Raw genomic sequence first — 56,918 nt, 5'->3', positions numbered from 1 at the left:
GGCCCGTGCCGCCTCGATGGTGGCGTTCAGGGCCAGCAGGTCGGTCTGATGGGCGATCTGGAAGATCATCGACACCATCTCGCCGATCTGTTCCACCGCCTTGAGCAGGCTGGCCACGGTGCCGTCCGTTTCGGCGACCTCGGTGGTGGCGCGTTTGACCACGTCCGAGGAATGGCGAACCTGTTGCGACACCTCGTTGATCGAGCTGGACAGCTCCTCGGTGGCGGCGGCCACGGTCTCGACGGCGCAGGACGTCTGTTCGACGCCGGTGGCGGCCTTGGCCGAAGCGTCGGAAGTGACCTCGGCGGTGGAGGTCATGGCCCGCGAGGTGGCGTTCAACTCGTCGGCGGCGTTGGCCAATTCGTCCAGCATGCCCTCCAGCCGTTCCTGGAAGCCGTTGATGTGGGCCGAGACTTTTTCCGCACGGGCCAGTTGATTGGCGGTTTCAATGTGCTGTTTTTCCTCGAGCGCGCGGGCGGCCAGCATGCTGTCCTTGAAGGTGCCAAGCGCGCGGGCCATGGCGCCGACCTCGTCGCCGCGCTCGGTATCGGGGACGGCGGTGTCCAGCTTGCCTTCGGCCAGGACGGTCATGGTATGGGTCAAGGCGGTGATGGGCACGGCGATCTGGCGCGAGATGAACACGGCGGCGACGATCGAGGCCAGCGACACCAGGATGGCGACCACCACCTGTTGCTGGCCGGCGGCGCGGCCCTGTTCACGCAGCGCGGTGACCACGGCCACCCGTTGGTCGCCGAGTGCGCCGTTCAGGGTGTCGAGCGCCTTGCGCAGTTTCCAGAAATGGGTGTCGGCGTCGCCGACCATGATGACGCCGTAAGTGGCGTCGGTGGACCCGATGTCGATGGCGACCAAGGCGGCGTCCTGGTAGGCCTTGAACAGCTTGGGCATCTCGGGGACCGTTTCGGTGGCGGTCTTGGTCGCCATGGCGGCGCCCACCGCGCTTTCCAGTCCCTTCAGCTTGTCCTTGAGCGTGGTGGCGTCGCGTTCCAGCTTGGCCTTGTCGTTCTCGTTGGCGCCGGCGGAAATCAGGGCGAACAGGTGGGCGTGGAACAAGGCGATGGAATCCTTGAGTTCCAATCCCTGCTGCACTTCGGTGAAGACCACGTCGTTCAGGGTGTTGAGCCGCGATTCCGTGCCCGAGGCGTTGACCACGCCCAAGATGCCCACCGCCACCAGGGCGACGATCGCCGTCAAGGGAGACAGCACCACCTTGAACATCAGTGGAATATCGCGGAACTTCGTCATCTTCGCCGCCCTTCAGAAATCCGAAAAAATGTCGCCCCGGTGGCCCTCCGTGCGGACCGCCGGGGCGAACATTGTTCTTACTTGTAGTAGCCCGAGCCGCAGGCGTACTTGTCCTTGACCTTTTCGGAATAGATGGCCTTGGGCTCGACCTTGTTGGTCACCGGGTTCGGCCACTTGTATTCCACCCAACCCTTGCCCTCGGCCTTGACCTTCTCGAAGATCAGCTGGTTGACCATCAGGCCGTCGGGATCCTTGAAGCCGAGCACGTTCTTGCCGCGCAGCGCCGGGTTGCCGCCGTGGGCGGCGTTGACGCCGTCAAGGGTATGACAGAAGATGTACAGCTCGCCCTTGATCCATTCCGGGCTGCTCTTGTCGGAGAAGTCGGCGAAGGCCTTTTCCTCGCCCACCTGATCCACATAGGCGACCGCCTTCTTGACGAAGGCGACGACTTCGTCGGCCTTGGGGCCGGTCTGGGCCAGGGCCGGCGCGGAAACCAGGGCGGCGACGGTGGCGATGCCGGCGACGCGAAGCATGGAACGCAGCATGATATTCCCCCTCAGTTAAATGGTTGTGGGTTGGAAAGAACGGGCCGTGCCGTCGGAACGCAGGGCATGGACCGAAGCTGTGGTGGTGGCGACCATGCGCTCCATCAGCGCGGCGACCAGAACCGGGGTTTCCACCATGGAATAATGGCCGGCCTCGGCGACGACGCTGGTGTCGACGCGGGCGAACGCCTTCTGGAACGCCGGTTCCAGCGCGTTGCGGCCGTAAAAGCCGATGTCGTGGGCACCGACCACCAGACGGGCCGGCATGGGCAGGTCGGTCATGCGGCTGGCGAAGTCGGTGCCGGTGAACATGTCGAGATAGCCCAGCATGGCGGTCGGGTCGGCGCGTCGGGCCAAGGCCAGTTTACGATCCAGCCAGGCACGGCCGTAACGGTTGCCGGTACGGGCGGCGACCGCTCCGCGTAAGGAATCGTCGTCGACCACGATGGCCCGCAACTTGGTCATGGCGCCGCCATCCGCCTTGAAGCCGCAGGCCGGCACCGGAGAGATCGCCATGATCGAGCGCACCCGCTCGGGCCAGTTGAGAGCCAGGTATTGGGCGATCATGCCCGACATGGAATGGCCGACAACGTGGAACTCGCGGGCTCCAAGGTGGTCGGCCAGGGCGACGCTGTCGGCCGCCGCCTCGGCCATGGAATAACTGCCATGCAGGCCCCGCGACAGGCCATAGCCGCGCAGGTCGGCGAACACGTAGCGCGCCTGGCTGGTGGCCAGATAGGGCAAGGTGGCGTCGTAGTTGCTGTGGTCGCCCATCCATTCATGCAGCACCAGCACGGTTTCGGGACCGTCGCCGACCACGGTGTGGCCCAGCAGGGTGTTGCCGGAACGGGTGGCGCAGGCGGTGACGCCGACAGCGGACAGGCCGGCCAGGAAGGTACGTCGGGGCAGGGAAAAAAGCATGGGGCGTGTCGTTCGCTCAATCGTACTGGCGGCAATGATGCTGCCGGTAGCGGGGCGTGTGAAATGAGTTATCGATCTTTGATCATTTCCACAACATATATTCGAATGATTGTATTTAATGGCGCCGATCTTGCCGAAAACGAGCTTTTACGGAGTCAAAAAACCGGCCGTGTTGGCGGCCGGATGTTGGTAACGGCATTCGTGCACGGCCCCTTCCAGGTGGCAACGGAGACGCCTGGAAGGGGCTGTGCGCAATGTGTTGATTTCGTGGGTGATTCACCAGACGGCATGGGTCATGCCCATGAGCCAGCCGTCTGGATCGACCCTCTGGCCGTAGGGTCAGTCAGATCAGTTTTTCACAGGCTTCGGCCGCCCTGCGGCAGGCCTTGGCGGTCTGGACCAGACGAAGGTCCTTGATACCGTGCTGTTCGCATGCCTCGGCGCAGCGGGTCGCGATTTCGGCGGTGACCTTGGCGATCACATGGTGCTGACGCGAACTGCGCAACATGAAATCGCTGGCGGTTTCGGTGATGTCGGCGGTGTCCAGCAACAACTGCATGAGTTCCCACTCGGCGGACACGCCCTCTTGCTGCATGCAGTGGATCACCGCCTCGGTGCAATGGCGGTGCGCTCCGTCGCAGGCATCGATGCAAGCCTTGAACGCCATGTCATCCCTCCCAACGGGTTGTATCCCTCAAAGGCTACGCCCTTGGGCGCGCTCGTCAATGTTCCATGCATGACATTTGCCGCTGTGCCGGCCGGTCGATGGCGGAAAACCTTGTCAAGCGGCATGACCGTCTGGCGGCTTTCCGGGCGGCGAATGCCGACTCCGCACATTAACATTCCGTTTAAAAGAATATTTTAGGCCGTTGTCTTGCAAGGCGATTCCCGTTTTAGAGCCCTATGCTATACGAAGGTCTGGGGACAACCACACAGTGGACAAGGCCGCCGTGACAGGTCTCAGGTCGCTGGGCATACGCGCCAAGCTCATCATCATCTTCGTGGTCATCAAGGTCATTCCCTTGGTGGCGTTGGCGCTGTTCGCCTGGCGCGGTCAGGTGTGGCTGGCCGAGCGTGTGTCGGAAAACGTGGTGCGCATGACCCAGACCATGCGGGCGACCGTGGACGAAGTGGCCAACAGCACCACCTTGGCGGCCACCAAGGCGCTGGACGAATCCGCTCGCGAATCCCTTGAACGGCTGACCACCGATACGGCCCGCGCCGTGGCGGCGTTCCTGTATGACCGCGACGCCGACATCCGTTCGGCCTCGGTGTTGGCACCTGATTCCGAAAGCTACCGGCATTTCCTGGAACGGCGGACCCGGCGGCTCGAACGGTCCCCCCCTTGGGTGCTTGCTCCCGACGAAAGCCAGTGGGTGCCCGGCCCCGAGGCCGTGCCGTCCTACGACCGCCCGGCCATGCGCTCCAGCAACGAGGAGAACGCCCGCAACTTCAACTACCGCCAGCCCGAAGCAACGGCGGTGCTGGAGGACCGGCCGCTGTTCCTCGAGATGACCTTCGTCGGCTTGGACGGGCGGGAAAAGGTCAAGGTGGTCACCTCGCCGCTGATGAGCCGCGACTTGCGCGACGTGTCCAAGCGCGAGAACACCTTCGTCAAGGCCGAGACCTATTTCGCCGCGCTCCGGGATCTCAAGCCCGGCGAGATTTACGTCTCGGACGTCATCGGTGCCTATGTGGGCTCCAACGTCATCGGTCCCTACACGCCGGCGGCGGCGCAAAAGCGCGGCATCGCCTTCGATCCCGAGAACGCCGCCTATGCCGGTACGGAAAATCCGGTGGGCAAGCGGTTTCGCGGCATCGTGCGCTGGGCGACGCCGGTGGTGCGGGGCGGCCGGGTCACCGGCTGGGTGACGCTGGCGCTTGACCACGACCACATCATGGAGATGACCGACCACCTCCTGCCCACCGGCGACCGGTATTCCCCCATCGCCGACGCGCGGGCCGGCAACTACGCCTTCATCTGGGATTACAAGGGCCGCTCCATCGCCCATCCCCGCCACTATTTCCTGACTGGCTACGATCCGCAAACCGGCGAGCCGGCCACGCCTTGGCTGGATGAGGAGCTGCATGCCCAATGGCAGGCCAGTGGCAAGACGGCTTGGGACTTTCTGGCCAGTGTCGAACCGTTCCACCAGCAATCGCTCAAGAAGAAAGGGGCGGCAGCCCAGGTCAAGGCCGGCCAACTGGGCATGGACTGCCGCTATCTCAACCATGCCCCGCAATGCACGGGATGGATGGACCTGACCCGCGATGGCGGTTCGGGCTCGTTCGAGATTTTCTGGAGCGGTCTGTGGAAGCTGACCACCGCCGCCGCCATCCCCTATTACACCGGCCCCTACGGCAAAAGCCCGCGCGGCTTCGGCTTCGTCACCATCGGCGCCAACGTGGACGACTTTCACCGCGCCGCCACCGAGGCCCGGCAATATGCCGACCAGGTGGTGGCCCAGCGGGACATGGAACTTCAGGGGCACCTGGACGGCGTCATGGCCATGATCATCAGCCAGGTCGAGCGCATGGCCCGCGACCTGACGGTATCGACGGCGCTGATGGTCGTGCTGGTGATCATGATCGCGGTGTGGATGGCGTCCTTCCTGACCCGGCGCATTACCGCCGTGGTGAACGGCATCCGCCGCTTCGAGGACGGCGACCTGGATCGCCGCCTGCCGGTTCAGGGCAGCGACGAGATGGCGCATCTGGCGGAATCGTTCAACGAGATGGCCGACCGTGTGCGCGAATCGTTCGGCCGGTTGAACGAGGCCCGCGTCAAGGCGGAAGAGGCCAGCCGCATGAAAAGCGAGTTCCTGGCTTCCATGAGCCATGAACTGCGTACCCCCTTGAACGGCATCATCGGCTTCGCCGAGTTGCTGCGCGACGAAGCACCCGACGAGGAAGCGCGCGAGAACGCCGAGATCATCGAGCGGTCCAGCCGCCATCTGCTGGAACTGGTCAACTCGATTCTCGACATCGCCAAGATCGAGGCCGGCGAGATGGTTCTGGCGTCGCAGGCGGTGCCCCTGAAGCCGCTGGTCGTCGAGGTCGCGGCGGTGCACCAGTCCACCGCCGCCGCCAAGGGGTTGAATTTCAGCCTGCTTCAGGCGGACGACCTGCCCGAGGCATTGCAGGGCGACCCCACCCGGCTGCGCCAGATTCTGCACAATCTGCTCAACAATGCGGTCAAGTTCACCGAGAAAGGCGAGGTCGGGCTGTCGGTGATGCGGGGCGAGGGATGCGTGGTGTTCAGTGTCAGCGACACCGGCTGCGGCATTCCCGACGAAATGCAGGACAAGATTTTCGAGAAATTCCGCCAGGTGGACGCCTTCCTGACCCGGTCCCATGGCGGCACCGGCTTGGGCCTGACCCTGGCCCGCCATCTGGTGGAATTGATGGGGGGGACCATGGACGTGCGTTCGGTTGTGGACGTGGGCAGCACTTTCATTTTCACTTTGCCGGTCGAGGGTGAGCGGGGGAAGGATCAGCCATGAAATCCGCGCTGGTAGTGGACGACAACGAGGTCAACCGCATTCTGGTCAGCCGTTTTCTAAGCAAGCTGGGCTGGCAGGTGGCCAACGCCGAGGATGGCGATCAGGCGTTGGCATGGATGGCGGATAACAGCGCCGATCTGGTGTTGCTGGACATTTCCATGCCGACGATCAGCGGCGACGAGGTGTGCCGCCGGGCCCGGGCCCAGAGGCTGGACAAGGGAGCCAGGCTGGTGGCCTATACCGCGCATGCCATGCCGGAAGAACGCGAACATTTCCTGTCTTGTGGTTTCGACGCCATCCTGGTCAAGCCGGTGTCGCGTCAGGCGGTGGCGTCGTTGTTGGTCGATCTTGGGTTGGCCGAGGGAGAAGGGTGAGATGATCAGGATCGTCGCGACGGCGTTGATGGCCGCGCTCTTGCTGTGGTGGAGTCCAGCCGGCGCCGTCGAGAAGCCCACCACCGAACAGGTCAAGGCGGTAACGCTGAAGGCCGCCCAACTGTTGCAGGAACGCTCGCTGGAACAGGCGCGCCGCCTTTTCCACGCCGAGGGCGAGTTCCGCTGGGGCGAGGTCTATGTCAACGTCATCGACGCCAACGGCACCTGGCTGGTCTATCCGCCCAACCCCAAGCACGAAGGCAAGTCGGTGCTGAACGTGCGCGACGCCGACGGCAAGTTCCTGGTGCAGAACATCATCCACACCGCACGCGAGAAAAGCGAAGGTTGGGTGGAATACCGCTGGCTCAACCCGGCGAGCAACCACATCGAGCCCAAGCTGTCCTACGTCAAGCAGGTGCCGGACAAGGACATGATAGTTTACGTTGGCATGTACAGATAACGGAGACGACCGATGAACGAGCATCCCGGTCTTGGCGAATGGGTCGCCGGCAAGAAGTTCATGGTGGTCGAGGACGTGGACACCTCGCGCATGCTGGTTTCCGGCCTGCTGCGCAGTCTGGGCGCCTCTTCGGTGGTCACCGCCGTCAACGGCGAGGACGCGCTTGAGAAGATCGAGAAGAAGGGCGTGCCCGACATCATCATCTGCGACTGGGTGATGCCGGGGATGGATGGGCTGGCGTTGTTGGGCGTGGTCAAGCAATTGCACGACCATGTGCGCTTCGTCATGCTGACCGCCCAGACCGACGCCGAGCATGTGCGCCAGGCCGCCTATCTCAAGGTGGACGGGTACGTCGCCAAGCCGTTCTCGCGCCAGACCCTGGTGGAATGCCTGGGCAAGCTGATGCAAAAGGGCTGAGTTCCAGATCTAACAGGCCGCGGAAAAGTCCGTTTCGACCTATCCGCACCTTTTTCCGTCATGCCCGGACTTGATCCGGGCATCCATGCGCATCAGCACAAGCCATTGTTTCTAATACTATTCCTGCGGCGCCGCGTGGATGGCCGTGTCAAGCACGGCCATGACAGCATAGGGTGAAAACGCCACGCGACGAGTTTTCCGCAGCCTGCTAAAAAGGGGAGCCGATTTTCCGCGATGTCCCCATATGGGGATGTTTGGCGCATCAATTCGCAAGATACCTTTGGCATAGGTCGAATTGATGATCTGCGGGAGCGGTCCATGCATAACGACAGTACCGGGCGGCGTGCTCTCGCTTCCATGGCGGCGGCCAGGGCTTTCTATGAAACCATTCCCGTCAGCTATGCCGGCCGGGGCCATCTGGGGCAGACCATCACCCAATTGGACGAGCTGGTCGCGCGGGTCAGCGCGCTGCGCGGCAATCTGGGGGCGAAGGTGGCGGAACGGCGTGGCCTAGTCGGCCGCCGGTAGCCAGACATGGACGACGGTGCCGCGTCCGTCTTCGGAATCCAGGCTCAATTGACCGCCATGGGCGCGGGCGATCTTGACGCATGACGCCAGCCCCAGCCCGGCGCCGGGATGGGTGGCGCGCGGAAACAGCCGTGAGAACGGATGGGTGATGGTCGGCAGGTATTGTTCGGCGATGCCGATGCCGTTGTCGGCCACGTCGATGGTCCACCCGGCACCGTCGCGGCGGGCGCTGACGGTAATCTCGGGCGTGCGTTCGGGGTGGCGGAACTTGAGCGCGTTGCTGATCAGGTTTTCGAACAACATCACCAACAATACCGCGTCGCCCTGGACCACCGGCAAGGGGCTGATACGGATATGCGGGTTGACCTGGGTGCTGGCGGCCAGGCACTCGGCCACGGCGCGGTTCGCCACCTGGGAACAGTCCACGGGGGCGAAGGCGTCGGTGGGGCGTCCCGACCGGCTGTAGGCGGCCAAGCCGCTGATCAGGTGCCCGAGCTGGCGGGCGGCCTCCATGATGAAGCGCATGCTTTCGCGGGCGTCGCCGCCCGAGCCGGTGGGAATCTGGCGGTCCAGCTTCTGGCAATAGGTCTGCATCAGCCGCACCGGCTCCTGAAGGTCGTGCGAGGCGGCGAACAGCATGCGCTCGACGTCGGTGTTGGCGTCCAGCAAAAGGTCGACGTTGCGCTTGTGCTGGGTGGTGTCTTCCTTGAGCGCGACATAGTGGGTGATGCGGCCGGCGGCGTCGCGGATTGGCGAGATGGTGGCGTTTTCCCAGTAGATCTCGCCGTTCTTGCGCCGGTTGACCAGTTCGCCGCGCCAGGTCAGCCCGGCCGAGATGGTCTTCCACATCTCCTCGTAGACCGACGGGTTGACCTCGCCCGATTTCAGCATGCGTGGATTTTGACCGATGACCTCGTCCAGGTCATAGCCGGTCATCTCCAGGAAACGCGGGTTGACGTATTCCATGCGCGACTGGTCGTCGGTGATGACGATGGCCACCGGGCTTTGTTCCACCGCCGCCGTCAGCTTGCGGATTTGGGCTTCGACCTGACGGTGTTCGGTGATGTCGGTGAACAGGCAGACCGTGCCGTGGTCCGAGGTCGGCCGGCTGCGGAACAGGTGGGCGCGGCCGTCGGCGGGATTGACCACCAGGGCCTGTTGCGTTCCCGAATCGCCGTCCAACGTCGTTCCCTGGCTCTCGGTCTGGGTGCGCAACACCGACAAAAGCGTGCGAAAGCCGGTGACGCGGCCATGGCCGGGAAACAAGGCGTCGTAACGGGCGTTGCTGAGCACCAGACGGCGCCCGTGGTCGAACAGGGCGAAGGCTTCCTGGAGGCTGTCGACCGCGTCCACCAACTGGCTGTGGGCCCGTTCGGCCCGTTCGTGGGCATGGCCCAGCCGCGAGATGGTGACGCCCAGCGCCAGGAACAGCATGGCGGCCACCAACTCCAGCGCGTGCTCCAGCACGGCGGAACGGTCCTGGCGTTCGCCAAAGGCCACCATGTAGCGTTCGCGCGCGGCATCAAGGGCGGCGCGCGAGTTGATGGCGAAATAGCCGTCCACCGCCTGGGTCAGGATCAACCGCTGTTCGCGCAAGACCTGCATGTGTTGGCCGATGCCGCGCAAGGCGGGATCGGCCGAGGTCGCGAAAGCGGCGACCGGTGCGTTCAGCCGGTCGTCATCCGCTCCGTCCGTGGTCAGGGAGATCAACGCCTGTTGTACCTTCAGCGCGGTGTCGCGGTCGGCACCGGCGACGAAGCCGGCCACCACGAACGGCAGGTAGGCGTTCTCCTTGGCGACGAAACTGGCGGCGGCCTTGATCTGCTCCGATGCCGCCAGCTTGGCCTCGATCCGGGTGCGATAGCTCGCCAGGTCGTCGAGCGGCAGTTCCGGCCAGTCGGCGGCCGCGTCCAGCCGGTCGAACAGGGAATGCAGGCGGGCGCTGTGGCTGACCAGCGTGTCGTAATGGGGCAACAATCCGGCCATCACCTGCAACAGATCGCGGTCCAGGCTGGTCTCGGCCTCGGCCAGGGCGTCGAAGGTGCCCAGCACGTCGGCGTGGCGGCGGGCGTCGACGCCGCTGCGGCTCAGGATGGCGAAGGCGGTGACCGCGACCACCATGGCGGCCAGGAACACCATGAGCGTGGGTCGCAACAGGCGCTTCATGGCGCCGTCGCCAGCCGGGCCGGATCGACCAGAGATCCCAGGAAGGCGACCATGGGGGCAATGTCGCCTTCGGGGATGTCGCGGCCCAGCTGATAGCGGGCCATGATGCGGATGGCCTCGCTCAGGTCGGCGACGCTGCCGTCGTGGAAATAGGGCGCGGTCAGGGTGACCAGACGCAGGCTGGGAACCTTGAACACGTATTTGTCCGCCGCCTTGCCGGTGACCGCGTAACGGCCCAAATCGCCCTGGGCGGTGCGGCCGCGATCGGCGAACCAGTTGCCGTAGAAGCCGAAGCGCTGGAACATGTTGCCGCCGACATTGGCGCCCTGGTGGCACGAGGCGCAGCCATAGGACTTGAACAGGGCATAGCCGTGCTTCTGTTCGGCGGACAGGGCGTTGTCGTCGCCGGCCAGCCAGCGGTCGAACGGCGCGTCCAGGGTGACCAGCGACCGCTCGAACTGAGCCAGCGCGTCACGCACCCGGATTTCGTCGGGATCGGCGCCGTAGACCTTGCGGAACTCGGCGACATAGGGGGATTGCTCCAGCCGCGCCAGCAAGGCCGGCCATGACGTGGCCATTTCCGCCGGATGGGTCAACGGGCCGTTGACCTGTTCCTCAAGGGTGGCGGCACGGCCGTCCCAGAATTGCGCCACGTTCAGGTTGGTGTTGTAGACGGTGGGGCTGTTGGCCGTGCCCTTGGCGCCGCCGACCCCCAGCGATACCGGCAAACCATCGGCGCCGCCATGGGCCAACGGGTGGCAGGTGGCGCACGACACGGTCTGGTCGGCCGACAGCAAGGGATCGTGGAACAGACGCGCCCCCAGCGCCACCTTGTCCCGGTCCAGCCCGGTTGGCGGCCGTAACGGCCGGATGGGTTCGTGCGCGCGCGCGGACATGCTGCCACCCGCCGGCACGGCTTGTGCCAGGGCCGGCGGCGTCAGCAACGCCGAAATCCCGAAAACGACGCAAAGCGTCCAATGCCGCCATGATGGAACCATGTCCATCGACCCCGATCTTCTCTCCCCCTTAAGAACGATCATCCTCATACTTTGTGCACAATTCAAAGGTAAAATCGCACGGGTGGCATATTTGTCACGCGGACAGTGCGCCGCGATTGCATGTGGGCGCCGGACGGCATAGGCTCTGGCGCCATGCTAGCCGCCTCCGAGGACTTTCTGGTCGAGGCCGCCCGCGGCGAGATCGCCAGGGTTTGGCCCAAACCCACAATCGCCGCCCTGTGCCAAGCGTTGGACGGGGTGTTCCGCATTGCCGACGCCACCTGGAACGCGCGGCGGAGCAACCTGCGCTACATGTTGGAGGCGCCGGCCAGCGCCTGCAAGGCCGGGTGCGGCTGGTGCTGCCACCAACAGGTGGGGGTGTCGGTCCCCGAGGCGGTGCGTGTCGCCCGCCACCTTGCCGAGATGCCCGCTGCCGAACGCGACGTTCTGACCGCACGGGTCCGCGAGGTCGCCAGGACGACCACCGGCATGACCACCGGACAACGTGCCGCTTCCAAGGTGGCCTGTCCGTTCCTGGGCGAAAACGGGGCTTGCGCCATTTACGAGGCCCGGCCGCTGCGGTGTCGAAGCCTGCATTCCATCGACGCCGATTTCTGCGCCGCCTGTTACGAAGACATCGAGTCCATGCGCCGCAAGCTGGCGGCCGGAGAGTTGCGTCCGGTCTATCTGGAAACGCCCGAGCGCATCTATGACAGTGCCTTGGCCGGGGTGGTCAAGGCGGTGGCCAAGCTGGCGCCCAAGGCGGCGGTGTCGCTGGAACTGGTGGCGGCGGTCGCCGCCCTTTTGGACCAGCCCAAGCTGGCCGAACGCTGGCTGGCCGGGGCGCGGCCCGACAAGACGCTGCATCTGGTGCCCGACGCGCCGGCAAAAGGCGGCAAAAGACCGTCCGCCTGACCTTCGTCAAAGCTTTTTCATCCTTCGCCGTGGAATCGTCTGGACACCGCGCCATATGCGTGGCCGTGTCGTCGCTGCCGCTTGGTTTCAGGGATTCATTAAGGGTGTGTAACCTCGCGTAACCGCGCTGGAATTGAACACGGAAGGACGGTAAAGGTTAGGCCCATGCATCGCTTCGCCAACCCTGCCCGCTTCATGCGGATCGCCACCCTGGTCCTTCCTTGGGCCATGGGCGTCGCCATTCTGACCCTGGGGGCCGGATTGTGGTTCGGCCTTGCCGGGTCGCCCGCCGATTACCAGCAAGGTGAGAGTGTGCGGATCATGTACGTCCACGTGCCGGCGGCCTGGATGGGCATGTTCTGCTATACCGCCATGGCGGTGTGCTCGGCCATGGCCCTGATCTGGAAACATCCGCTGGCCGATTTGCTGGCCCGCGCCACCGCCCCCGTCGGCGCCGCCTTCACCTTCGTCTGTCTGGTGACCGGCGCGTTGTGGGGCAAGCCCATGTGGGGTACGTGGTGGGTGTGGGACGCGCGCCTGACCAGCATGCTGATCCTGCTGTTCCTCTATCTCGGCTACATGGCCCTGGCCGACGCCTTCGACGACCCCCAGCGCGGGCAGAAAGCGGCGGCCATCCTGTCCCTGGTCGGCGTGGTCAACGTTCCCATCATCAAGTGGTCGGTGGATTGGTGGAACACCCTGCACCAGCCGGCCAGCGTGGTGAAGATGGGCGGTCCCGCCATCGATTCGTCGATGATGATTCCGCTGATGCTGATGGCGGTAGGCTTCCACGCCTTCTGGGTGGTGGTGCTGATCTTGCGGACACGGGCCGAGATCGCGGCGGCCAAGGTCCGCACCCTGCGCATGGCCCAGGTGCACGCGGCCGGACAAGCGGAGCAAGCCTGACGATGGAATCCTTGAACGCCTTTTTGTCCATGGGCGGCTATGGCGGCTATGTGTGGTCGTCCTATGCCCTGACCGTGGTGGTGCTGGCGGGTGTGCTGTGGGCGTCGGTCCGCGCCGCCCGCTTGCGTGAGGTCGAACTGGAGCAGTTGCAGTCGATGCGCCCCAACCGCCGCCGCCGTCGCGCCGCCCCGGATACGCAACCCCCCGAAAGCCAGGTGTCATGACCCGCAAGCAACGCCGTCTTTATTTCGTCGTCCTGGGCGTGCTGGCCGTCGGCGCCGCCGCCGCGCTGGTGCTGACCGCGCTCAGACAGGACATCGTGTTCTTCTTCAGCCCAAGCGAGATCCTGGAAGCCAAGGTGCCGACCGAAGGCCGCCGCATCCGTCTGGGCGGTCTGGTGGAACAAGGGTCGGTGGTCAAGGACGGCGCCATCGTGCGCTTCCGCGTCACCGATGGCGCCCACACCCTTCCGGTGGTCTATTCCGGCCTGTTGCCCGACCTGTTCCGCGAGGGCCAGGGCGTGGTGACCGAGGGCAAGATGGGCCCCGATGGCGAGTTCCAGGCCGCCGAGGTGCTGGCCAAGCACGACGAGAACTACATGCCCAAGGAAGTGGCTGAAAGCTTGAAGAAGACCGGGCACTGGCAGGGTGAAAGCCAGCCCGCTAAATAATTTCCGCCGCGCAGAGGAAAGTCCATGATCGCCGAAATCGGCCATTTCGCCCTTATCCTGGCGCTTGGCGTCGCACTTTTGCAGGCCGTGGTGCCGCTATGGGGGGCGCGGCGCAACGATCCCGTGCTGATGGGCCTTGCCGGCCCGGCCTCGGTGGTGCAGTTCCTGCTGGTCGCGGTGTCGTTCGCCGCCCTGACCCACGCTTACGTGGTGTCCGACTTTTCCGTGATGAACGTGTTCAGCAACAGCCACACCGACAAGCCGCTGCTGTACAAGGTGTCGGGCGTGTGGGGCAACCACGAGGGCTCGCTGCTGCTGTGGATCACCATCCTGGCGTTGTTCGGGCTGGCGGTCAGCCTGTTCGGCGGCAATCTGCCGCCTGGGCTCAAGGCCCGCGCGCTGGCGGTGCAGGCGATGATCACCGTGGGCTTCCTGCTGTTCATCCTGTTCACCTCGAATCCGTTCGAGCGGCTTGACCCGCCGCCGATCAACGGCCAGGGACTCAACCCGCTGCTTCAGGATCCGGGATTGGCCTTCCACCCGCCGTTCCTCTATCTCGGCTATGTCGGCTTCTCGATGGCGTTTTCGTTCGCCATCGCCGCCCTGATCGAAGGCCGCGTCGACGCCGCCTGGGCGCGCTGGGTGCGTCCGTGGACCCTGGTCGCCTGGGTGTTCCTGACCTGCGGCATCGTGCTGGGGTCGTGGTGGGCCTATTACGAATTGGGCTGGGGCGGCTGGTGGTATTGGGACCCGGTGGAGAACGCCTCCTTCATGCCGTGGCTGGCTGGCACCGCGCTGTTGCATTCGGCCGTGGTGGTGGAAAAGCGCGATGCCTTGAAAAGCTGGACCATCTTCCTGGCCATCCTGGCCTTCGGCCTGTCGCTGCTGGGCACCTTCCTGGTGCGTTCGGGCGTCATCACCTCGGTACACGCCTTCGCCTCCGACCCGACGCGCGGCGTGTTCATCCTGGGGCTTTTGGTGATCGCCATCGGCGGATCGTTCGCCCTGTACGCCGTGCGCGCCCCCAGCCTCAAGACCGGCGGCCTGTTCGCGCCCATCTCGCGCGAGGGGGCGTTGCTGCTCAACAACGTGCTGATGGCCACCGGTGCCGGTACCGTTTTGCTGGGCACGCTCTATCCGCTGTTCGCCGACGCCTTCGACCTGGGCAAGGTGTCGGTGGGACCGCCGTTCTTCAATTCGGTGTTCGTGCCTCTCATGGTGCCCATGGTGTTGGCCATGGCCGCCGGACCGTTCATGTCGTGGAAACGCGCCGACCTGATGGGCGTGCTGGGCCGGCTCAAGCTGGTGCTGGGTCTGGCGGTGGTCGCGGCCGGCGTCACCTGGTTCCTTGAAGGCGGCACCGCCGGCCCGTGGTGGGCGGCGGGCGGCATCGGTCTGGCCGTGTGGCTGTTTCTCGGCACCTTGGCCGAATGGGCCGAACGGGTGCGGCTGTTCAAGGCCCCGGCCGAGGCCTTGGGCCGCGCCCGGCGTCTGCCGCGTGCCGCCTGGGGCATGACCCTGGCCCATGCCGGTCTGGCGCTGTTCATCGCCGGCGCCACCGCGTCGTCGGCGTGGAAACAGGAATCGGTGCAAAGCCAGAAGGTCGGCGAGGCGGTCACCGTCGCCGGCTACACCTTCACCCTGACCGATGTGCGGGACGTCCAGGGACCGAACTACGTCGCCTCTACCGGCACCTTCGAGGTGACCCGCGACGGCAAGCCCTTCGCCACCATGACCCCGGCCAAGCGCACCTACAAGATGCCGCCGCGCCCCACCACCGAGGCGGCCATCGTCGGCACCTTCTGGGGCGACGTCTATGCTGTGGTCGGCGACAAGGACCCCGATGGCGGCTACGTCACCCGGCTTTATTTCAACCCGCTGGTGCCATGGATGTGGATGGGGGCCCTGGTGATGGTGATCGGTGGCCTGGTGTCGCTGAGCGACCGCCGCCACCGTGTCGGCGCGCCGACACGCGCCCGTGCCGGCGCCAAGACGCAGCCCGCCAAGGCTTAGGAAAGGGAGGACCCATGCGCCGCCTGTTTTACCTGTTGCCGCTGGTGGGCTTCCTGGCCCTGGTCGCGGTGTTCAAATGGGGGTTGAACCATGATCCCCGGCTGTTGCCGTCCATGCTGATCGACCGGCCGGTGCCCGAGATGTCGTTGGCGCCGCTGCCCGGCCGGCCGGCCGAATCCGGGCTGTCCACCGCCGACCTCAAGGGTCGGGTGTCCCTGGTCAACATCTATGGGTCGTGGTGCATCGCCTGTGTTCAGGAGCACCCCTATCTGATGGAACTGAAGAAGGCCGGAATCACCATTCACGGCATCGACTGGCGCGACGATCCGGTCGAGGGCGCCAAGTGGCTGAAGAAGCACGGCGACCCCTATGACCGTGTCGGCGCCGACCCGGCGCCGGGCCGCGCCGCCATCGACTTCGGCGTCACCGGCGCCCCGGAAACCTTCGTGGTCGATCGCAACGGCGTCATCCGGTACAAGCACATCGGCCCCATCACTCCCGAGGTGTGGAAGACCGTGCTGGGCCCCATCGTCCAGGAGCTGAGCAAATGAAGCGCGTTCTTTTCGCCTTGGGCCTGGGGATGCTCAGCCTTCCCGCACTGGCCGCCGACCCCTCCGAGATGCTGAAGGACCCGGCGCTGGAAACCCGTGCCGAGAACCTGGGCAAGGAACTGCGCTGTCTGGTGTGCCAAAGCGAATCCATCGAGGATTCCAACGCCGATCTGGCCAAGGATCTGCGCATCGTTGTGCGTGAACAGATTCAAAGCGGCAAAAGCGATGCCGAGGTGAAGAAATTCGTGGTCGACCGTTACGGCGATTACGTGTTGCTGCGCCCGCCGTTCAAGCCCACTACCCTGGTGTTGTGGCTGGGGCCCTTCGCCTTTTTCGGGCTGGGTCTGGTCGCGGTGTGGGCGTTCTATCGCCGTCGCGGCGCCAGTCAGAACCCGGCCGCTCCCGCGCCGTTGACCGAGGCGGAAAAGCGTCGCCTGGACGCCTTGCTGAAAGAAGAAAAATGATCTGGATCGTCTTCGCCGCCATGACCGCGGCGACCGTCGCCTTGTTGCTGTTGCCGCTGTTGCGCGCCCGCAAGCAAGAGGCGCTGTCGCGCGCCGCCTATGACCTGACGGTCTACAAGGACCAGTTGGCCGAAATCGACCGCGAGGTCGAGCGCGGCACCCTGACCGCCGACCAGGCCGAAGCCGCGCGCACCGAAATCCAGCGCCGCATCCTGGCCTTGGGCGAGGTCGGGCAGGGCGGCAAGGCGTCGCGCGGCCGGGTGTTCGCCGCAGCCGTCGCCGTGCTGGTGGTGGTGCCGGTGGTCGGTTTCGGCGCCTATGCGCTGTTGGGCCGTCCCAACCTGCCCGACCAGCCCTATTCCGCGCGGGCGGAAAAGATCAAGGAAATGCAGGATCAGGCGGCGTTGATCCAGAACATGGTGGCCAGCCTGACCGCGCGGCTGGAACAACAGCCCGAGGACGGCAAGGGCTGGGCCATGCTGGGCCGGTCGTTGCGGGTGATGGGCCAGATGGACAAGGCCACCGACGCCTATCGCAAGGCGGTGGCGCGTCTTCCCGGCGACGTTCAGGTGCGGCTGGAATTCGCCTCGCTGCTGCTGGCCGAGGTGCCGCAGGGCGGGACCTTGCCGGCGGAATTCGTCCGCGTGATGCGCGAGATCGTCGCCGTCGATCCCAAGAACCCAGACGCTCTTTATTTCAGCGGTCTGGCCGAGGTGCAGGCGGGCAACCCGAAAAAGGCCCGCGACCTGTGGACACGGCTGGTGTCGCTGCTGCCCGAGGGCAGCGACGAACGCAAGGAAGTCCAGATGCAGTTGGACGCGTTGCAGTAAGAAAAAAGGCCCCGCTTCGCGGGGCCTTTGCTTTTCGGGTCAAACCCCGAACCGGGTCTGGAATTCGCGGATTTCGCGGGTTCCCATGCCGTAAGAGGCCGCGTCGGCGATGCTGGCTTTGCCGGCCAGCAGATCGCGCAGCAAGGCGATTTCCATGCGGCTGACGCGGGCGGCCTCCAGTTGGTAGTCGCGGAAGGCCTCGGTGGTGACCGGCACCCAATCGGCCATGATCTCCAGGATCTTCTCGGCGAAGACGCGGATTTCGTACTGGGCGTGCGGGTCGGCGCGCAGCCGCAGGAAATGCATCAGGTTGTGCAGGTTGGTCTGCCAGTACATCTGGGTATAGGCCGACACCGGCAAGCCGATGCGGGCCAGTTCGCGGGCGATGCCGAAGCCGTCTTCCTCGATCGGGTTGCCGTCTTCGTCGGCGTTCAGCAGCTTGTGGTAGGTGCCGAAGCTGCGCTGCGCGTCCTCGCGCAGGAGACGCAGCACCTCGGCCGCCTGTTCCGGCGACAAGGTGTCGCCGCGCCCTTGCTTGTTGTCCTTGGACTGCACCGCCAATTGCGCCGGCTCGGGCAGGTAGAACTCGTCGGGCATGATGGAATAGCGCGCCGAATACTCGTTCAGGCTGGCGGTGCGGTGACGCACCCATTGCCGCATGACGAAGATCGGCAGCTTGACGTGCAGCTTGATGACGCAGCCCTCGAACGGGCTGGTGTGCAGGTGACGCATCAGATAGCGCAGCAAGGCGCGGTCGTCGGCCAGGCTCTTGGTGCCCTTGCCGTAGCTCATGCGCGCCATCTGCAACACCGAGACGTCGTCGCCCATGTAGTCCTTGACCGCGACGAAGCCATGGTCGAGCACCGGATGGTAGACGTTGACGTGCTGTTCCATGCCTTCGGCCACCGGCCGGAAGGTGGCGGTCTGTTCGCGCACGGGGGCGTCGGCGGGCATGGATTCGGGACGGTCTTGCTCGGCGGCCATGGGAAATCACCTGATGCGAAAAGGTGGGCCGTTATAGCATCCGCGACGTATCGCCGCCATACAGGGTCGCCGCACGTTCCTTGAAACGCAGGATCACCTTGCGCGTCGCCTCGGGCATGGCCAGACGCGCCAATCCGTGCAGGATAGGCGAACGTAGCGCCAGGGCATAGGACGCGGCCACCCGGCAGCCGCCGCCGGGCAGGGGCGCGAACCGCCATTCCAGCCGGAAATGGCGGAACGGCGCCTGGGTGGCGGTGATCTCCAGGCTGCGCGGCGGATCGGGCCGGGCGATGGTGCGGAACGTCGCGTCCACCGGCCCGGCGCCGAAATGGTTTTCCACCTGCCACATCGTGTCTTGGCGCGACACCACGCGGGCGCTTTTGCACCACGGGATGAAGTCGGGATAGCGTTCGATGTCGGCGGCCAGGGTGAACATCTGTTCCGGCGACCACAGCGGGAAATCCGCCGTCATGCGGCCGGTGACGTCGCTCATCAGCGGGTCAGGTTGCGGATGTTACGCACGAAGATGTTGAGCAGGCCACGGATGAACGGGTCCGAACGGGCCAGCTTCTCGCGGAAGGCGTCGCGGCCGATGATCACCACCGACACGTCGGTCAGCGCCTTGGCCGTGGCCATGCGCGGCTGGTCGTCCACCAAGGCCATCTCGCCGAACAGCTCGCCCTTGGTCAGCGTGGCCAGCATCAGGCCGTTCTTGCTGATCTCGATGGTGCCGTCCTGGATCAGATAGGCGCGGTCGCCGGAATCGCCTTCCTTGAAGACGTTTTGGCCGGCATAGAACACCTTGCGTTCAAGAACCCGTCCCTTTTCGAGTGCCATCCTGGCCTCCTTCCCGCTTCTGCGTGGCAACTTTAGGCACAGATCGTTCGGAAGTCACCTGTCCTGTGCATGTTGTTTCCGTGTCGCGCGGTCACGTCGACAGCGCCCCAGGCACCCGCTACACTGTTGTTCAGCGTGTGTTTTTCTTGTTCGGGTGCGATGGCTGTTCCTCCAATGACCGAAGCCGTGCGGGAGCGGCTGTTGATCCGTCTGCGTGCGTTGATGGCGCGCACTGTCGCCAATGGCTGCACTCCTGACGAAGAGATGGCGGCGGCGCGCATGGTTGGCAAGGTGGCGGCGCAACTGGATGGTGGCGCGGCCCCCGAACCGGAACCGCCGGCCAAGCCGTGGGCCCAGGCCGAGCGGGCTTCGCCCGAGTATCAGAACATCTTGGAAAAAAACACCGCCGAGACGTTGCTCAAGGCGGCGGTTCAGGAACTGGCGCTCAACCACATCAACACCGTCAGCCCGCCGCGCCGCCGTCTGGGAAGCGAACCGACCGAGCGGGTGGAAATCCACGCGCTGCTGGAGCCCCATCTCGGCATGATGCTCAGTACCGCCTCGACCCGCATGGGGCGCCAGATCCTGCGCCAGATCGTCGACGAGTTGGTCTACGAAGGCGCCTTGCCGCCCTGGCTCGACCTACCGATCGGCCGCTAGAGCAAACTGCCCTGGCGGCCGTCGTCCTTGGTCTTGTGTTTTCGGGCGGCGGGTGGCGGGCCGTGGCCGACCACCACCTCGGTCTTGCCGTCCGCGAACTCCACGCTCCAGCCGGCGCCGGCCTGGGCGTCGGCGGCCGACATCACCGCGCCCGCCGCGTCGCGGACCACGGCATAACCGCGGGTCAGGACACCCTTGTAGCTGTAGCTTTCCAGCAGCGCGGCCAGCGACTGGACGCGGGCGGCGCGGTCGTCGAGGACACGTCCCATGGCCGGGGGCAAGCGTTCGGCCATCTGTTCCAGCCTGAGCCCCGCCTTGTCGATGCGGGCCTTTTCGGCGGCGGCGGCGCTTTTCATGGCATGGTCCAGCCGTGTGGACAATTGCGTCAGGGCGTGGCCCTTCTCGCTCAGCAACTCGCGCGGATGCTTGAGCCGGGCGGCCAACCGCTCAAGGTCGGCGCCGCGCTTGTGCAAAAGGTTGGGCAAGGCCAGACGCAGGCGTTCGACCCGGTCGTCCAGCCTGAGCGCGCAATCCTCGATCACCCTTCGGGGATTGGGAAGGGCATGGGAGAGATGCTCGACCCGCACGCGGCGTTCCTCGATCCCGCGCGCCATGGACCCCACCATGCGGCCGCCGCAATCGGCCACCTGGGCCACCAGTTCGGCCCGCACCGGCACCGCCTTTTCCGCCGCCGCCGTGGGGGTGGGGGCGCGCAGATCCGAGGCGAAGTCGATCAGCGTGGTGTCGGTTTCGTGGCCGACCGCGCTGATCAGCGGGATTTTCGACGCGGCGGCGGCGCGCACCACCACTTCCTCGTTGAACGCCCACAGATCCTCGATGGACCCGCCGCCGCGCGCCACGATCAGCACGTCGGGGCGCGGCACCGGCCCGTCCAGGGGCAGTTGGTTGAAGCCATGGATGGCGTCCGCCACCTGCTGGGCGGCGCCGTCACCTTGCACCGCCACCGGCCACAGCAACACCCGGCGCGGGAAACGGTCGGCCAAACGGTGCAGGATGTCGCGGATCACCGCGCCGGTGGGCGAAGTGACGACGCCGATGACCTCCGGCAGGAAGGGGATGGGCCGTTTGCGCCCCGCGTCGAACAGCCCCTCGGCCGCCAGCTTGCGCTTGCGGTCCTCCAGAAGCTTGAGCAACGCGCCCTGGCCGGCCAGTTCCATGCGCTCGACCACCATCTGGTATTTCGACCGGCCGGGATAGGTGGTGAGCCGGCCGGTGGCCACCACCTCCATGCCGTCTTCCGGGTTCATGGCCAGCCGTCCGGCCTGACCGCGCCAGCACACCGCGTCCAGCACGGCGTCGGCATCTTTCAGCGCGAAATACAGATGGCCCGAGGAATGGCGCTTGAAGCCCGAGATTTCGCCGCGCACCCGGACATGGGCGAAGGTTTCCTCGACCGTGCGCTTCAGGCTGCCGGACAGTTCGGAAACGGTGAATTCGGGGACGTTGCTGGCGGGGCGGGCGGGGGTGTCGGTCATGGTCGGATCATGGCGCGGCGGGCCGATGATTGCAAACCCCGGCGACCATGTTAAAACCCCCGCCAAGGATTCTTCAAAGTCGGAGGGCGCGCCATGAAGGTGCTGATGGTGGGCGGCGGCGGCCGCGAACATGCGTTGTGCTGGAAGCTCAAGCAATCGCCCCTGCTGACGCAATTGTGGTGCGCGCCGGGCAACGCCGGCATCGCCGAGGTGGCCGAATGCGTCGCCATCGGTGCCGAGGACGTGGACGGTTTGGTGGCCTTCGCCCGCGACAATGCCGTCGATCTGGTCGTGGTCGGGCCCGAGGCGCCGCTGGTGCTGGGTCTGGCCGACAAGTTGAAGGCGGCGGGCATCAAGGTGTTCGGTCCGTCCGCCGCCGCCGCCGCGCTTGAAGGCTCGAAAGGCTTCATGAAGGACGTGGTGTGGAAGTCGGGCATCCCGACCGCCTGGTACGGCCGTTTCACCGACATCGACGCCGCCAAGGCCTTCATCCGCGAAAAGGGTGCCCCCATCGTGGTCAAGACCGACGGTCTGGCGGCGGGCAAGGGCGTGGTGGTCGCCATGACTCTGGACGAGGCCCTGAAGGCCGTCGATGACATGATGGGCGACAAGGTGTTCGGCGACGCCGGTTCCGAACTGGTGATCGAGGAGTTCCTGGACGGCGAGGAAATCAGCTTCTTCGCCCTGTGCGACGGCAACACCGCCATTCCCCTGGTCGGCGCCCAGGACCACAAGCGGGTGGGCGATGGCGACACCGGCCCCAACACCGGCGGCATGGGGGCCTATTCCCCCGCGCCGGTGCTGACGCCCGAGCTTCAGGCCGAGGTGATGGAACGCTGCGTCCTGCCGGCCATCCGCACCATGGCCGAGGATGGCAAGCCCTTCACCGGTGTCTTGTTCGCCGGGCTGATGATCACCAAGCAAGGCCCCAAGCTGCTGGAATACAACGTGCGTTTCGGTGACCCGGAATGTCAGGTGTTGATGGCGCGGCTGAAATCCGACCTGTTGCCGGTGCTGTTGGCCGGGGCCGAGGGCAATTTGTCGGGCGTCACCCTGGAATGGCGCGACGATTGCGCCCTGGTGGTGGTGATGGCGGCCGAGGGCTATCCCGGTTCCTATAAGAAGAACACGGTCGTTCGCGGTCTGGACGACGCCAACGTGGTCGAGGGCGTCACCGTCCTGCATGCCGGCACCGCGCGCAATTCCGAGGGCGAGGTCGTCGCCACCGGCGGCCGCGTGCTGGGCGTCACCGCCACTGGCGCCACGGTCAAGGAAGCGCGCGAACGCGCCTATCAGGCGGTGGACCGCATCCGCTGGCCCGAGGGCTTCTGCCGTCGCGATATCGCTTGGCGTGCCTTGGCGTGCGAATCCTGACCGGGCGCGCCCTTGCCCGCGACTCGTAAAGGCGCCCGCTCGCGCGCCGACATCGACCCGGCGGTGCTGGCGGCGCTCACCGCCGGCACCGCCGAGACCATGAGCCTGCCCGAGGGGCTGGCCATCGATTTCGCCGCCCTGATGGAAGCCACCTGTCCCGGCATCGACCCGGCGCCGTTGCGGGCGGCGGCGGGCGACGGTATCACCCGCCGCATGGCCTTGGCCGCGCGACTGGTGCTGGACGCACGCGGCGAGGCAGCGGTGGTCGAGTTGGCCGAGCATCCCTCGGACACCGTGCGCGGCTGGTCGGCTTATGCCATCGGCTTGTTGCCGCATCTTAGCCTTGAGGAACGGCTGATGATGATCCGGCCGCTAGCCGACGATCCGCATTTCGGCGTACGCGAATGGGCATGGCTGGGCATTCGCGCCGCCATCGTCGCCGAACCGGTCCGGGCGCTGGATATGCTGACACCGTGGACGGCCGAGGCGTCGCCCTATCTGCGCCGCTTCGCCAGCGAGGCGACGCGGCCGCGCGGTGTGTGGTGCGCCCATGTGGGGGCCCTGCGCGCCGATCCCCGCCCCGGCCTCAAGGTGTTGCAGCCGCTTTGCGCCGATCCCGACCGTTACGTCCAGGATTCGGTGGCCAACTGGCTGAACGACGCCGGCAAGGATCATCCCGACTGGGTGCGCGAGGTGTGCGCCGAGTGGTCGCAAGGCGCGGGCAAGGCCACCGCCTACATCGTCAAACGGGCAAGCCGCAATCTCTGATGCCGGTAAGGCAAAACGGCCGGGCTTTCGCCCGCCAATGGGTTTGACGCAAAACGGCCGGGCTTTCGCCCGGCCGTTCGCTCGTCGGAGTGTCCGTCAGTTTACGCGGCGGACTTCTTCTTCTTGAGAAGCTCGAGGATTTCTGCGGCGGCCTTGGGAATGTTGGTGCCCGGGCCGTAGACGGCGGCGACGCCCGCCTTGTACAGGAAGTCGTAATCCTGTTGCGGGATGACGCCGCCGGTAACCACCAGGATGTCGCCGGCGCCCTGTTTCTTCAAATCCTCGATCAGGGCGGGGACCAGGGTCTTGTGGCCGGCGGCCAGGCTCGAGGCGGCGACGATGTGCACGTCGTTCTCGACCGCTTGGCGGGCAGCCTCTTCCGGGGTCTGGAACAGCGGGCCGACGTCCACGTCGAAGCCGATGTCGGCGAACGCGGTGGCGATCACCTTGGCGCCGCGGTCGTGGCCGTCCTGGCCCATCTTGACCACCAGCATGCGCGGGCGGCGGCCTTCATCACGCGCGAAGGCGTCGATGTCGGCCTTGAGCTTGGCGAAGTTTTCGTCGTCCTTGTACACGCCGCCATAGACTCCCGAGATGGTGCGGTTGACGGCGCGGTGGCGGGTGAAGGCCTTTTCCATCGCGTCCGAGATTTCGCCGACGGTGGCCCGCGCACGGGTGGCGATCACGGCCAGTTCCAACAGGTTGCCTTCGCCGCTTTCGGCGGCCTTGGTCAGCGCGGCCAGGGCGGCGTCGACCGCCGCCTGGTCACGGGTGGCCTTGACCTGCTTGAGACGGGCGATCTGGGATTCGCGGACCTTGGTGTTGTCCACCTCCAGGATCTCGATGGGGGCTTCCTCGGCCGGCTGGTACTTGTTGACGCCGACCACCACTTCCTCGCCGCGGTCGATGCGGGCCTGACGGCGGGCGGCGGCTTCCTCGATCTTCATCTTGGGCATGCCCGACTCGACGGCCTTGGTCATGCCGCCCAGCGCCTCGACCTCCTGGATCAGCTTCCAGGCTTCCTCGGCGATGGCGTTGGTCAGGCTTTCGACATAGTACGAGCCGGCCAGCGGGTCGACCACATGCGGGATGCCGGTCTCTTCCTGGATGATCAACTGGGTGTTGCGGGCGATGCGGGCCGAGAACGGAGTCGGCAGGGCGATGGCTTCGTCCAGCGCGTTGGTGTGCAACGACTGGGTGCCGCCCAGCACCGCGGCCATGGCCTCGATGGTGGTGCGGATGACGTTGTTGTAGGCGTCCTTCTCGGTCAGCGACACGCCCGAGGTCTGGCAGTGGGTGCGCAGGGCCATGGAGGCCGGCTTCTGCGGATCGAACTGCTTGATGATGCGGGCCCACAACAGGCGGCCGGCGCGCATCTTGGCGACTTCCATGAAGAAGTTCATGCCGATCGCCCAGAAGAACGACAGGCGCCCGGCGAAGTCGTCGATCTTGAGGCCGCGGCCCAAGGCGGCGCGGACGTATTCCAGGCCGTCGGCCAGGGTGAAGGCCAGTTCCTGCACCGCCGTCGCGCCGGCTTCCTGCATGTGGTAGCCGGAGATCGAAATGGAGTTGAACTTCGGCATGTTCTTCGAGGTGTAGTCGATGATGTCCGCGATGATCCGCATGCTGGGGGCCGGCGGATAGATGTAGGTGTTGCGGACCATGAACTCCTTCAGGATGTCGTTTTGGATGGTGCCGGACAGCAGGTCCTGGCTCACACCCTGTTCCTCGGCGGCGACGATATAGCCGGCCAGCACGGGAAGAACGGCGCCGTTCATGGTCATCGAGACCGACATCTTGTCCAGCGGGATGCCGTCGAACAGGATCTTCATGTCCTCGACGGAATCGATGGCCACGCCGGCCTTGCCGACGTCGCCGACCACGCGCGGATGATCGCTGTCATAGCCGCGATGGGTGGCAAGGTCGAACGCCACCGAGATGCCCTGTTGGCCGGCGGCCAGGTTCTTGCGGTAGAAGGCGTTGGATTCCTCGGCGGTGGAGAAGCCGGCGTACTGGCGCACGGTCCACGGCCGGGCCGAGTACATGGTGGCGCGCGGCCCGCGCAGGAACGGCGGGAAACCGGGCAGGGTGTCCAGGTTCTCAAGGCCTTCCAGGTCGGCGGCGGTATAGAGAGGCTTGACCAGAATGCCTTCCGGGGTTTCCCAGTTCAGGGTGTCCGGCGACTTGCCCTTGAGGTCCTTGGACGCCAGGGCGTCCCAATCGGCAAGGGTCTTCTTGGCAAAATCGGTCATGTCCTCTCCTCCAAATTCCCCGTTTCCTCGTCCGGGAGCGCGCGAGTATAGCCAGACGCCAAGCTTTCGTCCACGAGCGCGCGCAATTTCCTTGCGCAAGATGGGCATGCGCGGTTGATGGTCACACCATTGTCATCGCCGCCAGGATTCGATCTTTGCGCCGTTGACGGCCGACCCTTGGCGGTGTTTGCCTTGGCCCAGGCATTCCACGGAGTTTCCCCATGGCTTTCCTTGACCACATCCGCGCCTGCAACACCCACGATCTGGGGCGGTTCGTGCCTTTGGTGGTGGCGGGTGTGCGCGTCGGTTGGGTACGGCGCGACCATCTGCCGTGGCTGGCCGAGTGGGGCAAGGTGTTCGAGGTGGGCGAGGACAGCGTCTGGCTGTGTCCGGCCCTGGCGACGCCCGAGGACCGGACGCAAGCGGTGGCCGAGGCTTGCGTCGGACTGGCCGAACGCCACGGCGCGCCGCGGCTCAAGGGCGAATGGTACCGGGTGGCGGCGGGATGGAACGCGCCGGTGGTGATGAACGTCGACCGCGCCCTGGTCAGCCTGTTCGGGGTGCGGGCCTATGGCATCCACGTCAACGGTGTCGTCGCGGACGTACCGGAATCCCGGCAATTGTGGATCGCGCGGCGCGCCGCCGACCGCGCGGTGGCGCCGGGCAAGCTGGACAACATGATCGCCGGGGGCCAGCCGGCGGAACTGGGCCTGATGGAAAACCTGCTGAAGGAAGCGGCCGAGGAAGCGGATGTCGGTCCCGATCTGGCCCGCACCGCGCGTCCCGTCGGCGCCATTTCCTATTGTCACGAGGACCGCTGGGGGCTCAAGCCGGACACCATGTTCTGCTTCGATTTGAGCGTGCCGGTTGGTTTCGCCCCGCGCAACACCGATGGCGAGATCGAGGATTTCCGGGTGATGGAGGTGACCGAGATCGCCGCCCTGGTGCGCGACACCGACGCCTTCAAGTTCAACGTCAATCTGGTGCTGGTCGATTTCCTGGTGCGCCACGGTTACCTGAACCCGGACGACGAACCGGATTACGTCGAGATCGTGCGTGGGTTGCGGCAGGGGGCGGCAGATTTCTAATTTTCCACCTTGTGCGACGCACAAAACGGAATATTATTACCGTAACACAGTTTTCCAGGTAAGAGGATTGCGTTTCCCATGACCGTCAAGCCGCCCAAGAAGTTCTTCGAGCCGCTGGCCATCGGTGCTCCCGCTCCCTATCGCGAGGTGCCGGTGACGCTTGAGCGCATGATCCACTTCTTCCCGCCGCATGTGGAGAAGATGCGGGCCAAGGTGCCCGAGATGGCGAAGAACGTGGACGTGCTTTTGGGCAACCTGGAAGACGCCATCCCCGCCGACGCGAAAGAGGCGGCCCGCGCCGGCTTCGTCGAGGTGGCGAAGAACGCCGACCTTGGCGGCTGTTCACTGTGGACCCGCGTCAATTGCCTGAACAGCCCGTGGTTCCTGGACGACGTCACCGAGATCGTCGCCGCCGCCGGCGACAAGGTGGACGTGATCATGCTGCCCAAGGTGGAAGGGCCGTGGGACATCCACTATCTCGACCAGTTGCTGGCCCAGCTCGAAGCCAGGCACAACGTCAAGCGCCCGATCATGATCCACGCCATCCTGGAGACGGCGCTGGGTGTGGAAAACGTCGCGGCCATCGCCCAAGCCAGTCCCCGCATGCACGGCATGAGCTTGGGCCCGGCCGATCTGGCGGCGTCGCGCGGCATGAAGACGACGCGGGTCGGCGGCGGCCATCCGTTCTATGGCGTGTTGCAGGACGCCCAGGGCGAGGCGCCGCGCACCTTGTTCCAGCAGGATCTGTGGCATTACACCGTGGCCAAGATGGTCGACGCCTGTCAGTCCGCCGGGATCAAGGCGTTCTATGGTCCGTTCGGCGATTTCTCGGATTCGGCGGCGTGCGAGGCGCAATTCCGCAACGCCTTCCTGTTGGGCTGTGCCGGCGCGTGGTCGCTGCACCCCAGCCAGATCGACATCGCCAAGGCGGTGTTCAGTCCCGACGTGAACGAAGTTCTTTTTGCCAAGAAGATTCTGGACGCCATGCCCGACGGCACCGGCGCGGTGATGATCGACGGCAAGATGCAAGATGACGCCACCTGGAAGCAGGCCAAGGTGATCGTCGACCTCGCCAAGCGCGTGGCCGCCAAGGACCCGGTCCTGGCGGAAAAATACGGCCTGTAAATTCCCCGTGCCTCAAGGGAAACCCTGGATACGGCCGCCGGGCAACCGGCGGCCGCTTTTTTTGTCTTTGGCGGCGGTGGCGGCCGTGTTTCCTTTCGGGGGCTTGTGCCCCTTGCTGGAACGTCTCGCGTCATGACCGCCATCGACCCACGGTTTCGCCCCCATCTTGTCGATCCCGCCCAATTGCCCGGTTGGCTGGGGTGGTCCCTGGATTTCTTCGGGGCCGAGGACGGACAGAACCCACATGTGGACATGACGTTGCAACTGGACGTCAGCGCCGGTTGGGTCCGCTATGGCCGCATGCGCGAAGAGGGCAAGCCGACCCCGTCGTTCTTCGCCTTCCTGACCTGGCATTTGCTGCGAGCCCTGGCCGACCATCCGTCGTTCAACCTGCGCAAGGTCGACGGCCGCTGGTATCGGCTGGACAATCCGCCGTTGTTCGTGCCGGTGGCGGTGGGGGGTGACGCCCGTTTCCAGTCCTTGGTGCTGGAGGACGTCTATGGTCAGGATTACCCGGCTTTCGCCGCCGCCTATGGCGAGCGTCTGGCCCTGGCCCGTTCGGCCACGCCCCCGCAATCCGAGCCGGAAATCTTCAGTCTGGCGCATTTCGTCGGCAACCTGCCCAACCTGCGTTTCACCGGCCTGACGCTGCATTGGCGGCCCACCCAGATGGTGGGGCAAAGCTTCTTTTATTTCGGCCAGCGCTATCAGGACGGCGGGCGCATGCTGGTTCCGCTGGCGGCGCGGCTGCACCACGCCTGCACCGATCCTTACGTGTTGGATCAGTTGCTGGCCGATTTCAGCCGACGTCTGGGAGAGGGGGTTTAGGTTTTAGTCTTTCCGTGTGTCCAGATCACTTGGTTCGGCTCATCGAGGCGGCGAAGCGGGTGATCTCCTCCGACCGACGGGCGATGTCGTCGCACGACGACACCAATTGGTCGATGAACGATGTCTCGTGTTCGGACGCCTTGAGCGAAACATTAACGGCCGCGCTGATGGCGGCGATATTGTCCTTGATGCTGGCGGTGAAGACGTTGATCTCGTCCACCGTTTGCGAAGAATGGGACGACAAGGTCCGCACTTCCTGTGCCACCACACCGAAGCCCAGCCCTAGCTGGCCGGCCCGTGCCGCCTCGATGGACGCATTCAGTCCCAGCATGCGGGTCTGGTTGGCGATGATGCGGATACCCGCCGCCACCGTGCCGATACGTTCGGCGGTGGTGCTGATGTCGAGGATGGATTCGTTCAATTCCTGCTGTGCCTGGGTGACCGAACTGCTTTCCCGTTCGATCTTGGACAAGGCGTCGCGGATCCTGGACAGATCCTCCCGGATGGCCGATGACATCCGTTCGATCAGGCTGCGTTGGTGCCATACTTGTCCGATCTTCATCGAGATCAGGAACAGAAGGTCGGCGGCGGCCTCGATCTTCTCGCGAGAGGCGTATGGAACCTTCTTCACCGCCGCCACATAGGCGTCCGGGTCGATTCCCAATTCCACGGCATAGGCGCGGAACTTGGCCTCGTCGGGTGGATTGGGCAACACCTGCCCCGCCAGGACCGAACCGATCTGTTCGTTATCGACGACGATCGGCGCGGCCATGTCCACCAAACCCGCGTGGCATTCGTAAACATAAGGCTTCCCCGTTTCCCGTGACTTTTTCCCGCCTTGCAGGTCGCAGGCGGTACAACGCCTTGCGCCCTCGGGGCTTTTGCGGGTCAGTTCCATGCAGAACTCGGTGAAGTTGCTGCCTTCCGTGACGGGTTGCTGGTTGTCGACGGTCAAGACGGCCATGCCGGTCGTCTTGGAAAAGCTATCCTGGAAATCCTGCCAGAACTCTCGCTCCATGATATCGGTCAGGCAGATGGACATGTTTCTTTCCCCCCCTCGCGCGAACGCCGCAGACCCGGAGCGATCCAGGTTCGTTGCGATCGGATGACAGCCGATCTTAAGCGGAGGAGGCCTTTTGGAAAAAGGGGGGGTGTTCGTAACGCAGCTATGCTTCCGCCACGTCGACGCCGACGTTGATGTCGTGGTGGCCGCCGCCCAGCACCACGCCGCGCAACGGGCTGACGTCGTCGTAGTCGCGGCCCCAGGCCACGGTGATGTGATCCTCGCCGGCCAGGCAGTCGTTGGTGGGGTCGATGTCCAGCCAGCCCCAGCCCGGCAGGAACACCGCCGCCCAGGCGTGGCTGGCGTCGGCCCCCACCAGCTTTTCCTTGCCCGGCGGCGGCTGCGTGCGGATGTAGCCGCTGACATAGCGCGCCGCCAGTCCCATGGCGCGCAAGGCGGCGATGGCCATGTGGGCGAAATCCTGGCACACGCCGCGCTGTTCGGCGAAGACCTGGGCCAGGGGGGTGCCGACGGTTGTCGCCTCGGGATCGAAGGCGATGTCGGCGTGGATGCGGTGCATGAGATCCAGTGCCGCCTCGACCAGCGGCCGGCCTGGGGGAAAGCTGGGCTCGGCATAGCTTCTGGCCTCGGCCAGTTGCGGCACCTGATAGGACGGAAACAGGAAATCCAGCGCCGGGGCCAGATGGGGGGCGGTGCCTTCGGCCAACTCTTGCGCCACCGTTTCCCACGGCGTGCGGTCCAGTTGCGGCAAGGGCGGCGGCGGGCTGGTTTCCACCTCGAAACTGGCGTCCACCGTCAGGCGGTCGTGGGCATCCTGGATGGTGAAGAAGGTGATGGGATTGCCGAAATAATCCAGCTTGCCGTCGTCGCGCACCGCCGGAACCGGCAGGATGTCCAGGCGTGCCCGGTCATGGCTTTGGCCGGGACAGACCCGTGGGCTGAGATGGGCCGCGTGGTGCGACAACAGCACCGCTTCGCCGTAATGGTAGGTGGTGACGTGGCGGACGCGATACCTCATGGCAGGTAGTCCAGGCTGGCGGTGGGCAGGCGCCATTGGGCGTGGGTGAAATACTGCCGGGTCAGGGTCTCGGACACGCCCCACAGACGCGAGCGGATGTTTTCCAACAGTCGTTCGGCGTCGTGGTAGCCGCCGTCGATGTCGAAACTGGACAGCACCGGAATATCGAGCGTGCGCACGATGCCGCACAGCACGGTCATCTGACGCTGTTCCGGGCGCAGGAAACCGTCGCCGCCGGCCAGCGCCGCCAGACGGTCCATGTGGTCGGACAAGGCTTCCAGTTGGAAGGCCAGCGAGCGCGGGTTGGTTTCGTCGGCCAACAGCAGGTCCATGACTCCGGCCAGACGCGGCGCCGCCAGATAGCGCGAGCGATAGGTCATGGTGCTGTCGGAAATGTCGAGCAGCAGGTCGAGCGGCACCTCGTCCTCGCCGTCGGCCCAGGACAGCGCGCCGGCCATGGTGTCGACCACGGTGATGGCGCGCTCGACCCGGCGGCCGGTGTCGAGGAACAGCCATAACGGCCCCCGCGTCATGTTCTCCATGGCCAGTCCGCTGACCGCCTCGCCGGTCAGGATGATGGTGTTGAGCTTGGCGGCGACGCCGCGCCCGTCCTCGCGGTCCAGCTTGACGATACGGTCACGCAATTGCTGAAGCGCACGCCAGGTGTCCACCGACAGCCGGTCGCGCAGATGCGCCACCACCCGGCCCAGACGTTCGCCGGTACTGGCCAAACCGCCGGTGTCCTGGTCGCCGTGATGGGCCATCAGCGCGCCGCCCAGTTTGTGCGGTTTCATGCGCTCGATCCCGGCCGGCAGCGACAGCCCCAGCTTGCCCATGACCCGCACGCCATAGGCGGCGCGGGCCTCGTCTCCCTGGTCCAGCGCTTCCTCGATCTGCGAGACGGCGGCACGCAGCTTGCGCGTCATGATCTCGCACCGTTCCACGTAACGGCCCAGCCAGAACATGTTGTCGGCGACGCGCGACGGCAGGTCGCGGTTGCCACGGGTCAGACGGACCGGCGCGGCCGCCGCGCGCGGTGCCGTCTGGGCGGTGGTGGCGGCGTCGGACAGAACCCACACGTCCTTGCTGCCGCCGCCGCCGCTTTGCAGCCGCGCCGCCAACAGGTCGCGGGCCGGCGAGACGCGGGCCAGTCCGCCGGGCATCACCGTCCAGCCGTCCTCGGTCGCCATGGCGAACAGACGGATCACCATGTGCTGGGATTCCAGCCCGCCTTCGGTCCACACCGGCACGGTGGATATGGCGGCCATTTCCTGGGCCACCCAGTCCCAGGGGCGGGTGCGGATGGCGGCGATCAGATCCTGGCGCTGTGGGGTGTCCAGGCCGGCGCCGACCACCGGTCGGGTGCGGTTGTGAAAGGCCGGGCGCAGCACCAGCCGCTCCAGGTTGTCCAATACGGTCTCGCGTTCCGCGTCCTGGCCGCACCACCACGACGGCACCGATGGAAACAGCAGGTCCTGGCCCAGGAAGGCGTGGGCGATGCCGGGCAGGAACGGCATGATGGCGCTGCCGTCCAACAGGCCGCTGCCCAGGGTGTTGACCACGGCGACGGTACCGGTGCGCGCCGCCTGGACCAGACCGGCGACGCCCAGGGTGGAATCGCCGCGTAATTCCAAGGGATCGCACCATTCGCCGGTGGTGCGGCGGACGATGACGTCCACCTGTTGCAGGCCGGTCAGGGTCTTCAGGAAAACCTTGTTGTCGCGAACCGTCAGATCCTCGCCCTGGACCAGGGTCAGGCCAAGGTGGCGGGCCAGGAAGGCGTGTTCGAAATAGGTCTCGTTGTAGGGGCCGGGCGTCATCAGCACGATGCGCGGGTCGTCGTTGCGCCGTGGGCTCAGGGCGCGCAGCGTGGCGCGCATGGTGTCGAAGAAGGGACCCAGCCGCCGCACCGGCATGGCGCGGAAGAATTCCGGCAGCACGCGGCTGACGATGGTGCGGTTTTCCAGCGCGTAGCCGGTTCCCGCAGGGACCTCGGTCCGGTCGGCGACCACCTGCCAGCCGCCGTCCGGGGTGCGCGCCAGTTCCACCGCGTAGGTGTCGAGGAAACGGCCCTGTGGCGGCCGGGTGCCGGCCAGGGGGCGCAGGAAGTTGGGATTGGCGTGCAGAAGCGATGGCGGGATCAGCCGTTCGCGGATCAGCCGGCGCTGGCCGTAAAGGTCGGCGATCACCGCTTCCAGAAGGCTGGCGCGCTGGATCACCGCGCGCTCGATTCCCGCCCATTCCCCGGCCGACAGGATGACCGGCAGGGGATCAAGCTGCCACGGCCGTTCCAGTCCCGCCGGATCACCATAGACGTTGTAGGTGACGCCGTTTTCCTGAAGCAATGTCTGGCCGAATTCCCACCGCCGCGCCAGATCGGCGGGCGACAGGGCGGCGAAGGAGGTGGCGAAGGCCTGCCAATGGGCACGGACGGACCCGTCCTCGGCCATCATCTCGTCCAGGCCCTGCTCGGTGGGGCGATAGAACGCCGGTATGGTCAGCTCCTCGGTCAGCACGCGACAGGGTCCTATTGTAGCCGCAGGTCCAGGGTGTTGGGATAGTCTGGATGCACCCTGGCCGGCTGAAGCGTCAATGCCCCATGTGCGTGGCCGAAGGCGAAGAAGCGGGCGCGTCGCCGGGCCTCGGCCTCGTAGGAGTTGACGGGGAAGGTATCATAACTGCGCCCGCCGGGATGGGCGACGTGATAGGTGCAGCCGCCGACGCTGATTCCGGTCCAGGAATCGACAAGGTCGAACACCAGCGGCGAATGGACGCCGATGGTGGGATGCAGGCAAGACGCCGGCCCCCACGCGCGATAGCGCACGCCGCCCACTCCTTCGCCCGCCGTGCCGGTGGCGGCCAGCGGCACCGGAACACGGTTGCAGGTCAACACATAGCGGTTTCCGGCCTGGTTGCAGAGCTTGACCTGAAGCCGTTCGACCGAGGAATCCACATAGCGCACGGTGCCGCCGGCGCCCGGCTCCTCGCCCAGGACGTGCCATGGTTCCAGCGCGTTGCGCAGTTCAAGCCGCATGCCGGCGTGGAACACCTCGCCCACCAGCGGGAAGCGGAATTCCAAATGTGGGGCGAACCAGGCCGGGTCGAAACGGATGCCGCCCAGGGCCAGCCATTCCAGGACCTCGTTGAAATCCTGTTCCAGCCAGTGCGGCAACATGAAGCGGTCGCGAAGCGCCGACCCGAACCGCACCACCGGCTGGGTGTAGGGCTGGTCCCAGAACCGGGCGATCAGCGCACGCAGCAGCAATTGCTGCACCAGGCTCATGCGGGCATGGGGCGGCATCTCGAAGGCGCGGAACTCCACCAGTCCCAGCCGTCCGGTGGGGCCGTCGGGAGAGTAAAGCTTGTCGATGCTGATTTCGGTGCGGTGGGTGTTGCCGGTGACGTCCACCAAGACGTTGCGCAGCACCCGGTCCACCACCCATGGCGGACAGTCGCGGCCCTTGGGCGGCAATTGGGAAAGCGCGATCTCCATTTCGTAAAGGAAATCGTCGCGGCCTTCGTCCACGCGCGGGTGCTGGCTGGTCGGGCCGATGAACAGGCCCGAGAACAGATAGGACAGGCTGGGGTGGTTCTGCCAGAAACGGATCAGGCTGCCCAACAGATCGGGGCGGCGCAGGAATGGGCTGTCATAGGGCGTTGCGCCGCCCAACACCATGTGGTTGCCGCCGCCGGTGCCGACGTGGCGGCCATCGACCATGAATTTTTCCGTGCCCAGCCGGCACTGGTGCGCCTCTTCATAGAGGGCCTGGGTGTCGTGCACCAGACGGCGCCACGATTCCACCGGCTGCACGTTGACCTCGATGACGCCGGGATCGGGGGTGACCTTCAGCACCTTGAGCCGGTGGTCATGAGGCGGTGGGTATCCCTCGATCCGGGCCGGGCTGTTGGTCTGGCGCGCCGCGTTCTCGACGGCGGTGACCAGATCCAGATATTGCTCGGCGCTTTCCACCGGCGGCAGGAACACGTTGATGTGGCCGTCCCGCGGCTGCACCGCCAAGGCGGTGCGCACGCCGTCCGACACCAGTCCCTTCGGCGTCTGGCGCGGGCGCAGGGCAATGCCCGGCACCTGCGCGACCTGTGTCGCCGCCGCCTCGCCGCCGCCGGGGACGCGGGCCGTCATCATGCGGTGACGCTCCGGTAGCGGTGGCCGTGGCTCCATGGGGTCGCGTTCGGAATGGTAGGGATAGTCGTCGGCCGAGATGTAAGGCAGGGAATCGAGCGGCAGGCGGAAGCCCAGGGGCGAATCGCCGGGCAGCACCAACAGCCGGCCGTCGCGGGTCGGCCAGGGGCCGGTGAGCCAGCGATGGCCGTCTTGGGCCTGCCACGGTTGCAGGGGCAACACCATGCCGACCGGCGTGCCCAGCCCTTGCCGGAACACGCGGACCAGCCGCTCCCGTTCCTCGGGGTCGGCAAGGCGCGAATCCTCGGGATCGACGTTTATCGGCAAGGATTGTTCGCGCAACAGGTAATGCACCGGGTCCTCGTAGGCCGGGTGCGCATAGGCCGGATCGACGCCCAGGTTCTCCGCCAGGGCGGCGGTGAAGCGCCGTGCCGTTTCCACGTCGGGATGATGGTCCAGTTCTTCGGTGGCGATCAGGGCCGGATCGCCCCACACCGGTTCTCCGTCCTCGCGCCAGATCAGGGAAAAAGCCCAGCGCGGCAGGCTTTCGCCCGGATACCACTTGCCCTGGCCATAGGTGATCAGCGCGCCCGGCGCGAAGCGGTCGCGCAACCGGCGGATCAACTGGTCGGCATAGGCGCGTTTGGTCGGCCCCACCGCCGAGACGTTCCATTCCTCGGCGTCCATGTCCAGCGCCGAGACGAAGGTCGGCTCGCCGCCTTGGGTCAGCCGCACGTCACCGGTCGTCAGCCGCTGGTCCACCGCGTCGCCCAGGGCCAGGATGTCGGCCCATTGTTCCTCGGTATAGGGCTTGGTGACGCGCGGGGTCTCCTCGACGCGGATGACCTCCATGTGGTGTTCGAAGCCGACCTCGCACGGGTCCACCGCGCCGGTGATCGGGGCGGCGCTGGACGGGTCGGGACTGGCGGCCAGCGGGATGTGGCCTTCCCCGGTCAACAGGCCGGAGGTGGGGTCAAGGCCGATCCAGCCGGCGCCGGGCAGGTAGACCTCGGTCCAGGCATGCAGGTCGGTGAAATCGACCTCGGCGCCCACCGGTCCTTCCAGTGCCTTGACGTCGGGCACCAACTGGATCAGGTAGCCGGACACGAAACGCGCGGCCAGTCCCAGATGGCGCAGCACCTGCACCAGTAACCAAGCGCTGTCGCGGCACGACCCCGAGCGCAGCGACAACGTTTCCTCGGGCGTCTGCACCCCCGGTTCCATGCGGATGGTGTAGGAAATCTCTTGTTGCAGGCGCTGGTTCAGCGCCACCAGGAAGTTGGTGGTCTGGGCCGGCGGGTCGAGCGGGATGGTCGCCAGGAAGGCGCTCAACAGCGGCCCGGCCTCTTCGCGCAACAGGAACGGCTTGAGCTCGTGGTCCAGCGCCGGATCGTACTGAAAGGGGAAATGCTCGGCCGCCGGCTCCAGGAAGAAATCGAACGGGTTGACCACCGACATGTCGGCCACCAGATCGACGTCCACCACGAATTGGGTGGTTTTGTCCGGGAACACCAGACGCGCCAGCCAGTTGCTCTGGGGGTCCTGTTGCCAGTTGATGAAATGGGGCTTGGGCTCGACGTCCAGCGAATAGGACAGAACCGGTGTGCGGGCATGCGGCGCCGGGCGAAGGCGCACCACCTGTGGCGACAGGTTGACGGGGCGGTCATAGGTGTAACGGGTGGTGTGACGCAGCTTGACGCGGATACCCATGCTTTCCCCGGGAACGGTTCGATCAAGGGAAACAGGCTAGCACATCCTTCGGGAGTGGCTCAAAGAATGTGCACGAATGGCGGTGCATATTTTTTAGACACGGCACTGTTGTTGTCCGGTTCAGTCGCCGGGCACGCTGACGCGGATGGTGACGGCGGCACGGCGGCCATCGGAATCGGTCACCACCAGACGGGAAAAACCCTCGGTTTCGGGGCGCCAGAAGCGGGTTTCCCCGCCCAGCGGCCGGCCATCGGCGATCCAGCGATAGGGGGGGTGTCCGCCGGCGGCGTCCAGGCCGATGCCGTCGTCCAGGCTTTCCACCATGGCGCCATCGGGTGGGAACAGGATGCGCAAGGGGGCGGCGGCGCCGCCATCCGTTCTGCTTTCGGCCTCCAGTCGGGCCAGGGCCGGCGGCGGCGCGCGGTGGAACAGGGCGTGGTCGGGCTGGGTCGGGCGCGGCCGTGGCGCGTGGTCGGGCGGCAACAGGTCGAAGGCGCGGAACAGCACCGGGGCGGCGGTGCCGCGCCCCATGGCGCCGGGGCGCGGGGCGCCGTCCGGCCGGCCCACCCACACCGCCACCGTGTAATCGGCGGAAGTTCCCACCGTCCAGGCATCGCGGAAGCCGAACGAGGTGCCGGTCTTGAAGGCGATGCGGCGGGCCCGCGCCACCGCCGAGCCTTGGGCGAAACCATCGGGGGCGGGGCTGTCCTCAAGCACGGTCAACACCGCGCGGGCCGCCGCTTCGCCCACCAGACGTCGGGCCTCGGGCGGTGGGGTGTCGGCCAGGATCGACGGCGGCAGAACCCGGCCGCCATCGGCCAGGGCGGCATACAGCGTCGCCAGATCGAGCAGCCGGATGCCTACCCCGCCCAGGGCCAGCGGCAGGCCCGGTTCCTCGCCGCCGGGGGGAAAGGCCAGCCGGATTCCGCTTTGCTGCATCAGGGCGACGAAACGGATGGGGCCGACCCGCTCCAGCACCTGCACCGCCGGAATGTTGAGAGAGCGCTGCAAGGCTTCGCGCGCGGTCAGGGTGCCGTGGAAATCGTGGTCGAAATTGTCGGGCCGCCAATGGCCGAAGCGTTGCGGCATGTCGGTCATCAGCGTGCCGGGATGCAGCGACAGGTCGTCGAAGGCCATGGCGTAGATGAAGGGCTTCAATGTCGAACCGGGCGACCGTGTCGCCAGGGTCAGGTCGGTCTGGCGGCTCAGCCAGTGGGCGGCGCCGACACTGGCCAACAGCCGGCGGTCGGCGTTGGCCACGATCACCATGGCCACGTCGGCGCCGGGTTCCAGCCGTTCGGCCTCGGCCCGTGCCAGCGCTTCCAGCCGGCGTTGCAATCCGCCGTCGATGCGTGTGCGGATGACGGCACCCCGTGGCGCGGCCGTCGCCAGCCGCTCCGCCAGATGGGGGGCCTGCATGGGCAGCGGGCGTTGGAAGGCGGGGATGTCGGCGGTCTTGGCCGCCTCGGCCACGTCGCGGGCGATGATGCCGGCCGCCGCCGCGCGGTCCAGCACCCGGTCGCGTGCCGCCCGCGCCGCCGCCGGGTGGCGGTCGGGTCTAAGCCGTTCCGGCGATTGCGGCAATGCCACCAGCAACGCCGCCTCGGCCGGACCAAGATGGACCGGGTCCTTGCCGAACCACGCCAGACTGGCGGCGGTCACCCCCTCCAATGCGCCGCCGAATGGCGCCAGCGTCAAATAGATCCCCAGCACGCCGTCGGTTCCCAGCCGGGCCTGAAGCTGCATCGCCCTCAAGCTTTCCTCGACCTTGGCGCCCCAGGTGCGGGCCTTGGGCTGTAACAGTCGTGCCGCCTGCATGGACAGGGTCGAGGCCCCGGAGACCACCCGGCCGTGGCGTGCCCATTGTCCCATCGCGCGCAGCGCCGCCAGCGGGTCGATGCCGGGATGCCAGCCGAAACGCCGGTCCTCGACCGTGCGCAGCATGGCAAGGTACAGGGGATCGACCTGATCGGGACGGGTCGGCAGGCGCCATGTGTCCTGGGGACTGGGAAAGGCGCGCAACAGCCGGCCGTCGGAATCCAGCACCACGGTCGAGCGGTCCTCGAACCGCCCGAGGTCGGGCGGGGAAAGCCGGTCGGCGGCGACGGCCAACACCGTCACCGCCAGTCCGATCCCCAGCGCCCGCCTGGCCGCAGGACGCTTCCACGAATTGAGAATTCGTGGAAGCGGGATCATTCGCCGATGACCGTCTGGCCCGGTTCGGTCCGGCCCCGGATGCGCGGCGCGTACATATGTTCGACCCTGGCCGCCGGCAGCGCGAACGTCCCCGGCGTCACCGCGCGCACCACATAGGCGACGCGGAAGTCCCAGGTGTCGGAGTTCCAGAGGCGCGACGGGTAATCGGGGTCGGACCGGTCCATTTGCCAATTGGGCAAGGCGATCGCGGCGACGAAACGGTCGTCGCGGGCCTGACGGTTTTCGGCCTCGGACAGCCGGCCGACCCAGTCGTAGCCGGGCTGTTCGGGACGCAGAACGCCCTCGACGTCCCAGCCGGCGGGCAACAGGTCCAAGATGGCGTAGGTGCCCCTGACCTGACTGGTGCCGATGCCTTCGACCACCACCACCAGACGGTCGTTGCGATGGACGGCCGACAGGTCGGCGGGCTGGCCGTCCATGGTCAGGACGCGCTTGTTGATGGTGACGCCGTTGGCGACGGCCGGCAACGGTTCGGCCGGCACGCCCTCGGTCGAGACCACGCGGAACAGCGGCCCGTCGCCGACGTTCTTGACCGTCACCCCCCGCGCCAGATCGTCGGCCGCCAGCGGCAGCGAGACGGGATCGCCCTTGGGGGCCGGCTTGCCGTCCACCTCGGCCGCCAGCTTGGCGCTGTTCTTGGCCATCTCGGCGGCGGCCAACAGCATCCAGGCCTTGTCCTGGGTGGTGGTCTCCTCGGGCGGGGCGCCCAGGGTTCCGGCCAGTTCCAGCACCTGGGACACCTGGGCCGCACGGCCCGACGCCGCCATGATCGCCGCCACCCCATAGGCGTCGCGCAGATGCGAGCCATAAGGCAGCTCGACGTAATCGGTCGGGTTGGCGGCCAGCGCCTTGCGCGCCGCCTCGAAGGCGGTGGCGGCGCGGGCCCGTTCGCCGACCGCGTCCAGCGCCGCCCCCAGATGGGCGTGGGCCATGGCGCTCTTGGGCGGTTGGGAATCGTGGAAGTAGCGCAGGTCGCCGGCATTGGCCATGCCCTTGGCCGCCAGCAAGGCCATGGCATAGGCGCGCACTTCGGCGTTGCCGGTGGCCGCCGCGCGTTTCAGCCATTGCCGGCCCTGGGTCAGGGCGGCGGCGGGAACGTCATAGCCCTTGTCGGCGGCGCGGGTCAGGAAGTCGAGCGCGAACACCGACAACCACGGGTCGGCGTCCGATCCCCATTGTCCCCACATGCGGAAATCGCCCTCGGGCTTTTGCATGTCAAGCACCCGCTCGACCGCGTCTTGTACCCGTTCGGGAATGTTCTGGTCGCGCCGCTGGCCGGCCAGCAACGCCATGTCGTTGAAGTAAAGCAACGGCAGCGCCCGGCTGGTGGTCTGTTCCAGACAGCCGAAGGGATAGCGGTCGAGCCAACGCAACAGGCCGGGCACGTCGATGCCCTGCCAGCGCGACAACCCCAGCGCCGCCGAACCGGTGCCGGGCAACAATCCGTCCAGCGCCGTGGAATCGATGACCACGCTTTCGCCCGGCGCCAGGGCGGCGACGTTCTGGCGGGTTTCGGGCAATTGCGCCGGCCGCACCTGGATCGGCCAGTCGCGCGCGATGGCGAACCCGCCCGGCCCCTTGACCGACAATTCGACCCGGCCGACGCCGGCGGCGGCGGCCGACACCGGCACGGTGAACACCTCGCGCTTGCCCTTGCCCAGGCTCAGGGTGCGGTGGGTGGTCTCGCCCGCCACCGCGCCGGAACGCGACACGGCAAGGGCGTAGCCGCCCTCGGCCCCGTCCACGTTGTGCATCAGGACGGTGGCCCGGCCCTGGTCGCCGGGGGCCAGGAAGCGCGGCAGGATGATTTCGGCGACAAGGGGATCGCGCACGGTCAGCCGGGTCTCGCCCGATCCCACCTTGTCGCCGTCCCACGCCACCGCCATCAGCCGCAACTCACCTTGGAAGTCGGGAACGTCCAAGGCGATGGCGGCGGTGCCGTCGGCCCCCAGCGGCACCACGCCCGAGAACAGCGCCACCGTGCGGGTCGGCACCACGTCCAGGCCCTTGCCGCCGAAGGAATCGCCGCCTTGGTCGTCGCCGCCGGCCAGCCCGCGGATCAGTCGGCCGTAATCGTCGCGCATGCCCACCCCCAGGCGGCGCTTGGACAGGTAATGGCCCTGCGGCGACGGGGTCTTGAAGCGGGTCAGCTGCAAGATGCCCTGGTCCACCGCCGCCAGGGTGACGAAAGCGTGGCTTCCGGCGCCGGTCACCGTGACCGGCACCGACAGGGTCTGGCGCGGGACCATGCGTTCGGGGCTGCCGATGTTGACGCCCAGGGTGCGGGCGGCGGCGTCCAGGCCCAGCCACGCCACGCCCACCGCGCGCACCGGGGCATGGCCCAGCTTTTCCGACAGCGGCCGATAGAGCGTGACCAGGGCATAGGCGCCCGGTCCCCATTCGGGCCGCACTGGAATGTCCACGTCGCCGCCGCCGGCCGGCACGCTGACGGTACGGGTTTCGTGGACGCTTTCGTTGGCGATCACCACCAACGCCTCGCCGGCATGTTCGGAATCGATGTGCAGGCGCGCTACCTCGCCCACCGCATAGCCGGCTTTGTCGGCGGCCAGCTTCAGCCGGTCGGGACGGTCGGCGGTGGCGTCGCCGTACCAGCCGCCCCAGAACGATACCGAGGTGGCGGCTCCGCTTTGTTCGTCGCGAACCTCGACGCGGTACGATCCCCAATCGACCATCTGGCGCAGGCTGGCCGGTTCGGCGGCGCCGATGTCCACGCGGCCCGAGGCCACCTCGCGTTCGCGGGCGATGCGTTCATAACGCCAGCGCGAGCCCGAGCGGTACCATTGCCAGGTCGAGACGTCCTTGAACACCTTGTAGACGACGCCCGTCCTGGCGATGGCCTCGCCGGTTTCGTTCACCGCGACCACGTCGAAGACCGCGTCGGTGCCCCGGCGCACCGCACCGTCGAAACGCGGCTTGACGCCCAACGCGACCGGGGCGGTGCGCAGCGGGATCATGACGTGTTCGCCGGTGGTGCGCCCGCCCGGCTCGCGGATGGCGATGCCGATGTCGGCCCGCAGCGGCAGGCTGGAGCGGATGGCGGTCCCCACCTGTCCGGTGACGGTGGTGGCGCCGTTGTCGTCGGTGTCGGACACCGCCAGGGTCACCCGCTCGCCTCCGAACTTCTCGTTCGGCAGGCCCCAGCGATAACCCTTGAATTTCGGGAACGGCGCCGGGTCCGGCTCGACGATCATCTCGGCCTCGCCCCCCAGCGCGGCGGCCGGGGCGCCATAAAGGAACCGCGCCTCGACCGGGATGGACAGGACGTCGCCGGGTTTCAGCACCTGGGGACGTTCGCCGATGGTCAGGCCCAGCCGTTGCGGCACGAAGTCCTGGACCTCGAAGGCGACGCTGCCCACCGCCTCGCCCTCGGGGTCCACATGGGCGGTGGCCTGCCAGTTGCCGCGGTTGGCGCTGGCCGGCAGCTTGATGTCCACGGCGCCGCCGCCCGACCCTTGGTCGGCGACGGTAACGCGGCGGTATTCCTTGCCGTCGGGACGCAGGATCTTCACCACCAGCGGGCTGTCGGCGATGGCGGCGGCCTTGGAATCGCGGGCCAGCGCCGTCAGGTGCACCGTCTCGCCGGGGCGGTAGATGCCGCGCTCGGTGTACAAAAATGCGTCCACCGCGCCGGCCGGGGCGCGGCCGTCGACGCCGCGGTCCGACAGGTCGAAGGTGCCGCGCCTGAGGTCGAGGAAGGCGAAATCCTCGCCGCCATAGGCCATCACCATGACCGGGGCCATGCCGCCGGTGCCGCGCAACAATCCCGGTGCGAAGCGGGCGATGCCGTCGGCGCCGGTGGTGGCCTGGGTCAGCTCGTCGTTGTTGCGCGCGATCAGGGTCAGCCGCACCCCGGCCAGCGGCTTGGCGGTGGCCAGCGAACGCACCGACACCGTCAGGCCGTCGGCGCCGTTGAAGCTGGTCAGCCCGAGATCGGTCTGCACCACCCATTGCCCGGCCATGGGGGCGTAGTCGGAATCGTAGGAATAGCCGTCTTCGTCGCGGCTGGTGGCGTCGGGGTTCCGGGCGGTGACCAGATAGGCGCCGGGTTCGGCCTTGCCGATGGCCTGGGCCAGCGGGAACAGGCTGGTCACCGCCTGGTTGCGCGGCCCCGACACGTCCATGGAACCGCTCCATACCTTGCGGCCTTCGTCGTTGGCGACGTCGGCGGCCTCGTAGGGATAGAACTTGCGGTCCTCGACCAGATTCTCGCGCATGCGGGCCAACAGGCGGTCGCCGACGCGGTAGACGGTCATGTCGAGGCGGGTGACGTTGACGGTGGTTATCGGCAAGCCCTCGACCGTCTCGCGCGGCAACACGAAACCGGGGCCGAAGGCGACGCTGGCCGGGCGGTCCTCGAAACCGACGGTGACCGGGGTTTCCACCGCCAGCTTCTCGCCCGAGGCGGCGGGCAGGCCGGGGCGCAGGGTCAGGGTGTATTCGTCGCCGAAAGAGAAGCCCGACAGGCACAGCCGGGTGTCATCGACGCGAAATCCGGCGCGCACGCCGTCGGGGACCTGGACGTAATCGCTGTAGCGGGTGGCGCCGCTGGCGTCGAGGGGGGCGGAAAACACCAGACACGCCTCGGCCGCCTCGGCGCCGGTCTCGACGGTTACCCGGCGAAAGGCCAACTCGCCCGGCTTGACCCCTTCCAACGGCTGCGGCGTCGCCTGACGGACCGGCGTCACCGAGGCCGGCCGCGGCGCGGCGGGCGCCGGAGCGGGGCGAGGGGCCGAGGAGACCTGGGCCGCCGGCTGGGCCGGAATGTGAAAGCGCGGAAGGTCCTTGACGCCCCAGGCGCCGAGACCAATTCCCCCCAATGCCAAGGCCGCGATGGTGACAAGCGTGCCGTAACGCATTTCCCCGAACCCCCTGTTGGTCGTGCGTGCCGGATCATCGCCCATTACCGGGCGGCGTTCAACCAAGGGCTGTTGACGGATGCAACGGAATGTGTGAATGTGAGTGAACGTTCACTTTTGGAGGTTGGCATGCGTGACGCAAGCCATACCCGGCAAAAAATCCATCGGGCGGCGCTGGATCTGTTCTCGTCGCGCGGGGTCGCCGAGACCAGCGTGCGCGATCTGGCCCAGGCGGCCGGTATCGCCGAGGGCACGCTTTACCGCCATTACGCCTCGAAGGACGATCTGGTCGCCGACCTGTTCCTGTCCAACTATGCGGCCTTCGCCGAACGTTTGCGCACGGTGCGGGCGGTGGCGGGGCTGCGGGCCCGGCTCGACGCCGTCGCCGCCCTGGTGTTCGGGTTTCATGATGCCGACCCGACCCTGTTTCGTTTCCTGCTGCTGGTTCAGCATCAGGCGCTGGCGCGCGGTGGTGACGGCGACGACAACCCGGTCACCGTGCTGCGCGCCATGATCCTTGAGGCCCAGGCGGCGGGCGAGGTCACCATGACCGATCCCGACCTGGCCTGCGCCCTGGTGCTGGGACTGTTGCTGCAACCGGCCACCGCCCTGGTTTACGGCCGGCTGTCCGGCCCGCTTCTGCCGCTGTCTTCCACCGTCGCCGCCGCCTGCTGGCGCACGCTCAATCCCTGAGGGGGGATGCATCATGCATGAGGGGACTTTCCGCCTGTTGGCCCATCGCCATTTCTGGCCGTTGTTCGTCAGCCAGTTCCTGGGGGCGGCCAACGACAACCTGTTCAAGAACGCCCTGGTCATCCTGGTGATCTACCGCCTGGGTTCGGGCGCCGGAATGGAGCCCACGGTTCTGGCCACCGTGGCCGCCGGGCTGTTCATCGCGCCGTTCTTCCTGTTCTCGGCCCTGGCCGGACAATTGTCCGACCATGTCGAGAAGACCCGGCTGATGAAGTTCTGGAAGGCGGTGGAAATCCCCGTCGCCGCCTTGGGGCTGTGGGGACTGGCGGCGGAAAGCGTGCCGCTGATGCTGACGTCGCTGTTCCTTCTGGGGACGCAATCCACCTTCACCGGGCCGATCAAATACGCGGTGCTGCCCGAGCTTCTGGCCCGCGACCAACTGATCGCCGGCAACGCCCTGATCGAGGGCGGCACTTTCCTCGCCATCCTGGTCGGCACCATCGCCGGCGGCACGCTGATCCTGATGGATGGGGGCGTCGCCATGGTGGGGGCGGCCATGCTGGGCTGTGCCGTCCTGGGCTTCGGTGCCGCGCTGATGCTGCCGCGTGCCCATGACGGCAATTCCCAGGTGGTGGTGCGCTTCGCGCCGCTGCGCGACAGTTGGGCGCTGTGGCGGCTGATCCGGGCGCGGCGCGACCTGACCTTGGCGGTGCTGGGCATCTCGTGGTTCTGGCTGGTGGGGGCCACCTACCTGTCGCAATTCCCGGCCTTCGCCAAGGACGTGCTGGGCGCCGACAACCATGCGGTGACCTTGATGCTGACCATGTTCTCGGTGGGCATCGGTCTGGGCTCGGTGCTGTGCGGGCGGTTGCTGAAGGGCGAGATTTCCGCCCGTCACGTTCCCTTCGCCGCCCTGGGCATGACCGTGTTCGCCTTCGACCTTTACGCCGCCGCCGGCTCGGCCCAGGCATCGGGGGTGCTGCTGTCGCTGGGCGAGTTCCTGAGCCGGCCGGGCACCTGGCGGGTGCTGGCCGACCTGTTGGCCTTTTCGGTCTGCGGCGGCATCTACATCGTACCGCTCTACGCCATCCTTCAGGCTCGCTCGGACGAGGATTCCCGCGCCCGCGCGGTGGCCGCCAACAATGTCGCCAACGCCTTGTTCATGGTGGCGGGCGCCCTGGCCTGCGCGGTGCTTTTGGCGGCGGGGGTGTCGGTGACCGGGCTGTTCCTGCTGATGGGAGCGGCCAATCTCGGCGTCGCCCTCTACATCTGCGGCTTGCTGCCCGACGCGGTGCTGAAGGGATTGTTCGCCGCGCTGTTCCGGCTGGCCTATCGGGTCAAGGTGGTCGGTGTCGAGAACCTGCCCGAGATGGGTGAACGGGCGGTGATCGTGGTCAACCACACCTCGTTCATCGACGCCGCCCTGTTGGCCGCCTTCCTGCCGGAGCGGCCGGTGTTCGCCGTCAACACGCTGGTCGCCCGGCAATGGTGGGTGCGCCCGTTCCTGCGGGTGGTCGATGCCTTCGCCGTCGATCCCACCAATCCCATGTCCACCAAAAGCCTGATCGGCGCGGTGCGCGAGGGGCGGTCCCTGGTGATCTTTCCCGAAGGCCGCATCACCGTCACCGGCGCCCTGATGAAGATTTACGAAGGCCCCGGCATGGTCGCCGACCGCGCCGACGCGGTGGTGGTGCCGGTGCGCATCGACGGTGCCCAGGTCACGCCGTTCTCGCGGCTCAAGGGCAAGATCCGGCTGCACTGGTTCCCGACCATCACCATCACCGTGCTGCCGCCGCGCCGTTTCGACGTGCCGGCCGAGGTCAAGGGTCGCGTCCGGCGCCAGCGCATCGGCGCCGCCCTGTACGACGTCATGTCGGGCATGATGTTCGAGACGGCGCGGCGTGAACGCACCTTGTTCTCGGCCTTGCTCGATGCCCGGCGGCTGGCCGGCGGCTCGGCCCCGGCGGTCGAGGACGTCACCCGCAAGCCGCTGGATTACGACCGGCTGGTGACCGCGTCCCTGGTGCTGGGGCGGGTGCTGGCCAAGGAAAGCAAGGCCGGCGAGGCGGTGGGGCTGATGTTGCCCAACGCCAACGCCGCCGTCGCCGCCTTCTTCGGGCTTCAGCTTCATGGTCGGGTGCCGGCCATGCTCAATTTCTCGACCGGGCCGGGCAACGTGGTCTCGGCCTGCGCCACCGCGCGGGTCCGGGTGGTGGTCACCTCGCGCCGCTTTGTCGAACAGGCGCGGCTGGACGCGGTGGTCCAGGCGCTGAAGGCCCATGTGCGGGTGCTGTATCTGGAAGACCTGGCGGCCGGCATCGGCCTGTTCGCCAAGCTTCGGGCGCTGCTGCTGCGCCCCTTCGCCGCCCGTCTGCATGCCCGCGCCGGCCGCTCCGCCCACGACCCGGCGGTGATCTTGTTCACCTCGGGCTCGGAAGGGGCGCCCAAGGGGGTGGTGCTCAGTTCCGCCAACATCCTGGCCAATTGCGCGCAATTGTCGGCGCGTGTGGCCTTCAGTCCCACCGACAGCGTGTTCAACGCCTTGCCGGTGTTCCATTCCTTCGGCTTGACCGGCGGTCTTTTGCTGCCGCTGTTCTCGGGGCTGCGGGTGTTCCTGTACCCCAGTCCGCTGCATTACCGCATCGTTCCCGAACTGGTCTACGACACCAACGCCACCATCATGTTCGGCACCGACACCTTCCTGGCCGGCTATGGCCGGGTGGCCAACGCCTACGACTTCTATTCGGTGCGTCACGTCTTCGCCGGGGCGGAAAAGGTCAAGGACCAGACCCGCAAGCTGTGGATGGACAAATTCGGTCTGCGGCTGATGGAAGGCTATGGCGCCACCGAGACGGCGCCGGTGCTGGCGGTCAACACGCCCATGCATTTCCGGGCCGGCACGGTGGGCCGCCTGTTGCCCGGCATCGAGTTCCGGGTCGAGCCGGTGCCCGGCGTCGATGAAGGCGGCCGGCTGTGGGTCAAGGGTCCCAACGTCATGCTGGGTTATTACCGCGCCGACGCCCCGGCCGTGTTGGAACCGCCGAGCGGCGGCTGGTACGACACCGGCGACATCGTCGAGGTGGACGATCTGGGCTATGTGCGGATCCTGGGCCGGGCCAAGCGCTTCGCCAAGATCGCCGGCGAGATGGTGTCCCTGGGCAAGGTCGAGGCCGAAATCACCGTCCGCTGGCCCGAGGGCAACCATGCCGTGGTGGCGGTGGCCGACGCCCGCAAGGGCGAGCAACTGGTGCTGGTCACCGAACTGGCCGAGGTGACGCGGGACGCGGTCCTGGCCCATTTCCGCGGCGCCGGTCTGGCCGAACTGATGGCGCCCAAGGCGGTGTTGCGGGTGGACCGCCTGCCGCTTCTGGCCACCGGCAAGGCCGATTACGTCGCGGTCAAGGGCTTGGCCGAGGCGTTCGTGGGGACGGCGTCATGATCGAGCGTCCGCTCGGCGACGACATGGAAAAGACGTTGTGCGGACTGTTCAGCCGCCGCCCGGTGTGGAACCATGAGACCGCGCAATGGGTGGAAATGGTGCCCGCGACCGGGAACATGCGGGTATGGGTGCGTCACGGACAGGGGGAATCGTGATGGGAACGCTTGTGTTGCTGTTGGCCGGGGTCGGCTTTGTCGTGGCGCTGGTCGCCCAGGCCCAGGCCAAACGGGTGGATGGCGACCTTGCGGTATTGCGCAAGCGCCTGGGCGCGGTCGAACAGGAATTGCTGCGGCTGCGCGCCGGCGTGGCCCCGGTGCGGGAGCCGGCACCCGAAGCCGAACCTGAACCGCCGCCCGAGGCCGTGCACCCGTCGCGGGTCGAGGTGTTGCCGCCCGAACCGGGCCATGTGCCGCCACCACGACAACCGGCGGCCGAGGCTCCCGCCGCCCGTCCTGCCCCCGCCGCCCGTCCTGCCATGGAACAGGCCCTGGCCGAACGCTGGCTGGTGTGGCTGGGCGGTGTCGCCTTGGCCTTGGGTGGCGCCTTCCTGGTCAAGATGTCGGTGGACATGGGGGTTCTGGGGCCGACGGCGCGGGTTGCCCTGGGGGCGGTCGGCGGTCTTGGTCTGATGGCTTTGGGGCAGGTGTTGCGGCGGCGTCCGGCCATGGCCCGTCATGTGCCGCCGGCTCTGGTCGGTGCCGGTGCCGCCATGACCTTCGCCTCGGTATTCGCCGCCCACGCCCTGTACGGCATGGTCGGCACGGTGCCGACATTCGCGACGCTGGCGGCGGTGGCCTTGCTGACCGCCGTTCTGGCGCTGTCGCACGGGCCTTTCGTCGCCTTGCTGGGATTGGCCGGCGCCTACGCTGTGCCGTTGCTGGTGAGTTCGTCCGAGCCCCAGGCCTTGGCGCTGTTCACCTATCTGCTGGCGGTGTCGGCGGCCATGCTGGTGCTGTTGCGCTGGCGCGAATGGTGGTGGCTGGCCTGGGTGGTGCTGGCCGCCAGCGCCGGCTGGAGCCTGGCGTGGATGCTGCTGTCGTGGAACGGTGGCGACGAAATCGTGCTGGGCGGCTATCTGCTGGCCTTGGCCGGATTGTTCGCCGCTTTCCGTCTGGGGGTGCCGTGGATTCCGGCCCTGGCGCTGCCGGCCGAGGCGCGGCAGGTGGGTTGGGTGGTGACGGCGGCGTTCCTGGTCGTCGTCGCCCTTCTGGCCCTGGTGTCCGAGGCGGCGGGCACGTCGCTGACGGTGCGTGTGCTGCCGTTCCTGTTCGCCATCGGCGTCGTCGCCTTCGGTTGGCGCGACGCGGTTTTCGACCGCTTGCCGTGGTTGGCGGCGGCGGTGCTGGCGGTGGTGGTGTGGCGTGGCGGCGCGGTGGACGATGGCGCGGTCGCCGGGGTGGTGACGCTGGGAATCCTGTTGTTCTCTTTTGCCGGTTTCGCCCTGATGGACGGGGCGCAACGGCCATGGGTGTGGGCGGCCACCGCCGCCGTGTCGCCGGTATTGTTGCTGGTGGCCGCCTATGCCCGCCGGCCCGAGGCGTGGCCCGAATGGGGATGGTGTGCCGCCGCGTTGCTGTTGGGCGGCGCCCTGGTGGCGGCGGCGGAACGCATCGCCCGCAACCGCGAGCATCCGGGACTCGAGGCGGCGTTGGCGGCGGTGGCGGTGGCGGTGGTCGCCGCCCTGGCGCTGGCGGTCACCACCGTCTTGCGCGAGGCGTGGCTGAGCGTGGCGCTGGCCCTGATGCTGCCGGGCATCGCCTGGGTGGAATGGCACCTGTCGGTGGCCGGGCTGCGCCGGGTGGCGCTGTTGGTGGCCGGGGCGGTGCTGGTGCGGTTGGCGTTCAACCCCCAGATTCTGGATTACGCCCTGGCCGAAGGCAGCGTGGTCAACTGGCTGCTTTACGGCTATGGCGTGCCGGCCGTCGCCTTTTGGTTGGCGGCGCGGCGTTTCGCCCGCAGCGGTGCCGACCTGACGGTGACGGTGCTGGACGGCGGCGCCATGCTGTTCGCGGTGCTGCTGGCCAGCCTGGAAATCCATCATGTGATGGTGGGGGGGCTGACCATCGCTGCCCTGCCGTCGCTGGCCGAGACCGCGTTGCATGCCGCCACCTGGCTGGCCGGCGGCGTTGTGGCCTTTGTCGTCTGGCACAAGAGCGAGAACAAGGTGGCGTTGTGGGGCGGGCGTCTGTTGCTGGTCCTGGGCGGCGTGACGGCAGTGTTGTTTCAGGCCGGATTGGACAACCCGTTGTGGACCGGTTCGGCGGTGGGCGAGGCGGCGGTGCTGAACGTGCTGTTGCTGGCCTATGGCGTTCCCGCCGTGCTGTTCGCGCTGCATTGGCGGGTGGCGCCGCCGGTGCCCGATTGGGGTGGCCGGCTCTGCGCCGTCGTGTCCGTCGCTTTTGCCTTCCTGTGGCTCAGCCTTGAGGTGCGGCACGCCTTCGCCGGGCCGCATCTGAACCAAGGCGCGGTGGGGCAGGCGGAATTGTGGGCCTATTCGGTGGCGTGGCTGACGGGTGGCGTCGCCTTGCTGGCCGGCGGTTTGTGGCGGGGCGAGGCGATGTTGCGTCGGGCCGGTCTGGCGGTGGTGCTGGTGGTGGTGGTCAAGGTGTTCGTGCTTGACCTCGCCCATCTGGCCGGGCTGTGGCGGGCGCTGTCGTTCCTGGGCCTGGGGGCGGTGCTGGTGACCTTGGGCGGCGCCTACCGCCGTTTCGTCAAAGTGGTGTGAGCGCGTCCCGCGCATTTGTGTCAGCGCGTCCCGCGCATTTGTGTCATGGCAGGAAACTGATTTTCGCATTGAAGAATGGCGGAGTAGTGGGAATCGCTGGCTAATTGTACGGAAACAGGCGGTTTTCGGGAGGTCCATTGGTGCACTTAAGAGAAAAAAAGTTGCCTGAGAAGAAATGGCTTGTTACGGTGGCGCATCTCTCCTCCACGGACGACGCGCATGCCTCTCGCCCTTCTCAAAGCCGGTTTCCGTGACCGCTCCAAGCCGCCGCCGCGCGAATTGCCGGCGACTCCCGAGCTCAAGAAATCCTATGACGTGGTCATCATCGGTGCCGGCGGCCACGGTCTGGCCGCCGCCTACAACCTGGCCAAGACCTGGGGAATCAAGTCGGTCGCCGTGCTCGACAAGGGCTATATCGGCGGCGGCAACACGGCGCGCAACACCGCCATCGTGCGTGCCAACTACCTGACCCCGGAAGGGGTGGCCTTCTACAAGGAATCCATGGGTCTGTTCGAGACGTTGAGCCAGGAACTGGATTTCAACGTCATGTACACCCGCAAGAACCACCTGACGCTGGGCCATACCGACGCCGCCATGCGCACCATGCGCTGGCGGGCCGAGGTCAACAAGCATCTGGGCGTGGCGTCCGAGGTGATCGACGCCAAGCAGGTGGCCGAGATCGAGCCGCGCCTCAACATGAGCGACGCGGTGCGCTATCCCATCCTGGGCGCGCTTTACCATCCCGTCGGCGGCACCGCGCGCCATGATGCCGTGGCTTGGGGCTACGCCATCCGCGCGGCGCAGATGGGGGTGGAAATCCACCAGTTGACCGAGGTCACCGGGCTTGAGGTGACGGGCGACAAGGTGACGGCGGTGCACACCAACCGCGGCACGGTCCAGGCCGGCCGAGTGCTTCAGGCGGTGGCCGGCGCTTCCAGCCACGTCGCCAAGATGGCCGGACTTCGCCTTGCCATCCGCACCATCCCGCTCCAGGCCTGCGTGTCGCAGCCGGTCAAGCCGATCATCAACGCGGTGGTCGTGTCGGGCTCGCTGCATTGCTACATCTGGCAGTCGCAGCGCGGCGAGCTGGTGATGGGCGGCGCCGTCGATCCCTATCCGCTGTGGAGCACCCGTTCCAGCCTGGAATTCAAGGAAGGGCTGATGGGCCACATGCTGGAGCTGTTCCCGTTCCTGTCCGAGGTGCGGATGATGCGGCAATGGGCGGGCATGTCCGACATGACGCCCGACTTCGCCCCGATCATGGGCAAGACTCATCTTGCCAATTACTACATCGACGCCGGTTGGGGCACCTACGGTTTCAAGGCGACGCCGGTCAGCGGCAAGCGCATGGCCGAATGCGTCGCCACCGACACCACGCCCGACATCATCAAGCCGTTCCGCCACGACCGCTTCACCCGCTTCGAGCAGGTGGGCGAAGCCGGCGCCGCCTCGGTGGGTTCGTAAGGGAATTCATGCCATGAAGATCATGACCTGTCCGCTCAACGGCCCGCGCAACATCTCGGAATTCTCGTATGGCGGCGAGGTGCGGGCGCGGCCCCGGCCGGGCGCCGACCCGGCGGTGGTCGCCGACTACCTGTTCCACAAGACCAACCAGCCCGACGTGGTGCGCGAATGGTGGTGCCATGTGCCCACCTCGTACTGGTTCATCGCCGAACGCCATCTGGCGACCGACCAGATCCTGCGCACCTATCCGGCCGCAGAATACCTGGACCAGGAGGCCCAGCCATGAGCAACCGCCTGTCCGCCCCCTACGGCAAGCTGATCGACCGCAGCCGTTCCGTCACCTTTTCCTTCGAGGGTGCCGCCGTCACCGGCCTGGCCGGCGACACCATCGCCAGCGCGCTGGCCGCCGAGGGGCGCTGGATGATCTCGCGCTCGTTCAAGTATCACCGGCCGCGCGGTCTGGTGTCGGCGGCCGGGCTTGAGGCCAGCACCATGGTCCAGGTGGGGGTCGAGCCCAACGTCTACGCCTGCAAGCGGGCGATCGAGGACGGCCTCAAGGTCTCGGCCGTCAACACCTTCGGCGGCTTGGCCTCGGACAAGGGCCGGCTGTTGGAGAAGTTCTCGCGCTTCCTGCCGGTGGGCTTCTATTACCGCACCTTCTTCACGCCCCGCGTGACCTGGAAGTTCTGGGAGCCGGTGATCCGCTGGCTGGCGGGTCTGGGCACCATCGATCCCGACACGCCGCACGGCCATTACGACAAGCAATACCTGTTCGCCGACGTGGCGGTGATCGGCGGCGGCCCGGCCGGGCTGTCGGCGGCACTGTCGGCGGCCGGCGCCGGCGCCGAGGTGGTTCTGGTCGACGACAATGTCGCCCTGGGCGGTGCCCTCAATTATATCCGTCAGTCCGACGATGACGGTCTGGTGGCGCGTGTCACCGCCGACCCCCGCATCACCGTGCTGACCGAAGCGGTGGCACAGGGGCTGTTTTCCGACAACTGGCTGTCGGTGACCAAGGGCAACCGGCTCTACAAGCTGCGGGCCAAGTCGGTGGTGGTCGCCACCGGCGCCCACGAACAGCCGGCGGTGTTTCGCGGCAACGACCTGCCGGGCGTCATGCTGGGCACCGCCGCGCAACGGCTGATGCGGCTGTGGGCGGTGCGTCCCGGCCGCCGTGCCGTGGTGCTGGCGGCCAACGACGATGCCTATGACGTGGTTCTCGATCTGGTCGAGGCCGGAGTGACGGTGGCGGCGGTGGCCGATTTGCGTGACGACGCCGGTGCCGACCCGCGTGTGGCGGCGGTCAAGGCCAAGGGCGTGCCCGTCCATGCCCGGACCTGCATCGCCGAGGCCGTCGAGGGCGCCAACCATGTGAAGGCCGTGCGTCTGGCCCCGGTCACCGGGCCGGGCAGCTTTGGCGCGGCGGGCGAGGCCATCGCCTGCGATCTGGTCTGCGTGTCGGTGGGCTATGTGCCGCTGACCCAGTTGTTGTCGCAGGGCGGCGCCCGGCTGGTGCCCGACGATTCCACCTGCATGCCGCGTGTCGCCTCCTTGCCGGACGGCCTGTTCGCCGCCGGTTCGGTGGCCGGGGTGTGGGGGGCTTGCGCCCAGGACGGCGTCCGTGCCGGACTGGCCGCCGCCGCCCATGCCGGCAAGGATTGCGGCGTGCCGCCGGCCGTGGCCGGCGACGCCCAGGGGCGAACCTATCCCAATCCGATCTTCCCCCATCCCAAGGGCAAGGACTTCATCGAATTCGACGAGGACATCCAGGTCCGCGACATCTTTGATGCCGCCGCCATGGGCTGGGACCACATCCAGTTGCTCAAGCGGTTCTCGACCGCCGGCATGGGGCCCAGCCAGGGCAAGCTGTATAACGCCCTGGTGCAGAAAGCGCTTTCCACCGCCACCGGCATCACGCCTCCGGTGGTCGGCACCATCACCGTGCGTCCGCCGGTGATCGGCGAGAAGCTGGGCCAACTGGCCGGCCGGGGATTCGAACCCACGCGGCTGACCGCCATGCACCATCAGCATGTGGCGGCCGGCGCCAAGATGATGGTGGCGGGCACCTGGATGCGTCCGGCCTATTATGGTCCCGACGCCGAGACGGCGGTGCTGGCCGAAGTGGCGGCGGCCCGTCAGGGTGTGGGCATGATCGACGTCTCGACGCTGGGCAAGCTCGAGGTGCGCGGCCCCGATGCGGCGGCGTTCCTGGAGCGGGTCTATACCTGGACCTACGCCAAGCTGGCGGTGGGCCGCGTGCGCTACGCCCTGATGCTGGACGAGACCGGCGCCATCATCGACGACGGCGTCGCCGCCCGCCTGCACGACCAGCATTTCTACGTCACCGCCACCACCGGCGGCGTGGACCGTGTCTTCCGGCTGATGCAGTTCTTCAACACGCAATGGCGCATGAAGGTGGACGTGGCCAACGTCACCGCCGCCTATGCCGGCCTTAACCTGATCGGTCCCAAGGCGCGCGAGGTGTTGTCCGCGCTTGGCACCGACATCGACGTCAGCCGCGAGGCGTTCGGCTATCTCGGCATCCGTACCGGCCGGGTAGCCGGCATTCCGGCCCGGGTCATGCGTATCGGCTTCGGCGGCGAACTGGGTTACGAAATCCACGTCCCGGCCAGCCGTGGCGCCGAATTGTGGGACGCCGTGGCTGCCGCCGGCGCCGCCTTCGGCATCCGGCCGGTGGGCATCGAGGCCCAGCGAGTGTTGCGTCTGGAAAAGGGGCACATCATCGTCGGCCAGGACACCGACGCCCTGACCCATCCGCTGGAGGCGGGCATGGGATGGGCCGTGGGCCGCAAGAAAGCCGACTTCTTGGGCAAGGCGGCCATGGACGCGCTCGAGGCCAAGGGGCTCAGCCGTCAACTGGTCGGCTTCGAGCTGGACCCGGCGGCACCGGTGGTTCCCTTGGAAAACCATCTGGTCATCAAGGGCGGCGACATCGCCGGCCGCGTCACCTCGATCACCCGCTCGCCCAGCCTGGGCAAGGTGGTCGGTCTGGCCACCGTGGCACCCGACCAGAGCGCCATCGGCTCGGCCTTCTCCATCCGCGCCGAGGGGGGCGTCATGGTGACGGCCAAGGTGGTGCCCATTCCCTTCTACGATCCCGACAACACCCGTCAGGAGATGTGAGCATGCGCGCGAGCTTCGTTCGATACCTCCTTGCCGGGCTGGGCGGCCAGCCGGCCCCCGTCGGTCCGGCCCTGGCGGTGCTGCGGGTCCCTGGCGAGAACGTTTCGGCGCCGGTGGTGCTGACCGATCTGTCGCCCTTCGCCCGCACCGGCTTCAAGGGCGCCGACACGCCGGTCTGGCTGGCGGCCCAGGGGGTGACGGTTCCCGACGCCCCCAACCGCTCGCTGCCTCAGTCCGATGGGGCGGTGGTGGCGCGGTTGTCGGCCGGCGAGTTCCTGGTGTTGGGGCGGCCCGGCGCCGAACCGGGACTGGTCGAACGTCTGGACGGTGCCTGGGGCTGGGAAACGGGGGCGGCTTGTGTTTCCCGCTGCCGCGCCAGGACAGCCACGCCTGGTTCCATCTGAAAGGAACAAAGGTGCCCGAGATGCTGGCGAAAATGTGTGGTGTCGACCTTCGGCGCCATGTCTTCGCCGATGGCGCCGTGGCCCAGACCTCGGTGGCCCGTCTGAACGCCATCCTCATCCGCCAGGGTGACGCTGTCCACCTGTTGGCCGATTCCGCCTCGGCGGAATATCTGTGGGATTGCGTGGTGGACGCCATGGCCGAATACGGTGGCGCGGTGGCCGGCGCCGGGCATTTGCTGGCTGCCTGAACCATACGCTTGGAACCGCTTTCGCGGGCGCGGAGGGGATGCCTTCCGCGCCCGCGCTGTTTCATGGGCGTATGAAGACGTTTACTGCCTGGAAATTATGCTAAGATGACAATCGCGCTCAAATAATAGGCATGCAAGGCATGCATCGGTGGGCGGTGGGCACGGATTCCTGACGATTTGAAACCGGCACGGCGGTTGCAAGATGTGTGGCTCATCACCATTCCGCCCGTGCCGCGCCGGGTGCTGACGGCAGGCGGAGGATCCAAGGGGAGCGCGATGAAGCTCATTACCGCCATCATCAAACCGTTCAAGCTGGATGAAGTGCGCGAGGCGCTCTCGGGCATCGGCATCCAGGGCATGACCGTCACCGAGGTCAAGGGGTACGGCCGTCAGAAAGGCCAGACCGAGATCTATCGCGGCGCCGAATACGCCGTGAACTTCCTGCCCAAGCTCAAGCTCGAGGCGGCGGTGGACGACCAACTGGTCGATCCGGTTCTGGAAGCGATCTCGAACGCGGCGCGTACCGGCAAGATCGGCGACGGCAAGATCTTCGTCCAGGACCTGGCCTCGGCCATCCGTATCCGTACCGGCGAAGCCGGCCCAGAAGCTCTGTAAACGAGGGGAATACCCAATGACGCTGTCTTTCCGCAAGGCGGGGGCCACCCTTGCCGCCACTCTGCCGGCGCTGCTGGCCTCGGGCGTCGCGTTCGCCCAGGAAGCGGCCGATGCCGCGGCCGAAGCGGCCGCAGCCGTGGCCGCGCCGACGCTGAACTCTGGCGACACCGCGTGGATGCTGGTGTCCTCGGTCCTGGTGCTGATGATGCTGGTTCCCGGCCTGGCCCTGTTCTACGGCGGTCTGGTGCGCAAGAAGAACATCC

General features: G+C 66.9%; 46 protein-coding genes and 1 pseudogene (1 of these 47 running past the window's edge). 30 read left to right on the top strand and 17 right to left on the bottom strand.

Annotated features, from left to right (window positions below; genetic code table 11):
* The 4 genes from G4223_RS19220 to G4223_RS19205 all read right to left on the bottom strand — a co-directional run.
* Positions 1-1,263 carry the 5' portion of a methyl-accepting chemotaxis protein gene (locus G4223_RS19220; RefSeq protein ID WP_163683081.1) on the bottom strand. Its footprint begins 423 nt before the window's first position, so only the first 1,263 of its 1,686 coding nucleotides appear in the window; the start codon lies at positions 1,261-1,263; its stop codon lies off the left edge, out of view.
* 77 nt (positions 1,264-1,340) lie between these two features.
* Complete coding sequence (locus tag G4223_RS19215; RefSeq protein ID WP_163683080.1) at positions 1,341-1,808, bottom strand: cache domain-containing protein; 468 nt, start codon at positions 1,806-1,808, stop codon at positions 1,341-1,343.
* Between the two features lie 15 nt (positions 1,809-1,823).
* The gene (locus G4223_RS19210; protein WP_163683078.1) at positions 1,824-2,729 is read right to left on the bottom strand and encodes an alpha/beta hydrolase; all 906 of its coding nucleotides are present in this window, start codon (positions 2,727-2,729) and stop codon (positions 1,824-1,826) included.
* 343 nt (positions 2,730-3,072) lie between these two features.
* Positions 3,073-3,396, bottom strand: a complete 324-nt coding sequence (locus G4223_RS19205; RefSeq protein ID WP_163683076.1) for a four-helix bundle copper-binding protein — start codon at positions 3,394-3,396, stop codon at positions 3,073-3,075.
* Between the two features lie 283 nt (positions 3,397-3,679).
* Between G4223_RS19205 and G4223_RS19200 the strand changes: the two genes are divergently transcribed.
* From G4223_RS19200 to G4223_RS19180, 5 genes are all read left to right on the top strand, one after another.
* A complete protein-coding gene (locus tag G4223_RS19200) occupies positions 3,680-6,232 on the top strand; it encodes a sensor histidine kinase (protein ID WP_338086938.1) in 2,553 nt (850 codons plus the stop codon).
* A complete protein-coding gene (locus G4223_RS19195) occupies positions 6,229-6,606 on the top strand; it encodes a response regulator (protein WP_163683075.1) in 378 nt (125 codons plus the stop codon). The genes G4223_RS19200 and G4223_RS19195 overlap by 4 nt, the downstream gene beginning before the upstream one ends.
* A 1-nt stretch (position 6,607) precedes the next feature.
* On the top strand, positions 6,608-7,066 hold the full coding sequence (locus G4223_RS19190; RefSeq protein WP_163683073.1) for a cache domain-containing protein: 459 nt from the start codon (positions 6,608-6,610) through the stop codon (positions 7,064-7,066).
* A gap of 12 nt (positions 7,067-7,078) precedes the next feature.
* A complete protein-coding gene (locus tag G4223_RS19185; RefSeq protein WP_163683071.1) occupies positions 7,079-7,483 on the top strand; it encodes a response regulator in 405 nt (134 codons plus the stop codon).
* A gap of 318 nt (positions 7,484-7,801) precedes the next feature.
* A complete protein-coding gene (locus G4223_RS19180) occupies positions 7,802-8,011 on the top strand; it encodes a hypothetical protein (RefSeq protein ID WP_163683069.1) in 210 nt (69 codons plus the stop codon).
* On the opposite strand, the gene G4223_RS19175 is transcribed toward G4223_RS19180, so the two are convergent.
* Together G4223_RS19175 and G4223_RS19170 are read right to left on the bottom strand one after the other, a co-directional pair.
* Positions 7,994-10,177, bottom strand: coding sequence for a DAHL domain-containing protein (locus tag G4223_RS19175; protein ID WP_163683067.1), 2,184 nt, complete (start codon positions 10,175-10,177; stop codon positions 7,994-7,996). The two genes, G4223_RS19180 and G4223_RS19175, sit on opposite strands and share 18 nt — an antisense overlap.
* Positions 10,174-11,073 (bottom strand): cytochrome-c peroxidase, encoded by a 900-nt coding sequence (locus tag G4223_RS19170; protein WP_205762584.1) that lies wholly within the window; start codon positions 11,071-11,073, stop codon positions 10,174-10,176. The genes G4223_RS19175 and G4223_RS19170 overlap by 4 nt, the downstream gene beginning before the upstream one ends.
* Before the next feature lie 255 nt (positions 11,074-11,328).
* Between G4223_RS19170 and G4223_RS19165 the strand changes: the two genes are divergently transcribed.
* From G4223_RS19165 to ccmI, 8 genes are all read left to right on the top strand, one after another.
* Positions 11,329-12,090, top strand: coding sequence for a YkgJ family cysteine cluster protein (locus G4223_RS19165; RefSeq protein ID WP_163683063.1), 762 nt, complete (start codon positions 11,329-11,331; stop codon positions 12,088-12,090).
* A gap of 165 nt (positions 12,091-12,255) precedes the next feature.
* Positions 12,256-12,996 (top strand): heme ABC transporter permease, encoded by a 741-nt coding sequence (locus G4223_RS19160; protein ID WP_163683061.1) that lies wholly within the window; start codon positions 12,256-12,258, stop codon positions 12,994-12,996.
* A 2-nt stretch (positions 12,997-12,998) separates the two neighbouring features.
* Entirely contained in the window at positions 12,999-13,220 is a 222-nt protein-coding gene (ccmD, locus tag G4223_RS19155) for a heme exporter protein CcmD (RefSeq protein ID WP_163683059.1), read from the top strand.
* Positions 13,217-13,666, top strand: coding sequence for a cytochrome c maturation protein CcmE (gene ccmE / locus G4223_RS19150; RefSeq protein ID WP_163683057.1), 450 nt, complete (start codon positions 13,217-13,219; stop codon positions 13,664-13,666). Before ccmD ends, ccmE begins: the two co-directional genes overlap by 4 nt.
* Positions 13,667-13,690: 24 nt before the next feature.
* Positions 13,691-15,679, top strand: coding sequence for a heme lyase CcmF/NrfE family subunit (locus tag G4223_RS19145; RefSeq protein WP_163683054.1), 1,989 nt, complete (start codon positions 13,691-13,693; stop codon positions 15,677-15,679).
* A 14-nt stretch (positions 15,680-15,693) separates the two neighbouring features.
* Positions 15,694-16,230 carry a DsbE family thiol:disulfide interchange protein gene (locus G4223_RS19140; RefSeq protein WP_163683052.1) on the top strand — a complete coding sequence of 179 codons (537 nt, stop codon included), beginning with the start codon at positions 15,694-15,696 and terminating at the stop codon, positions 16,228-16,230.
* Positions 16,227-16,694, top strand: coding sequence for a cytochrome c-type biogenesis protein (locus G4223_RS19135; RefSeq protein ID WP_163683050.1), 468 nt, complete (start codon positions 16,227-16,229; stop codon positions 16,692-16,694). Before G4223_RS19140 ends, G4223_RS19135 begins: the two co-directional genes overlap by 4 nt.
* Positions 16,691-17,524, top strand: a complete 834-nt coding sequence (ccmI, locus tag G4223_RS19130; RefSeq protein ID WP_163683048.1) for a c-type cytochrome biogenesis protein CcmI — start codon at positions 16,691-16,693, stop codon at positions 17,522-17,524. The genes G4223_RS19135 and ccmI overlap by 4 nt, the downstream gene beginning before the upstream one ends.
* A gap of 39 nt (positions 17,525-17,563) precedes the next feature.
* On the opposite strand, the gene thyX is transcribed toward ccmI, so the two are convergent.
* Genes thyX through G4223_RS19115 form a run of 3 tightly spaced genes read right to left on the bottom strand, consistent with a single transcriptional unit; the run spans position 17,564 to position 19,345 of the window.
* Entirely contained in the window at positions 17,564-18,508 is a 945-nt protein-coding gene (gene thyX, locus G4223_RS19125; protein ID WP_241004231.1) for an FAD-dependent thymidylate synthase, read from the bottom strand.
* A 31-nt stretch (positions 18,509-18,539) separates the two neighbouring features.
* Complete coding sequence (locus G4223_RS19120) at positions 18,540-19,001, bottom strand: type II toxin-antitoxin system RatA family toxin (protein WP_241004230.1); 462 nt, start codon at positions 18,999-19,001, stop codon at positions 18,540-18,542.
* On the bottom strand, positions 19,001-19,345 hold the full coding sequence (locus G4223_RS19115; RefSeq protein WP_163683046.1) for a cyclic nucleotide-binding domain-containing protein: 345 nt from the start codon (positions 19,343-19,345) through the stop codon (positions 19,001-19,003). Before G4223_RS19115 ends, G4223_RS19120 begins: the two co-directional genes overlap by 1 nt.
* 174 nt (positions 19,346-19,519) lie before the next feature.
* On the opposite strand from G4223_RS19115, the gene G4223_RS19110 reads away from it, so the two are divergent.
* Positions 19,520-20,005 carry a hypothetical protein gene (locus G4223_RS19110; RefSeq protein WP_163683044.1) on the top strand — a complete coding sequence of 162 codons (486 nt, stop codon included), beginning with the start codon at positions 19,520-19,522 and terminating at the stop codon, positions 20,003-20,005.
* Here G4223_RS19110 and xseA read toward each other — a convergent pair.
* Positions 20,002-21,501: an exodeoxyribonuclease VII large subunit gene (xseA, locus tag G4223_RS19105; RefSeq protein ID WP_163683042.1), complete on the bottom strand. Its 1,500-nt coding sequence runs from the start codon at positions 21,499-21,501 to the stop codon at positions 20,002-20,004. The two genes, G4223_RS19110 and xseA, sit on opposite strands and share 4 nt — an antisense overlap.
* A gap of 93 nt (positions 21,502-21,594) precedes the next feature.
* Here xseA and purD point away from each other — a divergent pair, with 93 nt between their 5' ends.
* Positions 21,595-22,875, top strand: a complete 1,281-nt coding sequence (gene purD / locus G4223_RS19100) for a phosphoribosylamine--glycine ligase (RefSeq protein WP_163683041.1) — start codon at positions 21,595-21,597, stop codon at positions 22,873-22,875.
* Between the two features lie 12 nt (positions 22,876-22,887).
* Positions 22,888-23,643 (top strand): DNA alkylation repair protein, encoded by a 756-nt coding sequence (locus tag G4223_RS19095; RefSeq protein ID WP_241004229.1) that lies wholly within the window; start codon positions 22,888-22,890, stop codon positions 23,641-23,643.
* Positions 23,644-23,744: 101 nt separating this feature from the next.
* On the opposite strand, the gene scpA is transcribed toward G4223_RS19095, so the two are convergent.
* Positions 23,745-25,895, bottom strand: a complete 2,151-nt coding sequence (scpA, locus tag G4223_RS19090; protein WP_163683039.1) for a methylmalonyl-CoA mutase — start codon at positions 25,893-25,895, stop codon at positions 23,745-23,747.
* Positions 25,896-26,116: 221 nt separating this feature from the next.
* Between scpA and G4223_RS19085 the strand changes: the two genes are divergently transcribed.
* The 3 genes from G4223_RS19085 (at position 26,117) to G4223_RS19075 (ending at position 28,936) form a co-directional block, all read left to right on the top strand.
* Entirely contained in the window at positions 26,117-26,983 is an 867-nt protein-coding gene (locus G4223_RS19085; RefSeq protein WP_163683037.1) for a DUF4743 domain-containing protein, read from the top strand.
* Between the two features lie 78 nt (positions 26,984-27,061).
* A complete protein-coding gene (locus G4223_RS19080) occupies positions 27,062-28,108 on the top strand; it encodes an HpcH/HpaI aldolase/citrate lyase family protein (RefSeq protein WP_163683035.1) in 1,047 nt (348 codons plus the stop codon).
* A 132-nt stretch (positions 28,109-28,240) separates the two neighbouring features.
* Positions 28,241-28,936 (top strand): CatA-like O-acetyltransferase, encoded by a 696-nt coding sequence (locus G4223_RS19075; RefSeq protein WP_163683033.1) that lies wholly within the window; start codon positions 28,241-28,243, stop codon positions 28,934-28,936.
* A 25-nt stretch (positions 28,937-28,961) separates the two neighbouring features.
* Here G4223_RS19075 and G4223_RS19070 read toward each other — a convergent pair whose 3' ends face one another.
* From G4223_RS19070 to G4223_RS19045, 6 genes are all read right to left on the bottom strand, one after another.
* Positions 28,962-29,978 carry a PocR ligand-binding domain-containing protein gene (locus G4223_RS19070; RefSeq protein ID WP_163683032.1) on the bottom strand — a complete coding sequence of 339 codons (1,017 nt, stop codon included), beginning with the start codon at positions 29,976-29,978 and terminating at the stop codon, positions 28,962-28,964.
* A gap of 124 nt (positions 29,979-30,102) precedes the next feature.
* Positions 30,103-30,978: a transglutaminase family protein gene (locus G4223_RS19065; protein ID WP_163683030.1), complete on the bottom strand. Its 876-nt coding sequence runs from the start codon at positions 30,976-30,978 to the stop codon at positions 30,103-30,105.
* The gene (locus G4223_RS19060; RefSeq protein ID WP_338086936.1) at positions 30,975-33,494 is read right to left on the bottom strand and encodes a circularly permuted type 2 ATP-grasp protein; all 2,520 of its coding nucleotides are present in this window, start codon (positions 33,492-33,494) and stop codon (positions 30,975-30,977) included. The genes G4223_RS19065 and G4223_RS19060 overlap by 4 nt, the downstream gene beginning before the upstream one ends.
* Before the next feature lie 11 nt (positions 33,495-33,505).
* A complete protein-coding gene (locus G4223_RS19055; protein WP_163683028.1) occupies positions 33,506-36,829 on the bottom strand; it encodes a transglutaminase family protein in 3,324 nt (1,107 codons plus the stop codon).
* Between the two features lie 120 nt (positions 36,830-36,949).
* The gene (gene pbpC / locus G4223_RS19050) at positions 36,950-39,025 is read right to left on the bottom strand and encodes a penicillin-binding protein 1C (RefSeq protein WP_163683026.1); all 2,076 of its coding nucleotides are present in this window, start codon (positions 39,023-39,025) and stop codon (positions 36,950-36,952) included.
* Positions 39,022-43,923 carry an alpha-2-macroglobulin family protein gene (locus G4223_RS19045; RefSeq protein ID WP_163683024.1) on the bottom strand — a complete coding sequence of 1,634 codons (4,902 nt, stop codon included), beginning with the start codon at positions 43,921-43,923 and terminating at the stop codon, positions 39,022-39,024. Before G4223_RS19045 ends, pbpC begins: the two co-directional genes overlap by 4 nt.
* 129 nt (positions 43,924-44,052) lie before the next feature.
* Here G4223_RS19045 and G4223_RS19040 point away from each other — a divergent pair, with 129 nt between their 5' ends.
* From G4223_RS19040 to G4223_RS20145, 11 genes and pseudogenes are all read left to right on the top strand, one after another.
* Positions 44,053-44,616, top strand: coding sequence for a TetR/AcrR family transcriptional regulator (locus G4223_RS19040; protein WP_163683023.1), 564 nt, complete (start codon positions 44,053-44,055; stop codon positions 44,614-44,616).
* Between the two features lie 13 nt (positions 44,617-44,629).
* The gene (locus G4223_RS19035) at positions 44,630-48,055 is read left to right on the top strand and encodes an acyl-[ACP]--phospholipid O-acyltransferase (RefSeq protein ID WP_163683021.1); all 3,426 of its coding nucleotides are present in this window, start codon (positions 44,630-44,632) and stop codon (positions 48,053-48,055) included.
* Complete coding sequence (locus tag G4223_RS19030) at positions 48,052-48,210, top strand: hypothetical protein (RefSeq protein WP_163683019.1); 159 nt, start codon at positions 48,052-48,054, stop codon at positions 48,208-48,210. The genes G4223_RS19035 and G4223_RS19030 overlap by 4 nt, the downstream gene beginning before the upstream one ends.
* The gene (locus G4223_RS19025) at positions 48,210-50,780 is read left to right on the top strand and encodes a DUF2339 domain-containing protein (protein ID WP_241004233.1); all 2,571 of its coding nucleotides are present in this window, start codon (positions 48,210-48,212) and stop codon (positions 50,778-50,780) included. The genes G4223_RS19030 and G4223_RS19025 overlap by 1 nt, the downstream gene beginning before the upstream one ends.
* Before the next feature lie 219 nt (positions 50,781-50,999).
* A complete protein-coding gene (locus G4223_RS19020) occupies positions 51,000-52,244 on the top strand; it encodes an FAD-dependent oxidoreductase (RefSeq protein ID WP_163683016.1) in 1,245 nt (414 codons plus the stop codon).
* A 13-nt stretch (positions 52,245-52,257) separates the two neighbouring features.
* The gene (locus tag G4223_RS19015; protein WP_163683013.1) at positions 52,258-52,530 is read left to right on the top strand and encodes a sarcosine oxidase subunit delta; all 273 of its coding nucleotides are present in this window, start codon (positions 52,258-52,260) and stop codon (positions 52,528-52,530) included.
* Positions 52,527-55,388, top strand: coding sequence for a 2Fe-2S iron-sulfur cluster-binding protein (locus tag G4223_RS19010; protein WP_163683011.1), 2,862 nt, complete (start codon positions 52,527-52,529; stop codon positions 55,386-55,388). Before G4223_RS19015 ends, G4223_RS19010 begins: the two co-directional genes overlap by 4 nt.
* A 2-nt stretch (positions 55,389-55,390) precedes the next feature.
* Positions 55,391-55,792, top strand: a complete 402-nt coding sequence (locus G4223_RS19005; protein ID WP_163683009.1) for a hypothetical protein — start codon at positions 55,391-55,393, stop codon at positions 55,790-55,792.
* Positions 55,793-55,812: 20 nt separating this feature from the next.
* Positions 55,813-56,040 (top strand): aminomethyltransferase family protein, encoded by a 228-nt coding sequence (locus G4223_RS19000; RefSeq protein ID WP_163683007.1) that lies wholly within the window; start codon positions 55,813-55,815, stop codon positions 56,038-56,040.
* Positions 56,041-56,316: 276 nt separating this feature from the next.
* The gene (locus tag G4223_RS18995) at positions 56,317-56,655 is read left to right on the top strand and encodes a P-II family nitrogen regulator (protein WP_163683005.1); all 339 of its coding nucleotides are present in this window, start codon (positions 56,317-56,319) and stop codon (positions 56,653-56,655) included.
* Between the two features lie 16 nt (positions 56,656-56,671).
* Positions 56,672-56,918, top strand: a pseudogene (locus G4223_RS20145) (ammonium transporter); the annotation flags it as partial.

Origin of the sequence: Magnetospirillum aberrantis SpK, assembly GCF_011022235.1 — a bacterium.
In the GTDB taxonomy this organism is placed as follows: Bacteria; Pseudomonadota; Alphaproteobacteria; order Rhodospirillales; family Magnetospirillaceae; genus Magnetospirillum; species Magnetospirillum aberrantis.
The sequence above is the reverse complement of the archived record's forward strand: the minus strand, read 5'-3'. Positions and strand labels throughout refer to the sequence as shown.

What these genes read in the sequence shown, in the direction of transcription:
- G4223_RS19210 (WP_163683078.1), bottom strand. Translation starts at nt 2,729, where the DNA reads ATGCTTTTTTCCCTGCCCCGACGTACCTTCCTGGCCGGCCTGTCCGCT.
- pbpC (WP_163683026.1), bottom strand. Translation starts at nt 39,025, where the DNA reads ATGATCCCGCTTCCACGAATTCTCAATTCGTGGAAGCGTCCTGCGGCC.
- G4223_RS19205 (WP_163683076.1), bottom strand. Translation starts at nt 3,396, where the DNA reads ATGGCGTTCAAGGCTTGCATCGATGCCTGCGACGGAGCGCACCGCCAT.
- thyX (WP_241004231.1), bottom strand. Translation starts at nt 18,508, where the DNA reads ATGGCCGCCGAGCAAGACCGTCCCGAATCCATGCCCGCCGACGCCCCC.
- G4223_RS19015 (WP_163683013.1), top strand. Translation starts at nt 52,258, where the DNA reads ATGAAGATCATGACCTGTCCGCTCAACGGCCCGCGCAACATCTCGGAA.
- G4223_RS19035 (WP_163683021.1), top strand. Translation starts at nt 44,630, where the DNA reads ATGCATGAGGGGACTTTCCGCCTGTTGGCCCATCGCCATTTCTGGCCG.
- G4223_RS18995 (WP_163683005.1), top strand. Translation starts at nt 56,317, where the DNA reads ATGAAGCTCATTACCGCCATCATCAAACCGTTCAAGCTGGATGAAGTG.
- G4223_RS19085 (WP_163683037.1), top strand. Translation starts at nt 26,117, where the DNA reads ATGGCTTTCCTTGACCACATCCGCGCCTGCAACACCCACGATCTGGGG.
- G4223_RS19070 (WP_163683032.1), bottom strand. Translation starts at nt 29,978, where the DNA reads ATGTCCATCTGCCTGACCGATATCATGGAGCGAGAGTTCTGGCAGGAT.
- G4223_RS19030 (WP_163683019.1), top strand. Translation starts at nt 48,052, where the DNA reads ATGATCGAGCGTCCGCTCGGCGACGACATGGAAAAGACGTTGTGCGGA.
- G4223_RS19040 (WP_163683023.1), top strand. Translation starts at nt 44,053, where the DNA reads ATGCGTGACGCAAGCCATACCCGGCAAAAAATCCATCGGGCGGCGCTG.
- G4223_RS19180 (WP_163683069.1), top strand. Translation starts at nt 7,802, where the DNA reads ATGCATAACGACAGTACCGGGCGGCGTGCTCTCGCTTCCATGGCGGCG.
- G4223_RS19185 (WP_163683071.1), top strand. Translation starts at nt 7,079, where the DNA reads ATGAACGAGCATCCCGGTCTTGGCGAATGGGTCGCCGGCAAGAAGTTC.
- G4223_RS19080 (WP_163683035.1), top strand. Translation starts at nt 27,062, where the DNA reads ATGACCGTCAAGCCGCCCAAGAAGTTCTTCGAGCCGCTGGCCATCGGT.
- G4223_RS19145 (WP_163683054.1), top strand. Translation starts at nt 13,691, where the DNA reads ATGATCGCCGAAATCGGCCATTTCGCCCTTATCCTGGCGCTTGGCGTC.
- G4223_RS19065 (WP_163683030.1), bottom strand. Translation starts at nt 30,978, where the DNA reads ATGAGGTATCGCGTCCGCCACGTCACCACCTACCATTACGGCGAAGCG.
- G4223_RS19215 (WP_163683080.1), bottom strand. Translation starts at nt 1,808, where the DNA reads ATGCTGCGTTCCATGCTTCGCGTCGCCGGCATCGCCACCGTCGCCGCC.
- ccmD (WP_163683059.1), top strand. Translation starts at nt 12,999, where the DNA reads ATGGAATCCTTGAACGCCTTTTTGTCCATGGGCGGCTATGGCGGCTAT.
- xseA (WP_163683042.1), bottom strand. Translation starts at nt 21,501, where the DNA reads ATGACCGACACCCCCGCCCGCCCCGCCAGCAACGTCCCCGAATTCACC.
- G4223_RS19165 (WP_163683063.1), top strand. Translation starts at nt 11,329, where the DNA reads ATGCTAGCCGCCTCCGAGGACTTTCTGGTCGAGGCCGCCCGCGGCGAG.
- purD (WP_163683041.1), top strand. Translation starts at nt 21,595, where the DNA reads ATGAAGGTGCTGATGGTGGGCGGCGGCGGCCGCGAACATGCGTTGTGC.
- G4223_RS19075 (WP_163683033.1), top strand. Translation starts at nt 28,241, where the DNA reads ATGACCGCCATCGACCCACGGTTTCGCCCCCATCTTGTCGATCCCGCC.
- G4223_RS19160 (WP_163683061.1), top strand. Translation starts at nt 12,256, where the DNA reads ATGCATCGCTTCGCCAACCCTGCCCGCTTCATGCGGATCGCCACCCTG.
- G4223_RS19025 (WP_241004233.1), top strand. Translation starts at nt 48,210, where the DNA reads ATGGGAACGCTTGTGTTGCTGTTGGCCGGGGTCGGCTTTGTCGTGGCG.
- G4223_RS19120 (WP_241004230.1), bottom strand. Translation starts at nt 19,001, where the DNA reads ATGAGCGACGTCACCGGCCGCATGACGGCGGATTTCCCGCTGTGGTCG.
- G4223_RS19140 (WP_163683052.1), top strand. Translation starts at nt 15,694, where the DNA reads ATGCGCCGCCTGTTTTACCTGTTGCCGCTGGTGGGCTTCCTGGCCCTG.
- G4223_RS19005 (WP_163683009.1), top strand. Translation starts at nt 55,391, where the DNA reads ATGCGCGCGAGCTTCGTTCGATACCTCCTTGCCGGGCTGGGCGGCCAG.
- G4223_RS19175 (WP_163683067.1), bottom strand. Translation starts at nt 10,177, where the DNA reads ATGAAGCGCCTGTTGCGACCCACGCTCATGGTGTTCCTGGCCGCCATG.
- G4223_RS19190 (WP_163683073.1), top strand. Translation starts at nt 6,608, where the DNA reads ATGATCAGGATCGTCGCGACGGCGTTGATGGCCGCGCTCTTGCTGTGG.
- scpA (WP_163683039.1), bottom strand. Translation starts at nt 25,895, where the DNA reads ATGACCGATTTTGCCAAGAAGACCCTTGCCGATTGGGACGCCCTGGCG.
- G4223_RS19115 (WP_163683046.1), bottom strand. Translation starts at nt 19,345, where the DNA reads ATGGCACTCGAAAAGGGACGGGTTCTTGAACGCAAGGTGTTCTATGCC.
- G4223_RS19045 (WP_163683024.1), bottom strand. Translation starts at nt 43,923, where the DNA reads ATGCGTTACGGCACGCTTGTCACCATCGCGGCCTTGGCATTGGGGGGA.
- ccmI (WP_163683048.1), top strand. Translation starts at nt 16,691, where the DNA reads ATGATCTGGATCGTCTTCGCCGCCATGACCGCGGCGACCGTCGCCTTG.
- G4223_RS19195 (WP_163683075.1), top strand. Translation starts at nt 6,229, where the DNA reads ATGAAATCCGCGCTGGTAGTGGACGACAACGAGGTCAACCGCATTCTG.
- G4223_RS19135 (WP_163683050.1), top strand. Translation starts at nt 16,227, where the DNA reads ATGAAGCGCGTTCTTTTCGCCTTGGGCCTGGGGATGCTCAGCCTTCCC.
- G4223_RS19110 (WP_163683044.1), top strand. Translation starts at nt 19,520, where the DNA reads ATGACCGAAGCCGTGCGGGAGCGGCTGTTGATCCGTCTGCGTGCGTTG.
- G4223_RS19020 (WP_163683016.1), top strand. Translation starts at nt 51,000, where the DNA reads ATGCCTCTCGCCCTTCTCAAAGCCGGTTTCCGTGACCGCTCCAAGCCG.
- G4223_RS19010 (WP_163683011.1), top strand. Translation starts at nt 52,527, where the DNA reads ATGAGCAACCGCCTGTCCGCCCCCTACGGCAAGCTGATCGACCGCAGC.
- ccmE (WP_163683057.1), top strand. Translation starts at nt 13,217, where the DNA reads ATGACCCGCAAGCAACGCCGTCTTTATTTCGTCGTCCTGGGCGTGCTG.
- G4223_RS19170 (WP_205762584.1), bottom strand. Translation starts at nt 11,073, where the DNA reads ATGTCCGCGCGCGCGCACGAACCCATCCGGCCGTTACGGCCGCCAACC.
- G4223_RS19055 (WP_163683028.1), bottom strand. Translation starts at nt 36,829, where the DNA reads ATGGGTATCCGCGTCAAGCTGCGTCACACCACCCGTTACACCTATGAC.
- G4223_RS19000 (WP_163683007.1), top strand. Translation starts at nt 55,813, where the DNA reads ATGCTGGCGAAAATGTGTGGTGTCGACCTTCGGCGCCATGTCTTCGCC.